This is a genomic window from Neobacillus vireti, from assembly GCF_036962465.1.
GTDB lineage: Bacteria > Bacillota > Bacilli > Bacillales > Cytobacillaceae > Neobacillus > Neobacillus vireti_B.
Genome location: NZ_JBALNF010000004.1, coordinates 1 through 57671, shown reverse-complemented (window position 1 = coordinate 57671; position 57671 = coordinate 1). Strand labels below are relative to the sequence as shown.

Sequence of the window (57671 nt, the reverse complement as noted above, 5' to 3'; positions counted from 1 at the left end):
TTGATGAAGAGCTATACTTCGCTGAGTTGAGTAAAAAAGTGGCAGAGGAAAAAGAGAACCCAATTAAATAATCTATTTTATTAATCTATAAATCTATATGAACTCGGGGAGTCTTGTTTCCTCCTCGAATTCATTTTAAAGGGGAATAGCTAATGCTCAAAATAGCAGTTATAGGACTTGGCGATATATCAAAAATTCATATTCCAGCTATACAAGCAAACCCTAATGCCATGTTAACGGCCGTATGTGATCTTGATGAATCATTAAGAAGTACCGTACCTGATGCAAATTTCTATACAGACTATCAAGAAATGCTGAACAAAGAATCATTGGATTGTGTACATGTTTGTTTGCCGCACTATCTTCACTATCCAGTAACAAAGGTAATTGTTGAAAAAGGTGTTCATGTCTTTCAGGAAAAACCCTTGTCTTTGAATACACAAGAGGGTTTGGCTTTAGCAAAGCTAGAGGAAGAGCTGCAGGCTAAAATCTGTGTATGCTTTCAAAATCGTTATAATGAATCCTTTGAATTGCTGCAAGAAATAATCGCAAGCGGTCAATTGGGAAAGATGATTGGGATAAAAGGATTAGTCCCTTGGTTTCGGCCAAAAGAATACTACGATGTGAAACCATGGCGGGGAAAGATGGAGCTTGCCGGTGGTGGAGTGATGATTAACCAAGCTCTCCATACCATCGATTTAATGCAGCTGCTTGGCGGTGAGATTGATTCAATTAAAGGGTCCATTGCTCAATTATTGGATTACGGGATTGAGGTTGAAGATACAGCATCCGCTCATATTCATTTTAAAAATGGAGTAAAGGGATTATTTTTTGCCACAAATGCCAATGCAGAAAATTCAAGTGTCGATATAGAGGTGTCCTTTGAAAAAGGAAAATTCACCATCAAAGATAGTATGTTAATTAAAATCAATGAAGATGGAAAAAAAGAAAAATTGATTGAAGATGCTAAGCTGCCAGGGACAAAATTCTATTACGGGGCAAGCCATATTAAACTCATCAATCAATTTTATAACGCAATAATAAACAACTCAGAGAGTTATGTAAAGGTGAAAGATGCCCTTACATCGATTAAAATGATTGACGCTATCCGCCAATCCTCAGAAGAAAAAAGGATGATAAAAATGGAGGAATTAGAATATGCAAACAGCTAAAATTGGCGTTCAAATGTTTAACCTTAAAGATAAAATCGTGGAGTTAGGTGCATATGAAACATTAAGAAAGTTAAGCGAGCTTGGCTATCATTATGTCGAGGTAACTCAAATTCAAATGACAGAAGAAAATGTAGCTGAATTAAGAAGAGCGAGCGTTGACTTTGGAATCAAAATTGCATCCATTTCTGCTCCTTTAGATACCATGCCAGGCTTTCCTGGTGAATCATTGACAAAGGACTTTGATAAAATTGTGAATGATTGCAGACTTTTAGATTGTAATTTTATCCGAATTGGAATGATGCCGATTCAACTTATGGGGCATAAGGACCAAGCTATGGAGTATATTCGGAATGCAGAAGTAATGGCAGAAAGACTAGCAGAGCATGGAATTGAATTATATTACCATAACCATCATATTGAATTTGAGAAATATGATGGAAAATGTCTATTGGACATTATGAAAGATAGCACTTCTAAACTTGGCTTCGAATTAGATGTTCACTGGGTTCAACGAGGTGGCGAGAATCCGATTAATGTGATTAATAGATTTGCTGGACGGGTCTCATTAATCCACTTAAAAGATTATCGAATTGGAAATATGAATGTAAGTGAAGAAGATTTTAAAGATATGTCTAAGTTCATGCAAAAGTTCACAAATATAATTGAGTTTGCGGAACTTGGTCAAGGCAACTTGGACATAAAGGGTATAATCGAAGCTGGTGTGAAGAGTGGTGTACAATATTTCCTAATTGAACAAGATGATACTTATGGCCGTGATCCATTTGAAACGTTAAAAGATTCAGGAAACTACTTAAGAGAGTTAGGTTACGGTGATTGGTTCTAATCGGCATGTGAAAAAAAGATTAAAAGGGAGTGCCTGGCATAAACGTGCCGGGCACTTTTTCTTATTGATATAGAAAAAAGCCTCCAGTGCCGGAGGCCGTAATGAATGATGGCTACAGGGTTAAACTAAGCTCGGAAACGTCTAAAAACTTTTGAATACCCATTGCACATGCTCCCATGATACAAGCTTTTTTTCCGAACTCGGATAGTAACAGCTGAGAATAATGGCTGATTCTAGAAGTAAAATGTGCTTTAAGTTCTTCAATGGCATTCGGATTTAAACGGAGTAATGCACTATTAACGACTAGAATTTCTGGGTTATAAAGATTAATCAGATTATTTAGCCCAATGGACAGATACATGATAAATTGCTCCATTTCTTTACAAATTGCCGGTTCTTTGTCGTTAAGACCATTCTGGATATCTTCAAAACATAGATCAAGTTTTTGGAGGTCGTGAGAGATTCGACGTATAAGGCTATTTTCTGAAGCATACTGTTCCCAACAGCCTAAATTACCGCAGCTGCAAGGCAAGCCATTGGGCACGATGATCATATGGCCTATTTCACCAGCATATCCATGAAACCCCTTTACTAATTCACCATTGATCATAAACCCAAGTCCAATCCCAGAATATAAGCTTACGGAAAGTAAATTCTTACTATGATGATGTTTGTAGACTTTTTCCGCGAGTGAACATAAATTTGCATTATTTTCAATGTGGATTTTAATGCCAACTTCCCTTTCTAAGTCTTTTTTTAAGGTTTTGTTTTTCCAATCATGTTGTGGAACAAAATAAATGACTTCATCGGTATCGACTATTCCATGAATCCCAATGACGACTGCAATTAGGCCATAATGAGTTTTTTTACATTTGGATTGGTAGTCTCTAATCTGCCGGCTAAGTATATCAAGGATGACATCGTAGTTAGAATCCTGCAGGTCAACTATATCCGTGTGAACGGGACAGCCACTCAAATCAGCCAGTGTAAAGGTAATCATAGTCTTATCTAAATCAATCCCTAGGGCGAAACCAGCATTGTTGTTAATTGAGAGCATAATGGGTCTTCTGCCTAAACTCGTGTGTTCAAGCTGTGCTTCGATTATTAATTCATTCTCCAAAAGTTCGGAAACCTGGACAGAAATAGTAGCTTTATTTAGTCCGGTTACTTTAGCAATTTCTGCCCTCGAGATCCATTTATGCTCAACGATTGTACTTAATATTAACGATCTGTTCATATTTTTTATAAGTGATGCATCACCAGTGAGCATAAAAAACCTCCTTATCCTTATAAAAGGGTTAACGATATATTTATTTTTGAAAGACTGTTTTGAGTGAAGATCAACAGCTCGTTTAACAGGGCACTTTAAAAAGAAATATACGTATTTATTTATTGACGTTAGCACCCCATAATGATATATTATACATGTAATTTGTTTGTTTGGTAAACAAATTAAATAAGAATTGTAATAATATTTTAAAAAAGGTAATTTGAAAGGGATTACAGGGGGAGAATTCTTCCTCTCTGTTTATACATTGAATAGATTCCTAAGTGGTAAACTTACATTAAACAAAGGAGTGAAATACATGGGAATTCTTCAAGAACTCTTAAAAGATATTCCAGTGCCAAAAATGGCCAAAGTAAGGGTGAATTTTGAAAATAATAAGATTGTTGACCTCGGATCAGAACTAAGAATGAAATTAAACCAGGTACATATTCAAGAGAAAATTCAGCCTGGGATGGAAATTGCTATTGCAGTTGGAAGCAGAGGTTTGGACCGTCTTGTAGAATTAACAGCGGTAACGGTTCAATTCTTAAAGGAACAAGGAGCGAAACCATTCATTGTTCCAAGTATGGGAAGCCACGGCGGTGCAACGGCAGAGGGGCAGCGTGAGGTGTTAGCTCATCTAGGCGTAACAGAAGATACTGTAGGATGTGAAATTCGATCATCGATGGAGGTCGTAAAAGTTGGGGAATTGCCTAACGGTTTACCAATCTATGTTGATAAGTTTGCATCAAAAGCAGATGGAATTGTAGTCATTAATCGAGTAAAACCTCATACAGCCTTCCGAGGTCCGGTTGAAAGCGGCATTATGAAAATGATTAGTATTGGACTAGGGAAGCAAAAAGGGGCGGAAGCATGTCATCAAATGGGTTTTAAATATATGGCTGAGAATGTTCCCGCAATGGCGAAGGTGATTATGGAAAAAACTCCTTTCCTTTTTGGGGTTGCAACAATTGAGAATGCTTTTGATAAAGTGGCAGTGCTCGAAGTTCTTACCCCTCAGGAGATTGTGGAAAAAGAACCTGCACTACAACAGCAAGCAAAGGAGCTATTGCCGAAGCTTTTCTTTGATCAGTTGGATGTTCTCCTGATTGACGAGATTGGTAAAAATATTAGCGGGGATGGTATGGATCCCAATATTACCGGGCGTTATCCAACGCCATATGCATCAGGCGGACCTGATGTGAACAAAATGGTAGTGCTTGATGTAACCGTTCAATCAGAGGGGAATGCGAATGGAGTAGGAACAGCTGATTTTACGACCCAGCGGCTGGTAGATAAGATGGACAAAGAAGGTACTTATGCAAATGGGTTGACTTCAACCGTTTGTGCACCTACCAAAATTGCTACTACCTTGCCGAATGATAAAATGGCAATTCAAGCAGCAGTAAAAACCTGTAATATCTTAGACTTTACAAAAGTTAAATTAGTAAGGATTAAAAATACATTAGTGCTTAGTGAGATTGAAGTTTCAGAGCCATTGCTTCCTTACATTGCACAGCACCCAAATATGGAGCAAATTTCAGATGTTTATGATTTCAAATTTAATGATAAAGAAAATTTATTTTAAAAAAGGGGAGAAATAAAGATGGCAAATTTATTTGATTTAACCGGAAAAACAGCAGTTGCAATCGGGGGAAATGGTGTATTAGGTTCAGCCATGGCAAAGGGCTTAGCGGAACATGGAGCAAGAGTCGCCATTGTCGGCCGTAATTTGGAAAAGGCAGAAGCAGTTGTAAAGGAAATTAACGATAATGGCGGCGAGGCAAAGGCATTTCAAGCGGATGTCAGTTCTCGTGACTCATTAATTAAAGCAGCGGATGAAATTGACCAATGGTCTGGCGGCTGTGATATACTCTTAAATGCACCTGGAACGAATAGTTCAACCCCATTTCTTGAACTTGAAATGGATGAGTATGATAAAATTATGGAAATTAACCTAAAAGGAATTGTATTAGCTTGTCAAATTTTTGCGAAAAGGATGATTGAACAAGATAGAAAGGGAAGTATTATTAATATTTCCTCTGTATCTTCAACCACACCGCTTTCTCGGGTATTTACGTATTCTGTATCAAAAGCAGGACTTAATAGTGTCACCCAATATTTAGCTCGTGAGTTTGCACCAAATGGAATTCGTGTAAATGCCATTATTCCTGGATTTTTCCCTGCTGAACAAAATCGTAAAATATTAGATGCAGAAAGAATTGAAAATATTATGAGACATACACCAATGAACCGTTTTGGGGAAGCGGAGGAGCTTCAGGGTGCGACAGTATGGCTTGCCTCAGATAAAGCTTCAAGCTTTGTGACTGGTGCCTTGATAAGAGTAGATGGCGGATTTGGAAGTATGACCATTTAGTTTGAATTCACATAAACCAGCTTTTCTAAAAATATGTTAAAAAGAGAATAGAATTAAAGAAATGGTAAGGGAGTTGGGGAAATGCTGACAGAGAAGTATAAAAAATTACAATCCATTCTCCGTGAAATGAAATCAGTTGTTGTTGCATTCTCAGGAGGGGTAGATAGTACGTTTTTGTTAAAAGCTGCAGTTGACACGTTAGGTGCAGAAAAAGTACTTGCAGTTACAGCAGACTCTGAAAGCTATCCCTCAAGTGAATTGGAAGAGGCAAAGAAATTAGCAGAAATAATTGGTGCCCAACACCAAGTTATCGAAACATCAGAACTAGCAATCCCAGGGTATGCAGAGAACGATAAAAACCGATGCTATTTTTGTAAAAGCAGTCTATTCGAGCACTTAGTCCCTGTGATGGATAAAAAGGGATTTCAAAATGTCATTTATGGTGTCATTGCAGACGATATGAATGAATTTCGCCCCGGCATGAAGGCTGCTAAAGAAAAGGGAATCCGAGGTCCGCTTCAGGAGGCGGAATTATATAAAGAAGAAATTAGAGAACTTTCCAAAGGGTTTAATTTGCCTACCTGGAATAAACCATCCTTAGCCTGTCTCTCATCCAGAATAGCTTATGGGGAGTTTATTACAAAAGAGAAATTAACCAAGGTTGAAAAGGCCGAAGATTATTTAAGATCGCTTCATATTCACCAAGTCCGGGTAAGGACACACCAGGAGATAGCAAGAATAGAGGTAGAACCAAGCGATATGGCAATTATTTTAAGTCAGCATGAACAAATAGTTAAACAACTTCAAGACTTTGGATACAAATACGTTACACTCGACTTAGTTGGTTATCAGAGTGGTAGTATGAACAAAGTTCTATCTAAATAATTTTTGCCTAAGTGTGATAAGGAAAAAAGAAAAGGCTTTGGTAGAATCCAAAGCTTTTTCTTTTAAAAATGTTATAAATAAAGGAAGATGAATTATGTCAAGTGAATATGTAATGGGGCTTGATATTGGAACAACAAGTGTAAAAGCTTGTGTGTTTACGTTAAAGGGAAAATTAGTAGCCGAAGTAGAGAAAATGAACACTTCCTCATATCCCCATCAGGGCTGGGTGGAGCAAGATCCTGTTGAAATTGAACAAGCTTCCATTCAGGCTATAAAAGAAGTAATTAAAAAAGCAGCTATCCAGAAAAATGAGTTAGTTACCATTGGATTTTCTGCTGCGATGCATTCACTAGTTTGTATGGATGAAGAAGGAAGTCCAATATCCCCAGCACTTATTTGGGCGGATGGAAGAAGTTATGAACAAGCTGAAAATATAATGAAAACCTTGGGAGATCAGGTTTATTCCCAAACCGGGACTCCGATTCATCCGATGACACCTTTTGTAAAACTAGTCTGGATGAAAGAAACAGAATATGAACCTTACAAAAGAGCCCGATACTTTATGTCCATCAAGGAATACTTACTGCAATGCTGGTTTGGTAAAAGGGTAATCGACTATTCCATGGCATCAGCAACAGGATTATTCAACCCAAAAACACATAAATGGGTACAAGACTTATTAGAACTTGCCGGTATTAAAGAAGACCAGCTTTCTGAAATTGTTTCTCCGACGAAAACCTTAACAGGTATTAATCTGGCAAAGGCTGAAGAAATGGGAATAGATCCGAATATGCCATTTGTTGTAGGCGCTGCAGACGGCCAATTGGCAAATCTCGGCATTGGCGCTATTTTACCTGGTGAAGTGGCTGTATCTGTTGGTACGAGCGGTGCAATCAGGCAGCTTACAAGAGGTGTAAGGATTGGTGAAAATCAAGAAACTTTCTGTTATTCCTTTACAGAAGATACCGCTATCATTGGTGGTCCAACTAACAATGGCGGGGTAGTCCTGCAATGGCTTAAGGATCTTTTACAAGACGATAGAAGTTTTACAGACTTTTTAGCTGATGCAAAAAAGGTTAGGCCGGGGGCAGATGGAATCCTCTTTCTTCCTTATCTAAATGGTGAACGAGCTCCAATCTGGAATCAACGGGCAAAAGGGAATTTCTATGGAGTTTCCATAACCCATAAAAAAGAACATTTTATTCGAGCCGTGCTAGAAGGGATTACGTTTAATCTTCATCAAATAGGAAAAGCCCTGGAAAGGTTAGCTGGAGAGCCGCAAAAGATTTATGTTAATGGCGGTTTAGCCAGATCTCCATTGTGGCTGCAAATGATGGCGGATATTTTTCAAGCAGAGATTTATGTTTCGGAAAGCCACCACAGTGCTGCCTGGGGTGCTGCATGGACAGCCCTTGTCGCGATTCATAAGGTAGAATCTTTTGAAGATATTAAAATGAATATACCGATGGGGGAAGCGACCTTACCAAATAAGGATACAAGCGAACTCTATAAGGGAATCTATCAGAATTATATTGAATTGGCTACAGATATGAAAAAGTATTTTAATTAGAAAATAAAGGGGGAAGCTTATGCTTGATGAAATTTTAACACAAGTTCAAACAGGAACCCTTAGTATTACAGAGGCTAAAGAAAGATTAGCGACCTTTGAAAATTTAGGCTTTGCTAAAGTGGACCATCATCGTAAGAAACGTCAAGGCTTTGCTGAGGTCATCTATGGAGAAGGGAAAACAGCTGATCAAATTATTTCCATTATTCAAGCTTTACGGGCACGGAATAACGAAATCCTTGTCACAAGGGTTTCCAAAGAAAAGGCAGAAGTCATCCTGCATACTTGTCCGGAACTTACTTATAATGAGACAGCGCATATTCTTTTTTGGAAAGATGAAACGGTGCCAATAAAAAATAAAGAGGGATACATTGCTGTAATAGCTGCAGGCACTTCGGATTTAAGAGTTGCGGAGGAGGCTGCCGTTACTGCAGAAGTTTTAGGCAGTCCAGTTCATCGCATTTATGATGTAGGGGTTGCAGGAATACATCGTCTTTTGAACCACGCAGAAGAAATTCAACAGGCAACTGTATCTGTTGTGGTGGCAGGAATGGAAGGAGCCCTTCCAAGTGTGGTGGGAGGTCTCGTCTCACACCCCGTTATTGCTGTTCCGACAAGCATTGGGTATGGTGCTAATTTTCATGGATTATCTGCACTTTTAACGATGCTAAATTCATGCGCCTCAGGAATCAGTGTTGTCAATATTGATAATGGGTTTGGCGGCGGCTATAATGCTGTCTTAATTCATCAACTAGCGCAAAAAGGGGAAACCGTAAAAAATGAAGACACTTTACTTTGATTGTTTTTCAGGAATTAGCGGGGATATGGTCATTGGTGCACTAATTGATGCAGGAGCAGACCCGGAACTTTTAGAGGCAGAATTGAAGAAGCTTAAATTAGATGGTGAATACGAATTAAAATGGAAAAAGATCGTCAAGAATGGAATTACGAGTACAAAGTTTGATGTAATATTACAAAATAATTCTAGTCAAATTGAGATATCTAATGAACAAGGTAAAGAGCAAACTCCTAACCATGTTCATGAAACCCAAGACCACCATCGTGAGCACCATGATCACGAACATAATCACGACCATGTGCACAGTCACGACCATGTGCACAGTCACGACCATGTGCACAGTCACGACCATGTGCACAGTCACGACCATGTGCACAGCCACGACCATGTGCACAGCCACGACCATGGACATAATCACGACCATGGCCATAGTCACGATCATGACCATGGCCACCACCATCACGAACACCGTGCCTATAAAGATATTGTAAAGTTAATAGATGCAGCTGATTTTGCTAGTCCAGTAAAAGAAACTGCATTCAGGATATTTAAACGGATTGGTGAAGCGGAAGGGCTTATTCACGGAATTCCTTTAGAGAAGGTTCATTTCCATGAGGTAGGTGCCATAGATTCGATTATCGATATAATAGGCGCAGCAATATTAATACATCAATTAAATGTTGAAACAATAAAGTCATCCCCTATCCCAGTGGGTACAGGAAGAATTCGTATTGACCATGGAATTTATCCAGTTCCAGCTCCGGCAACACTTGAAATTCTGAAAGGAGTTCCACTTGAACAGTCGGAAATAAGGGCAGAGCTAACCACACCCACTGGAGCGGCTATTATAGCTGTACTAGCTGAGGAATTCGGTCCAATCCCTTCCATGAAAATTTCTTCTATTGGCTATGGAGCAGGGACAAAAACCTTTAAACAGCATCCAAATGTACTTCGAGTAATTATCGGTAATTAAAAAAGAGGCTGACCCAAAAGTTGGCTGATGAAAATTTTTTACACTCTGTTGATTGGAGCGAAGCGACGATGAGGCTCCCCGTACCGCACGCGAACCGCACGCGAACCGCACGCGCCTGGAGCGGAAATCAACAGACTAGTTTAATGTATAAAAAAGTGGGTGCCCACAGAAGTTAAACTTTTGGGACACCCACTTTTTAAGTCCATTTAATTTCTTTTAATAGTTGCTGCCTAAATAATTGAATGATAAATTCATTGTAAAAGTCATTCCTCACAATTACTTGATAGTTGTTATTCGGATGAATGTAATAGAGAATATCTGTTAATACTCTATTGTCATCAAAATACTGCCGTACCTTCATAAGGTTTTTCTTTAACTCAGTATTAAATAATGTAATGAAAAATTCAATATCGTTACCGTTCGTCGTTTCTTTTAGTTCGATATGCTTTTTGTCATACGTGTACTCGACTCTCATTTCCAATCCCCCTATATTAAATATCTTAAATAAATGTAGAAGGTACAAATCACAATGGAAAGTATCATTAACGGAAAAGCGATTAATAGGAACTTTCCAAAGGTAATCTGATGTCCTTCTTTTGCAGCCAGACCAGCTACAATCACGTTGGCACTTGCGCCAATCAATGTACCATTTCCCCCGAGACAGGCCCCCAGAGACAGGCTCCACCAGAGTGGTTCCAAATTTTGAATACCCAGTTCACCCATATCCTTAATCATTGGAATCATTGTAGCAACAAAGGGAATGTTATCGATAAAGGCCGAAGCAATCGCACTAACCCAGAGAATTAAGATCGATGTAGAGGCAACATCTCCGCCGGTCAAATGGACGGAGTAATCGGCTAATAAAGATATGACTCCTGTTTCAATCAAGCCCGAAACAAGTACAAACAACCCAATAAAGAAGAAAATGGTTGTCCACTCTACCTTCGAAAAAGACTTATCCAAATATTCTTCACCTGTTAATAAAAGTAAAAGAAAGGCGCCTGCTAGGGCCACTGTTGCTGATTCAATGTGCAGCAGTTGATGCAGGAAAAATCCTAAGATTGTTAAGAAGAGAGCTGTTAATGACTTAATTAATAGTTTTTTATCGGTGATTTCTTCTTTTTCATCAAGGTCCATTAAACTAGCCTTCAATTCAGTTGACGTTCGGAGCTGCTTTCGATAGAGGAAGGCTAAAATACCGATATTTACAAATAAAATGAAAAAAGATATGGCAGTAAGATTGTTAATAAAGGCCATGAAAGTTAGTTCCTTTACAGCACTACCCAGCATGATATTTGGTGGATCACCAATCAAGGTAGAAGTACCGCCGATATTAGAGGCAATAACCTCAGTAATTAAAAACGGAATTGGATTAACACGTAATTGTCTTGTGATACTAAATGTCACAGGAACCATTAGTAGAACCGTGGTGACATTATCTAATAGAGCGGAGCCTAAAGCTGTAATCACTCCTAGTGCAAGTAATATCCTCAATGGGTCGCCTTTTACTTTTTTAGCTGCCCAAATAGCGATAAATTTGAATAACCCCGTCTCAGTTGTAATGGCAACAATAATCATCATCCCCGTCAACAACCCGAGTGTATTAAAATCAATGTGATGTAAGGCTGTTTCTTGACCAACAATCCCTAAAAGGACCATCATGATTCCACCAGCCATTGCGATAATGGTGCGGTGAATCCTTTCTGTGACGATAAAAGCGTAGGTAATTAAAAATACACCTATTGCCATGATTGCTTGTATTGACATGTATGAACCACTTCTCCCTCTGTAGTTTTACATTTATCGAAAAATGCAAAAAGGGAGCCTGTATTGACAGACTCCACCACAAAATCAACATATGTATTATATGTTTTATTGTAATAAACTAAACAAGGGATGTAAAGGTCTTATAGAAAATAGTAAATCTTGTTTTACCTAACCACAGTGTTTATTACAACCCCAATTTCTTAATAAAATCAACAGTCTCCTCATGCTCCTCTTTGACTAGTTTATACAATCCTATATCTGTTTTGACGAGGGACCTGCCTTTTTCATCTACAATGGGTTTTGTGTATGACTTTTGTGCAACGATCCGCCATTTCCCAGTTCGATTGCTTAATTCAAGATCAATGATCCCGAGCCGGCTCCCAAAGGCTGCAGCCATTACGACAGGTTTTCCGTTGATTTCTCCTGTCTCCATATTAGTATTTGGCAGCGCTTGATAGACGGGACCAGGAAAGACACTGTGTGAATGCCCAGCCAGAACGACATCGATTTCTGGAATTTGAGTTAAATAATAAACGGCGTTTTCAGTATCGGCATGATAGGGTTCATTGCTAATGCCAGTATGGGCAAGGGCAATAATTATATCAGCTCCTTCTGCCTTGAGAATTGGTACAAACTCTTTAGCCGTTTCAACCATGGGTTTTGCAAACACTTTTCCTTCGAGATTGGCCTTGTCCCACTTCATAATATGTGTAGGCATTAAAGCAATAACGCCAATTTTTAGTTCGTGTGATCTGCCGCTTTGATCAATTACTTTTCTATTTAGGATCGTATAAGGCTTAAAGTATGGTTGATTTGTCTTTACTGAGAACACATTTGTATTAAGGACAGGCATCCGTGCCCCTTTTAATGCAGTTTTTAAAAAGCCTAAACCGTAATTAAATTCATGATTCCCAATTGCAATTGCATCATATTTTAAATAATTAAATGCCCGGTAGACGGGATGTATTTTTCCTTTATGCATGCCTCTAATTCTAGCCAAATACTCGCCGAGTGGATTGCCTTTTAAATGATCTCCATCATCAAATAACAAAGAGTTTTTACTTTCTTTCCGTGCCAGACGGATGAGTGTCGCTGTCTTTACCAATCCAATTCGATTATCCATTTTTGTTTGATAGTAATCATAATTTATCAAATCTGCATGTAAATCAGTGGTTTCCAATATCCGCAAATTCACCAATGTTTGACCATCTGCACTCGGCTCAGCTGCAAATGTATTAGATGTAAAAGTTAAGAATAAAATGAGTAAAGATAGCATTCTTTTTTTCAATATGATTACCTCCTACATGTCATGGTGTAGAGTAATCTTAGTATGGTGTCTTTTTTTCAATTTATCCTCGAACAGTACATACATGCATGAAATTTAGGATGTGATTCCCTAGGAAACGGGATCCTTCCCCTATTTAAGCTGGCTTTTTGCTCCGATTCCGCTGCCGATTAAAGTAATTTCCAAAGAACCACCAATTCCAATCACCCAACAGTCTCATTAAAGCGGGAACTAGGACCATTCTGACGATTGTTGCATCAATAAAAATGGCCATCGCAATCCCCACGCCAAGCTGTTTTACCGGCATAACCCCTGTAAAAGCAAACGCCCCGGTTACAACAATCATTATTGCAGCGGCGGAGGTAATGATTTTACTAGTGAGGGTTAACCCGGAAATGGTGGCTAAGGTATTGTCCCCTGTTTGATAGTAAAATTCCTGTATTCTTGAGATTAGGAAGACCTCATAATCCATAGAAAGTCCAAAGACAAGAGTGAAAACAAATACCGGTAAGATTAATGCAATATCAACAGGTTCTATTCCAAGATGTCCTTGCTGGAAGATCCAAACAACCATTCCGAAAGTACATCCCAGGCTCAACACATTCATTAAGATAGCCTTAAGTGGAATCAATATGGAACGGAAAGCAGCCATTAGAATCACGAGCGTTGATAATAAAATTAGAAACAGCCCATAAGGTGCTTTTTGATAGATTTCAGCAAAAATCTCTTGTTCAAATTTGATGGGACCGCCAAAAAAGGCTTGGACACCAAGTCTTTTTTGTGACCACTCTTTTACCCAATCCCTCGCTTTTGAAGAATGCTCTCCGGTATTTAAATAAACCTCGACTAACATTTTATTGTTTCTGATAAAGTAATGCTTTATTGGCGCAAGCTGTGCTGGATTGCCCTTTTGGAGAAACTGATTTAGCTGCTCATCATCCCTTATTCCTGATGCAGTGAAAGGGGAGTTAACTGTATTAACCCGCTTATCTTTCTCAAACGTATGAATAATAGCACTTATTTTTTCGAAGTTATTACTCTCCGTAACTGAACCATTTGTTTTTAGTATAATGGTTACTTTTTTGTCATCTTGTTTGTCTTTTGCAATAAATTGCTTTTGAAATGTTTCCAACGCCAACCGGGAAGGGTAATTGGCCGGCAGGGAATCCGTACCGGGGATGGCCAAAACCATTTGCCTTACTGGTACCAGACCAGCTAAAAGAATGGCGAGTGCGAGGAAAGCCATTATAATCGGATGATTCATCACCAGCTTGGCAAATCTGTTCCAAATGCTATTTTCCTGTTCTATCACTCCAATGATACTTAATTGATTAATACGCTGCCCTAAGAGAGAAAGTAATGCCGGAAGAAAGGTTAAAGCGGAAAGCACAGATATCAGGACGACCAGCATCCCTCCAAGGGCAACATTTTGAAAAATGTCAATTTTAATAAACCAAAGTCCAGATAGCCCAATAAATACACAAAGTCCCGAAAAGATAATTGATCGTCCAGCTGTTTTAACCGTCACCTCAATTGATCCTTGAATGGAATTGGTTAGCAATTCCTCCTTATAGCGGTTAATGAACAATAAAGCAAAATCAATACTTAAGGCAAGACCTATCATGGGAACAATATTTAGAATAAAGATCGTTAAATCAACACGATAACTGAAAAGATATACAGTTCCCATCGTGATTAATATGGACACCACCCCAATCACAATTGGAAGAGCTGCAGCAACAAGACCCCCGAAAGCAAGGATAAGTACTACTAATGCAATCGGCAGACCAATCATTTCTGCTTTTGCTAAATCCTCTTGACTGGCGACATTTAAGTCTTGGACAATAATCGGTTCACCAGTCATGGTGACCTTTAAGCCAGGCTGGTTCTTCAGAATCATTTTCAATTTGGCTATTTCTGCTCCAAGACTTTCTGCTTCTTTGTCAAAGGTCAGCAGTCCATAAGCATAATGGCTTTTAAGCATCCCTTTTCTATCGAACGGAGAGGTAATATCTCTGGCGGAGTCGAAGTTATTAAGTCTATTAAATGTATCTTGAATAAACTGCTGAAATTCATTAGCGCTGATGGTTTTTCTTCTTTCAAAAACAAGGATAATCGAGGATTTTGGCTGCCCAAATTCTTCTTCTAGGAGTTTCCTTGTTTGATTATATTCTCCTTTGAACTGGAAGCCATTTCCTCTTAAAACACTAGGCAATTTTTGGGCAAAAAGGCCGAATAGAAGTATCGCTGCTATCCAAAATAGCAATATCCATTTTCGATTTCTATAGATTGATCCCGCTAATTTCTCCAAAATTCTAGCCTCCTTTACGAAAGATTTCCCCTTAAGATTGCGACATAAAACATAAGACACGCACTTTTTGCTTTCCGTAAATTTTTTCCCTAAATCTCGTTGAACATTCACGTGAAATTTTTTGTCGAGAAAATGTTCAAGATAACTGATACAAATGTAAAAGAATATGTAAAATTTGATGTGTTATTGGTACAATAAAGAAAATTAATAGTGTATAGGTGATACTTTTGGGACAAGATAAATTAAACAAAGTGATTGAAGCAGCAAAGTTATATTATTTATTGGATTATAACCAAAATGAGATTGCTAAGATATTGGGGGTTTCCCGCCCGACAGTATCACGATTGTTACAGCAGGCAAAGAGTGAGGGAATTGTTCAAATTACCATAATGGACCCCACAGAAAATGTTGAGAGTTTAGCCGCTCAACTAGAAAAAAAGTTCCATCTAAAAAAGGCGATAGTCGCCTCTATACCACAATATGAGGACCATATTATCAAAAATTACCTAGGTGAAAAGGCCGCCGCTTACTTGGATACCATCGTTAAAAAAGACGACATTATTGGCGTTACATGGGGAACAACGCTATATCATATTGCGATTGAACTAAAACAAAAGTTTGTAAAAAACGTCAAGGTTGTCCAATTAAAAGGCGGAGTGAGTCATGCCGAAACCAATACGTATGCTTCGGAAATTCTATATCTTTTCGGTAAGGCCTACAATACGACTCCTTTAAATCTTCCCTTACCTGCCATCGTTGATCACGTAGTTGTAAAGCAGGCAATGGAGGCAGACCGGCATATCCGTAGAATTTTAGAATTGGGAAAGCAGGCAAATATCGCCATTTTTACAATAGGTTCAATTAAGACAGACTCTTTATTATTTCAATTAGGATATTTTACAGACAGCGATTTGGAATCACTCTATGGCAAGGCAGTAGGGGATATTTGTTCACGTTTCTTCGATAAGAATGGCCAAATTTGCAATGAAAGTTTGAATGAAAGAACCTTGGGTGTGAACCTTAATGTGCTAAGCGAGAAAGAATATTCTATTGTTGTAGCTGGAGGGCCTAACAAAATAGAGGGAATTTATGGTGCCTTAACAGGAAAATATGCAAATGTTTTAATTACCGACCAATTTACAGCAAAATTCCTGCTTGATAAGTAAGGCAAACAATTTTACATTTGTTCATTTTATTATTTACAAATGTTCATTGCGTTTGTTATAGTTATGTTGTTATAAATAAGAATGTAGTCCGTATAACGTAAATTATTAGGGGGAAATTAAAATGACTCAAAATATTGTCAAAATGATTGATCATACATTATTAAAAGCGGATGCAACACGCGAAGAAATCATTAAAATTATTGATGAGGCAAAAGAGTATTTATTTGCATCTGTTTGTATTAATCCAACATGGGTTAAAACCGCAGCTGAACTGCTAGCTGATACTCCTGAGGTGAAGGTATGTACGGTAATTGGCTTTCCATTAGGAGCCTCAACTTCAGAAACAAAAGCATTTGAAACCAAAAATGCAATTGAAAATGGTGCTGATGAGGTGGATATGGTTATCAACATTGCTGCACTTAAAGACCGGCAGGATGAATTAGTCGAAAAAGATATTCTTGCTGTCGTCGAGGCGGCAAAGGGAAAAGCACTAGTGAAGGTAATCATTGAAACGTGTTTACTAACAAATGAAGAAAAGGTCAGAGCTTGTGAACTTGCTGTAAAAGCAGGGGCTGATTTTGTAAAAACTTCAACAGGATTTTCTACAGGTGGAGCAACCGTCGCGGATATCCGTTTAATGCGTCAAACTGTGGGCCCTGATGTAGGTGTGAAAGCTTCTGGAGGAGTTAGAAGCCGTGAAGATGCCTTGGCGATGGTAGAGGCAGGAGCTACCCGTATTGGCGCAAGTTCTGGTGTTTCAATTGCAAAAGGGGAACTTTCTAATAATAACTATTAATGTGAGGGTAACAGGATGAAAGAAGTCGTAATGGCCTTAATTGCTGGACTTATTGTAGGAATGTTATTTAGGTTTTTAAAATTACCATTACCAGCTCCACCTGTTTTTTCAGCTGTTGTGGGTGTGTTCGGTGTTTATTTTGGCGGCGTTGTTCTTGATTGGATCTTAAAGGTAATGCGGCATTAATAGTTTATGAAAAGAATGTTCTTAATGGTGAGAAGTTATTTCTATGGAATACCTTCTCTTTTTTTATTTATTAGGCTGTGTTAATCTTGCATGTTGATTTCCGCTCCAGGCGGCTCCAATCAACATGCTAAAAATCAACAATATTCTTTAACACAGCCATTTATTAAAGTAGTAAAATGGAGTTAATTTGCAATGGTAAGGAATGAACGTATGATGAAAAAGATTGGTTTCATAGGAGCCGGAAAAATGGCTCAAGCAATGATTGGTGGAATTGTACAAGCAAATGGAGTTAGTAAAGAGCATTTAATGGCCAGTGCTGCTACGGAAAGAACGATACAGGTTATTTCTGAAAAGTATGGTATTCTCGTATCATTAAACAACAAAGATGTGGCTAGGTTTGCCGACATCCTTATTTTAGCAGTAAAACCTGACCAGCATGCAGGTATTATTGAGGAAATTAAAAATGAAATAACTCAAAATACTACTATCGTTACGATTGCAGCGGGTATTAACCTAGCGGATATCGAACGGTTATTTGGTTTGCCGGTTAAGACCGTCCGGACCATGCCTAATACTCCTTCGTTAGTAGGTGAGGGAATGACTGCACTCTGTGCAAATAGTTATGTTAATGAGGAAGAACTAGCAGCGGTTGAGCAATTGCTGCAATGCTTTGGTCAAACGGAGCGTCTGAACGAGAAATTAATGGATGCCATACCGTCTATCAGTGGATCGTCCCCCGCCTATGTCTATATGTTAATAGAAGCAATGGGCGATGGCGGAGTACGTCAAGGTATCCCAAGAGATCAAGCTTATCGACTGGCTGCACAGGCTGTACTAGGAGCAGCTAAAATGGTTCTAGAAACTAACCAACACCCCGGAGAGTTGAAAGATCAAGTTTGTACACCTGGCGGTTCAACAATTGAGGCAGTAGCAACCCTTGAGAGAGAACAGTTCCGGGGTTCAATCATAGCCGCCATGGAGAGCTGTACAAGCAAAGTGAAAAATTTACGCTAGTATTAGATTAGGATTCCGTATAGGGATCCTTCTTTTTATTTAGGCTGTGTCAAAGGTTATCGTTGATTTTTAGCATGTTGATTGGAGCGGAAATCAACAACCAAGATTAACACAGCCTTTATTTAAAGAGAAAGTATAATAAATTGACTTTGAGAATTGTCTAGCAACAAGTGTATTTTGACACTTCCGAAAATTTTCGCCTTTTTTCGACTTTTTTTCATGGTATTTCTTATCGATTCATAATACACTCAAGATAATCACAAACTTATCACATATGGTATTTTACGATTGTCATTATTTTCTCATAGAAAAATTGGGGTGCAGATAGTTAATGGACTTAAATAAATATAAAAATTTGCTTATTCAAAAGATAAAAAATCAACTATCGATGTGGTTTGACAGTAACGAGGCAATCAAACATTCAGAAGTTTATCGATTTCTTCATTCCCTTCATGGAAGTGCAGGAACATTACAATTAGTGGGTCTTCATCAGCTATCTGGATTTTTACTGAACCAGATTCAGGCAGAAGATGAAAGGTTATGGGATAAAGTAGAACTACAAAAGTTTTTAGAAGAAATAATTAGCTTGACAGATAAATATGAAATGTACTCTGAAAAAGGGGCGGGACCGATAACATCAAACGAGCGCCGATCTGATGAGAAAGTACCGCTTATTCAAATCATTGATGATGATATTTCGATGCTTATTCTGCTTAAGGATACCCTCGAGGAAAAAGGATGGATGGTTGCTGCCAGTACCGATTCTAAAAAGGCGATTTCACAATACTACGATCTAAATCCTGACTGTGTAATTATTGATATTAATTTACCTGGAATTAATGGGATTGAATTGTTAAAGGAAATTGAACAGCATACACATCAGCATTTTGTTCCCACAATCATGATTAGTCTGATGAATGACCGGGAAACAAGAATAAGAGCTTACGAATTAGGTGCTGATGATTTCATTGAAAAACCAATTGATTTAGAAGAATTGACTGTTCGAATATCCCGTCATATAAAGCGGAAAAAATTATTAAATCAACTTGTACTAGTAGACGAGCTTACATCATTATATAATCGAAAGTTTTTATCCGACGTGTATAATCGCTGCCTTAGGGATATTAAACGAACAAAACAACCTTTCAGTATAGCCATCTTAGACCTTGATCATTTCAAACAAATTAATGATTCTTTTGGCCATGTAAATGGAGACAAAATCCTTGCAGATTTTGCCTCTTTTTTAAAAAAACATACAAGAAGCTCTGATACCGTTTTTAGATATGGTGGTGAGGAGTTTATTATTATCTTTGAGAATGCCCAGCAAATAGAAGTTGCTGAGATTGTTTCAAGATTGCTTACCAAATTTTCAACCATTCCCTTTCATTTAAAGGAAGAGACACATTATGTTACTTTTTCAGCTGGCATTTATACGATTCATCATTCTGATGTTTCTATGGAAGCAGCTATCATGGCTGCAGATCAAGCCTTATATTCAGCAAAGGCAAACGGCAGGGCACGGGTGGAGAGTGCTAATCAGTCTATGATGGATGTCCCAAAAAGGAAACTATTTGTTTCCATTATTGATGATGATCCGATTATTCGAACGATGTTATTGAGAATTCTAAATGTCATGGATTTTTCTAACTTTGAATTAAACTTAGCGGAATATGGAGATGGAGTACAGTTTTTTAATTCAAATAGACTCGAGGAAAAAGGAGAGCATTTTTTAATAATAGATGGTGTGATGCCCGTAATGGATGGGATTGAAGTTCTGCAAAAGGTACAAAAAATAAAATATAGCCATAATATTCATGTTCTTATGCTGACTGGAAGGAAAAATGAAGCTGATATCGAAAAGGCTTTAGCACTTGGTGCCGATGATTATGTGACGAAGCCCTTTAGCATTAAGGAACTGCAGGCGCGAATACAAAGGTTAATTAAAAGGATGAAATAAATTGTTTACAAACGAGTTACTGTTCCTTTCCATTCTAACGCTATCCTTAGTAGTGCTTCTGGTCATTTTACTAGGATATTTAACAATTAGAAAAACAATTGAAATCCGAAAGAAAAAAATAGTAGAACAATATCGTGAGACCTACAATCCCCTTATTTCTTCAAACTTAATAGAAGGTGTTATTTCAAGGAAACTCACACCTGTAACGATCCTTCAGCAAAAGGCTATCGAACAACTGCTGAGCAGATATACGAAGGTAATTGAAGGAGAAGAGGAAAAAGCCCGTTTAGCGAAACTAGCATCGATGTATCTATCGAATTATTACAAAAAACAACTCCAGAGCCACAAGTGGAGTACAAGAATGAATACCCTCTATCACATAGAGGATTTTAATATGATAGACCTTACTGACGATGTCTTCCGGTTATTGAATAGGAAACGACTTTCACACCAAGAAATCATTTATATCTTAAGAATACTGGCTTTATTCCAATATAATCAGTTATTCGATTTGTTAACCACAAAATATCAGGACCTTACGGAATATGATTACCGCCATATACTGAATCCTTTAGAGCAAAAGAAATTTGATCAGTATGTGCTTCATTTTCATCATGCTGGCTTGCCGCTTCAAAAAGCAATTATTGAAGTAATTGCAAGTAAACGAGAGGTCTCCTATAACCATTTTCTTGAAAAAATTTTCTCAAGCTATTCTGGTGAAATAAGGTTAAGGGCCTTAAAGGCTTTGGCCGAAATTGGTTATGTAAAAGATAGTGCCCCCTACTTAGAACTTCTTTATTCAGATAAATGGGAAGAAAGACTAGTTGCAGCCAAATTAATCGGATCATTAAAGGAAGGAAAAGCTATACCGCGATTGATTGAGCTTCTGCATGATCGTACTTGGTGGGTTCGGTCACAGGCTGGGCAAGCCATCTGCCAATTTACTCAGGGAAAAGCCATCTTAAAAACTGTATTAGAAACATCAACAGATCCATTTGCGAAGGATATGGCCTGGGAATGGCTGCATAAAGGAGGGGAATAAGCTGGGATTTATACAATGGGGAAATATTGTTACGTCTTTTGCTTGGTTTATTGCATTTTATATGGTCATTGTCATTGTTTTTTATACCGCCATTCTTATAACCTCATTTTTTCAACTGCGAAAGGAATATCAGCTTGATCGGGTTCAAGCCTATGAAGATTATGTGGATGAAATTTATACCAAGCCGGTTTCAATCATTGTTCCTGCCTATAACGAGGAGGCTGGAATTATTCAAAGCGTCCGTTCACTATTAAGTATAAACTATCCAACCTTTGAAGTAATCGTCGTAAACGATGGCTCTAAAGACAGCACCTTGCAAAAAATGATTGATTTTTATGATATGAAAGAAATAAAGAAAGTGGTTAGAATCCAAGTGAATGCTAAACCAATTAAAAAGATATATCAATCATCGATTCTTTCTAATCTCTTTCTGATTGACAAAGAAAATGGGGGGAAAGCCGATGCCCTAAATGTCGGTCTAAACTTCTCCCATTATCCTTATTTCTGTTCATTGGATGGTGATTCTGTTTTAGAGGAAGATGCTTTTTTAAAGGTAATGAAGCCAATTGTGGACTCAAATGAGGAGGTAATTGCGTCTGGTGGCAGTGTGAGGATAGCCAATGGCTGTGAAATTCAGAATGGTCATATCCAAAATATTGGGCTATCAGATAAGCCCTTGGTGGTTATGCAAATAATTGAATATTTACGAGCATTTTTAATGGGGAGGATAGGGTTAAGCAGACACAATCTCCTCCTTATTATTTCTGGAGCTTTTGGTGTTTTTTCAAAACATTGGGTCATTGAAGCAGGCGGCTATCGAACCGATACTGTAGGTGAAGATATGGAACTTGTCGTCCGAATGCACCGCCTTTTAAAAGAAAAGGGACTTAAAAAGAAAATCGTATATGTACCCGATCCTGTTTGTTGGACAGAAGTACCAGAGGACATAACATTTTTACGGAGACAGCGGAGACGCTGGCATAGGGGGCTTTTTGAAAGTTTATGGACTCATCGTAAATTAACCTTTAATCCTAAGTACGGGTCCATTGGATTACTTGCATTTCCTTATTTTTGGATTGTAGAATTTTTTGGTCCGATTATTGAACTTTCAGGATATATCTTTATGATTTTATGTTTGCTTCTTGGGGGAACCTACATCGAATTTTCAATTTTACTATTTTTACTATCTTGTTTGTATGGTTCTATTTTTTCAATGGCTGCTGTCCTTTTAGAGGAGTGGAGCTTAACCAAATATCCAAAGGTTACAGATATCTTCAAGCTCTTTTTCTATTCGTTAACAGAAACCATCTGGTACAGGCCAATGACTGTTTTTTGGCGTTGTGAAGGGGTTTGGCAAATTATAAAAGGAGAAACAAGCTGGGGAGAAATGAAAAGAAAAGGTGTATCAAAATGAAAAAGTCAATCTTCTTATTTTTCTATGCTATGATTTTTCTAGCAATAGTAACAAGTCCATTTTGGCTATGGAGACTTCAGCCGGAGAAGAATTTGAATGTGCTAATTATGGATAAAACAGTACCAAATTCATCTTATCGGGAGCATAAGGGATTGGTTTGGATATTAAACAATGCTAAGTATGTTAAGAATGGCCAGCCTTATTCAGCAGAAAATGATTATAAGGGATTTGAACCAAAAAGTAATTTAGACTATACCATTGTCCCACTTCCCAAGGATTTGACTAAATATGATATTTTCTATCTGACAGATCAATACGGTGTCTATAAGAAGGAGTTTTATGGGCAGAATTCCACTGGGAAAAGGTCAGCAAAAATTTATGGCGGTCTAACACTGAGTGAAGTTAATCAATTGAAGAAGGCACTCATTCAATCAAAACCTAAAACATTAATTGCAGAATTTAATACATTTGCCAGCCCCACCTCGGATCCTGCAAAAGAGGGAATATCAAATTTGTTGAATGTGGAGTGGTCGGGGTGGATTGGCAGATATTTTTCCGATTTAAACAGCGAAGAGGTGCCTGCTTGGGTAAAACAGAATTATCAAAAGCAACATGAAAAATGGACTTTCAGTGGAGAAGGTTTTGTCTTTGTTAGTAAAAGCAATTATGTGGTGGTCATAGGAAAAGAAGATATGAAAGATCACGGACTTTTATTTACATTGACAAAACAAGGCCAACAACACTTTTCGGAGAAAATAAATGGTACGTATCAGTATTGGTTTGATATTATTCAAGCCAAAAATAATAATGAGGTCTTAGCCAATTATCAACTGCCAGTTTCAAAGAAGGCTAGTGAAAAGTTAGCGGGATTTGGAATACCGAACCATTTTCCTGCGGTCATCTACCATCAGAATGCTAGATACTCCTCCTATTATTTTTCTGGTGACTATGCTGATGAAGCAGATGTACCAGGCATTTACCAGACAAAAGGTTTGGATAAATGGAAAAAGACAGTCGGAACAAATCATTCCTTTTATTGGTCAGCATATGTCCCAATGATGAAAGATATCCTGAAAAATGGGGTTAAAAAGGTAGAGCCGCAAGAGAAAGTTGAATTAGTTGTCAAGAACGGGATTCAGACCAATAGTCAAACAAATGAATCTTATATTCAAATCAAAAAGAATGGAAAGTGGCAGAACCTTTTAATAAAGGGAGTGAATATGGGGATCGGCAAACCAGGCTACTTCCCTGGGGAAACAGCTATTACAAAAGAAGAGTATTTCCGATGGTTTCAAGAAATCGGAGCAATGAATGCTAATGCCATCAGGGTTTATACCCTTCACCCTCCCCAGTTTTATGAAGCTTTTTATGAATATAATCAAATTGCTAAAAAGCCTTTATTCTTATTTCATGGAACGTGGGTAAATGAAGAAAATTTAAACAAAACTCAGGATGCATTCGCCAAAGTAAATGTGGATGATGCGAAACTAGAAATAAAGAATATGGTGGACATTATTCATGGAAATGCTATTCTTGCTGAGCGGCCAGGGCATGCATCGGGTGTGTATAAACATGATATTTCCAAGTTTGTAATTGGAACTATTATTGGAACTGAGTGGGACCCGGCAATGGTTCAAAATACCAATACAAAGCATTCTGGTTTGAGCCAATTTAAAGGAAATTATTTTGAAACAGACCATGCCAGTCCTTTTGAAATTTGGCTCGCTGAGTTGATGGATTATGCAGCAAGTTATGAGGCAGCCCAATACAAGTGGCAGCATTCGATGAGCTTTACGAATTGGGTCACTACGGATTTGCTCAAGCATCCCTCTGAACCATTAGAAACAGAGGATATGGTATCGGTTGATCCCAATCATATTAAGTCATCAAAATCTTTTAAATCTGGTTTATTTGCTTCCTATCATATCTATCCCTACTATCCAGATTTTCTTAATAATGAGAAAAAATATCTAAATTATACTGATGCTAGCGGGAAGAAAAATAANNGCGCTCAGCCCACCATATGCCAGTCTTGGTCGCGGAATTTGGCGTACCGTCTTCAAGGGGCTTAACTCATAAAAATCCTTACGGGATGAATCAGGGATTTCTTTCTGAAAAGGATCAAGGACAAATTGATCAGCATTTGTTTCAATCCATTGTTTCAGAGAAATACGCGGGCGGACTTGTGTTTACTTGGCAGGATGAATGGTTTAAGCGAACATGGAATACAATGGACTTCGATGACCCGGAACGCCGCCCTTACTGGAATAACCAGCAAACTAATGAACAGCATTTTGGCTTGCTGGGATTTGAACCAGGTAAGAAGGAAACAGCCATAATTGTCGATGGCGCGGCAGAAGATTGGGATATTGCAGCTGCAAAAATAGGATATCATACTGAAGATAAACAGAAGTTGAAGGAAGTGCGGTTCACCTCTGATAGTGGCTATTTGTATTTCTTACTTAAATATAATCAACCCATTGATTTTAAGAATGACGGTACCTATCTATTACTCGACACAATTGGGAACCAAGGCCAAACAACCATTCCAATCAATCAACAAGTAAAGATTAATACTGATTACGGAATTGACTTTCTTATTAAGCTGCAAGGTCCAAATAACTCGCGAATATTGGTTGATAGTTACTATGATACGTTCTATTATCAGTATGGAAAACTTTTGAAAATGATTCCTGAAGAGCCAGTTGCCTCTCAAAAGAATAATGGGGTATTTAATCCAATCCGCTTGGCATTAAATAAGCAACAAACGATTCCTTCTACCAAGGAGGTCATTCCATTTCAGGCTTATGAAACAGGGGTATTACAGTATGGAAATGCTAATCCTGCCAGTAAAAACTTCAATTCCTTAACTGACATAAGTATGAGCAGCGATAAAAAGATAATTGAAGGAAGAATTCCTTGGCAGCTTTTAAATGTGAAGGACCCTAGCTTGAAAGAAATCATGGGAGATGTGTGGAAACAAGGATTGTCAGGCAGTGAAGAGGCCAGTGGAATCAGGACCGCCATTGTAACAACAACGCAAGGCAGTTTAGAACAAACGGTTCCAAAGACTGTAAATGGGCAGCTTCAACAAAAGGGTTCACTTGTTTACACCTGGAATTCATGGGATCAACCTCCATTCTATGAACGGCTGAAGACCTCTTATGAAATCATGAAAAAAACATTTGGATCTGTTGATGCCAAATAACCAATTAAACAGTAATAAAGCCACCTGAAAAGCTCCAGGTGGCTTTATTGCGTAAGTGGCTTTGTGGAAACAGTAACGGTTGTCATTAAGCCTACGCAAATAATCGTAAGAAGAGAATAAAAGAAGTTTTCCAACCCAACGACTTGAATGCCGCTCGTAATAATTAAACCATCAATTAAAAATATAATGATCCCAATATTAATAGATGTAAATTTGGTAAGCAACTGGGCAAGTAAGTCTGTTCCACCCGTACTTGTTTCATAGCGAAGCATTAGGCCAATCCCAATGCCAACAAGCATCCCGCCGATAATGGTACTTGGCAAAATTCCAATTTGTATTTTGCCATTGATAAAAGAAAATACATCAATGCAAAAGGAAGAAATAATTAAACCATGCAGGCTATAGAAAAAATAGCGTCTCTCGAAAAACCAAGCTAAGATATATAAAGGAAGACTAAAGAATATGATACTAAGACCTGTCGGCAGACCGTAAAAATAATGAATAATTAATCCCAAACCTATAACACCGCCATCTAGGAGATGGTAAGGAACTAGGAACCCATTAATCCCCAGACTTACGAGCAATGAACCAATCATCATGGCGAATATTTTTTCTTTCAATATCATTCTCACCTCAACACTTGTCCTTATACATAAAAATATGAGAAGAAATCACATTTAGAAGTGCAGCAATGAAAGAAAAAAAACCAGAGAAAAATCTCTGGTTAAACTAATTAAAAGAATAAATTTAGAATATAAAAAACAATGGCAGCGATAAGGGCTGTAATTGGCAGGGTAATAACCCAAGTAATCAACATCCGTTTAGCGGTATCCCATTTTACACCTTTCAGACGGTGAGAAGCACCCACCCCAAGAATACCAGAAGAGATTACGTGCGTAGTACTTACCGGTAGATGTATATAGGTAGCACCAAAGATAATAGCAGCTCCGGTTAAATCAGCGGCAACACCATTAACTGGACGTATTTTCATAATTTTTCCGCCGACTGTTTTGATAATCTTCCAGCCGCCAATTGAGGTGCCTAGACCCATTGCAACAGCACAGGAAAGCTGTACCCAAAAAGGGATACCTGCATCAGGGGATAGATACTTACTAGAAATAAGTGCTAAGGTGATGATCCCCATTGATTTCTGCGCATCATTTGTTCCGTGTGAATATGATTGTAGAGCAGCAGTTGCGATTTGGATATAACGAAATCTTTTGTTCGTTTTAGCTAGGTTTAAATTCTTAAACGCTACTTTAAAAATACTATAGACAATATATCCCACAACAAAGGCAAGAATTGGTGATATAATCAGCGCTTCAATAATTTTGATAAAACCGGTGTAATTCAAAGCATTAAATCCTTCCGCTGCAATTGCAGCTCCGGCAATTGATCCAATGATAGCGTGAGAAGAACTGCTGGGAATTCCGTAATACCAAGTCAGTAAGTTCCAAAAAATTGCTGAAATTAGTGCAGCCAAAATAACAACTGATCCATTATGTAAGGTAAACGGATCAACAATATCCTTTGATACAGTTTTGGCTACGCCAGTAAAAGTTAAAGCACCAATTAAATTCATTACTGCAGCCAACATAATGGCTTGACGAGGTTTTAAAGCTTTTGTTGAAACGGACGTGGCGATTGCATTTGCTGTATCATGAAAACCATTAATAAAATCAAATGCAAGAGCACCAATGACAATTAAGATTGTTAAAATTAGTACAAGACTCATCTTTTTGCTCCTTAGGCATTTTTCATAATAATGGATTCTAGAGTATTAGCTACAGTCTGACAGTAGTCAGCAATATCCTCAAGATCTTCGTAAATCTCCTTATATTGAATAATGCGGATTGGGTCTTTCTCGACAGCAAATAAATGCTTGATTGATTGTCTTAGAATATTATCGCATTTGGATTCATAATCCTTAATTTTAATGGCATGCTCTCTAATCTGAGCTAACTTTTTGTTGGATAGTAATTCAACAGCCTTCTGTATCTCGTGAACACTGCCTTGAATAGCGTCGACAAACTTCAGCATAAACTCATCTGCATCAGTAATGGAATACATTTCGAATAGGGCAGCACAAGCTTCAAGACCATCTAATACATCGTCCATGCTCATTGCAAGCTGGAGGATGTCCTCACGTTCAATGGGAGTAATAAATGCATCGTTTAATTCTTTAATTACTTCATGTACGTAGGTATCACCTTTGGATTCATACTCTTTCATTTTCTCAGAGAAGATTTTTAAATCACTGATGTTTTTAAGTTTATATTCAGTGAAAAAATCAACACTTTCATCAAGATTGGTTGAGATATTGCTTAGTAATGCTGAGAATTTATCTACTTTTTTTGCCATTGATTATACCTCCAATATTTACAACAAAAATATGTTTAATAGCGCACTCAAATATTCTATCTAAAATTTGTCGAAAGAGAAAGAATTTACGTTGAATTTACAAAAACTTAACATTAGAATTTTCTGAATACTATCTCGTTGGCCTGAAAGTTCATTTGATTTCTTTTGCCTAGTATTTTTCATTTGTGTCTTGTTCATGTATAAATTTAGGTGATGTTTAATTAATTATTTTTAAATGAGTATAAATAAAAAAAAAGGGTACTTTATAGGTACAGGCAGTAAACAATGGATTTTTCAATAACAGTTCAGCTGTCTGAGCAGAAATACAAAAGTGAAATGAAGAATACTAAAAAGGAGTGTTCTAAATGAGTTTCATTTGGTCATTAATTGTTGGTGGAATTATCGGCTGGTTAGCTGGATTAATTGTCGGGAGAAATATTCCGGGAGGCATTATTGGTAATATCATCGCAGGTTTTATTGGTGCATGGTTAGGAACAGCAGTATTAGGTAACTGGGGTCCAAATGTAGCAGACTTTGCGATTATCCCTGCCATTATTGGTGCGGCGGTATTAGTACTTCTTTTAAGCTTTATCATGCGTGCTTTTAGAAAAGCCGATTAACAATAAGATGGCAATGAAAAGGATGTCTCCCAATGAGACATCCTTTTCTATATTTTATGGACATCGATGCTGTTAAAAATTTCAGGTAAATCTGTAAAGGAGGCATAACAAATAATTGGTTCCTTAGTAAATGGATGGGAAAATTCAAGCTTTGCCGCATGGAGAGCCTGCCTATTCGTAAGCGGTTTTCCTCCGTACAAAATATCTCCAATTAAAGGATGACCCACATGACTGAAATGAACTCTGATTTGGTGAGTCCTCCCCGTTTCCAACCAACATTTAATGTAAGAAAACTCTTTTTGCTTATTATATTCTAGTACTTGATAGTGAGTAACGGCAGCTTGTCCAGTTGGTGACACCCTGCGTCTAGTTGCATGATGTCGGTCCCGCCCAATCGGCATATTCAGGGTACCCTTCCGCTGCTTTAACAGGCCATGAACAGCTGCGATATAGGTTCTTTTAATATAACGTTTCTCAAGCATTTGATCTAAAATGGCACCTGCTAAAGCATGTTTGGCAAAGAGAATGGCCCCCGATGTATCACGGTCCAGTCGATGGACTTGCCGAACATTTGCTGATTCTCCTTTTGACAAGAGGTAAAAAGCAACTGCATTCACCAGGGTATCGGATTCCTTATCAGGGTCATTTGGATGTGTATTCATAAAGGGGGGCTTATTGATAATTAAAACATGATCATCTTCAAATAATATATTGATCTCATGGTAAGAAGGGATTACCTGAGACGCTTCTTCTTCGAATAAATGAAGTTGTATTTTTCCCCCTGCCGGAAGTGGAGTATTCCAATTACCCCGATTTCCTTCGAGTAAGACTTTATTCTCAGTCCGAAATTGATGGGTTAATTTCTTGGGAGCTTGCCATATCTCTCGGAAAAGGTCAGTAATCGTAATCCCTTCCCATTCACTTGGAACGATGATTTGCAGCCACTCACCAGTACGTTTCGTTTTAATCATATTTTCTCCTTTGGTAAATTGTCCAGCTCCAGCGCCCTAGCGGCTAGTGTCCTTCGCGCTCCGCCCTACGATAAGTCAACATCGAATCGCTATCGCTCTTCGTGTTGTCTAGCTCCAGCGCCTAGGGGCTCGGGGTCATAAGCTTATCCAGTTGCGGCTCCTTGGGACTCGAGTCATAAGCCACCCCCTGAAGAAGGCAAAAAGCGCCTTCTTACAGGGTGCGTCTTATGCCTTCGTCCCAAAACAGTCGCCTCCACATTTAGGTCAATCCGTCAAGAAGGCTAGAGAGCAGCCTTCTCGCCGGCTCGTCTTATGCCTGTCGCCCCTGATCAAGGCGCCTCCGCTTTTGTTTAAAGACTAAGTGTAAAAACTGACTTTGAAAATTGTCCAGCTCCAGCGCCCTAGCGGCTAGTGTCCTTCGCGCTCCGCCCTACGATAAGTCAACATCGAATCGCTATCGCTCTTCGTGTTTCCTTTATCTCAGTTGGAGCACTCCAGGCCATACGCCGCTGACCAGGGCGCTTTCGCTTTTCTGACTGTGGTGATAATTACCACCGAAAATCCACTTCGAATTATGTTATTCTTATGATATATATTACGACAGAAATAAGCGATGGCAAAGGTGGGTTAAATAAGTGAAAATAGTTTTTGCCTCGACACCAAGTCAAGAAGAAGAGATTAATGAACTGGTGAGGTACGTTTACTCCAATATTTTTCCTCAGTTTTTTAATGATGAAGAAATTAGTCAATTTGAGGAATTAAAAATCCTCGATACGTCTTTGGATTTTAATACATTAAAAGATGCATTTCAAGTTATGACATGCATTCAGACGATCATCTCCATTCTCGAATCATCACCTTTAGATGAGCAATACGAAATGGTGTTCAACAAAAATGCTGCTACATTAAATGAATTTGGACTGTTTTTCCCCTTTGATTTTGAACAATTTATTGAAGGGAAAAGTCTAAAGAATTCGATTCTCAGTATCTATACCAAAGCAGATAACGAACTAATTATATAAGTAGTTAATCCCTTAGCCTGTGATTTTTTGCAGGCTTTTTTTAAATTCCTTCTCTTATTGTCATATTTTTGAGGTATTATAATATGAGTAGCTTCCACGTACCCTGCAAAAAATGTCGGTTTTTATCCTGTCATTTTTAGAGGAAAATCAGAGTTAAACTTCGAATTATTGGATGTACATAAATAGGAGGGATCACATCTATGGAATGGAAAGCAATCGCAAAAAGTTGGCTGGAATTTGAAGGATTAGACAATGAATTAAAAAATGAATTAGAAACTTTAAAGGGCAATGAAAAACAACTAGAAGAAATATTTTACAAGAATCTTGAGTTTGGTACAGGTGGAATGCGCGGGGAAATTGGAGCAGGGACAAATCGCATGAACCTTTATACGGTCCGTAAAGCTTCCGCAGGATTGGCAGCTTACATAGAAGAACATGGAGAAGAAGCGAAAAAGCGCGGTGTAGTCATTGCCTATGATTCACGCCATAAATCACCAGATTTTGCATTGGAAGCTGCTAAGACTCTTGCTTCTAGAGGAATCCAAACATATGTATTTGATGAGTTACGCCCTACACCAGAATTATCGTTTGCATTAAGGTCCTTAAATGCTTTTTCTGGCATTGTGGTTACAGCGAGCCATAATCCACCGGAATATAACGGGTATAAAGTTTACGGTTCAGACGGTGGTCAGCTTCCACCTGAAGCGGCCGATATTGTGATTGCAAAGGTAAATGAAATTGAAAATGAATTACTCATCCAAGTCAGCAGTGAGGAAGAATTACGTCAGTCTGGTTTGATCAAAACTATTGGTTCTGAAATTGACCAAGCCTATATTGAAAAATTAAAAACCATATCAGAGAATCCAACTCTTGCTGAAGAGACTGATATTAAAATCGTATTTACGCCATTACATGGGACAGCCAATAAATTAGTCCGAGCTGGACTTGCGGCATTAGGATATAAAAATGTTTCGGTTGTTAAAGAACAAGAACTTCCTGATCCTGAATTTTCAACTGTAAAAAGCCCAAATCCCGAAGAGCATGCTGCCTTTGAATTAGCAATTCGTGACGGAAAGAAGGTCGGAGCTGATATTTTAATTGCGACTGACCCTGATGCGGACCGTCTTGGGATTGCTGTTTTAAATGATGAGGGAGAATATATTGTTTTAACAGGTAATCAAACAGGTGCATTATTAGTAGATTATCTTCTTTCTCAGAAACAAGCGAAAGGAACATTGCCTGAAAATGGTGTGGTTTTAAAGACAATTGTTACATCTGAATTAGGACGGAGAATTGCTTCCGCGTTCCAATTAAAAACAGTTGATGTTTTAACAGGATTTAAATTTATTGCAGAAAAAATCAAGGAATATGAAACAACAGGAGAGCATTCTTTCCTATTTGGCTATGAAGAGTCTTACGGCTACTTAATTGGCGACTTTGCACGTGATAAGGATGCAGTTCAAGCTGCCTTGCTTGCGACAGAAGTCTGTGCCTATTATAAAAAACAAGGATTAACCCTATATGAAGGAATGCTGCGTGTATTTGAAAAATACGGTTTCTATCAAGAGGGACTTCGCTCATTAACATTAAAAGGAAAAGAAGGGGCAGAGATGATTCAACGCCTATTAGCTTCATTCCGTAATGAACCATTAACAGACTTAGGTTCAGTGAAGACTCTTGCAAGCGAAGACTATTTGACAAGTATCCGGACAACGAAAGATGGCGAAGAAACGATTTTATTACCTAAATCCAATGTGTTGAAATATATTTTTGAAGATGGATCTTGGGTATGTCTCCGTCCTTCAGGAACAGAGCCTAAAGTTAAATTTTACTTTGGTGTGAATAGTTCCAGCCTTGAAGAAAGCAAACATAAGCTTCAATCGATTGAGAAGGACTTTATGGCATTAGTAGATAAGAAAGTAAAAATGGTCCAAACTATTTAAGCCAAAAAATAGAAATGAATCATACTAAAGAACGGCCTCCATCATTGGAAGCCGTTTTTTTTTGGTGGAATTCTTTTTTCCCGGTAGAAAAAATTTTCTCAACAATTTGGTATCCACTTTATTTTTCAGGAAAGACTATACATCGGTAAGCCATTTTCATCAGGATCCAGTGATTCATTAGCATGGTCAATGTAACGAAGAAGGTTATATAATTTTGTTTCAATCACGGTATAGTCACGTTCAAAATTATAAGCGTGCAGGAATTGTTCAATCTTTTTCGATAAAATTTGGTCTTTTGTCCGAACCATTAAGATAAGCAAATTGTCCCATTCAGATCTGTGCGTATAATATAACGCTCGGTCGTAATCCATCTTATTCATATTTATTTGCCTCCTCCTTAATTAGGAGTTGACTTTATTTTATGACATTCCTCAAATAACTTTCACAGAAAATGTTGGACACCTAATGTTTACGCTGTTTTTAACATTTACCAGTATAAAATAGTTTTTTTAAGAAGAGTGGTGTTTTAAATGGTTAGAGTTTTTTTGGTCACTTTCTTTCTATTCACACTGCCATTTACCTCGGCAGAAGCAAAAATTGTACAAGTGGATAAACCTTACACATATAAACGTATGCAGCAGGATTTAGAAAAAATAAATGCTAAATATCGCCGCCATATCGAAATAAAATCAATTGGAACAACCCATTTTGGAAAAGAAATTTGGGGAGTTAAGCTGGGAAGTGGAAAAACTACTATCGTTTTAATTGGTGCTCATCATGGACGAGAATGGCTGACAAGCACCTTATTGATGACCATGCTTGAAAATTATGCCGAGGCCTATCAGAACGGTAAGAGAATGGGCTTTAGGTCAACCGATATCTTAGATCAAGTTTCTATTTGGTTTATCCCTATGCTAAATCCAGATGGTGTTTACATTCAACAAACTAACCTCGAGTCATTTCCCGCTGATCATAAAAAACAATTGCTGCGAATGAATGAAGGATCAAAAAGTTTCAAACGATGGAAAGCGAATGGAATGGGAGTAGATTTAAACAGACAATACCCCGCAGGCTGGAAACAGCTTAATCATCAACCCTCAAATCCTAGCTATGCCTTTTATAAAGGGAAAAGACCTTTAGAAGCTAAAGAAGTAATTGCGTTAACCCAATTTATTAAGGAGATAAAACCATCGATTGCGGTTGCGTATCATACGGCAGGCAGGGAGATTTTTTGGAATTATAAAAATGGGGAAAATCTGAACCGTGATTATAAGATTGCAAAGAGGGTCTCTAGACTAACCAACTATAAATTAGCGAAACCTGAGCCAGAGGCATTCGGCGGGGGATTTACAGATTGGTTTATCACAACTTATCACAAACCAGCACTGACAATAGAAATAAGTTACTTAGTTGGAGATACAAGTCCACCCCTGTCAGTTTTTAGTAGTGAATGGAAAAGGAACAAATATGTCGGTCTGCTTCTTGCAAGGGAGGCAAAAAAGTTGGACCGATAAGCTTATACTGTTAAACATTGGAGGAAAATCACAAAAAACAATAAGGCTAGCTATTGTTTTTTGGCCATCTCCCTCATCAATCCCGCCTTTTCTTCATACATTGTGTTAAGAGGAAAAGGGGGAGTGAGGAATGAACATAGAAGATCGTAAAAAGCTTGAAAGAGCCATAAGCGAAATTACTGAAATCGCCACTGGTTTTGGACTGGATTTTTATCCAATGCGTTATGAAATTTGTCCAGCTGAAATTATTTATACTTTTGGTGCTTATGGTATGCCAACACGATTTTCTCATTGGAGCTTTGGAAAGCAATTTCACAAAATGAAACTGCACTATGACTTAGGGCTAAGTAAAATTTATGAGCTCGTAATAAACTCAAACCCTTGTTATGCATTCTTGCTTGATTCAAACACCCTTATACAAAATAAGTTAATTGTTGCACACGTGTTGGCTCATTGTGATTTCTTTAAAAATAATGTCCGTTTTCAAAACACCAAGCGTGATATGGTTGAAAGCATGGCTGCTACTGCTGAACGAATCCATAAATATGAGATACAATATGGGAAAAAGGAAGTCGAAACCTTTTTAGATGCCATCTTGGCTATTGATGAACATATTGATCCTTCTCTTATGCGGCCAAAGCTTTCATGGTCGATTGGAGATGATGAGGAAGACGAAGAATTAGATACCGTTGCGGTAACACCTTACGACGATCTCTGGAAACTCGACGAAAAAGATCAAAAGGTAAACAACCAGCCAAAGAAAAAGAAGTTCCCACCACGGCCTGAAAAGGATCTATTGTTATTTATTGAAACTTACTCTAGAGAACTGGAAGATTGGCAGAGGGATATCTTAACCATGATGCGTGAGGAGATGCTTTACTTCTGGCCGCAGCTTGAAACGAAAATCATGAACGAAGGCTGGGCTTCCTTTTGGCATCAACGAATATTAAGGGAACTGGATTTAACTAGTGGTGAAGCAATTGAATTTGCCAAGTTAAATGCTGGGGTAGTCCAACCATCAAAAACAGGAATAAATCCTTATTATCTCGGTATTAAAATTTTTGAGGATATTGAAGAGCGATATAATAACCCAACAGAGGAAATGATTCGCCGAGGAATTAAACCTGGCTCAGGCAGGGAAAAAATGTTCGAGGTTCGCGAAGTTGAATCGGATATTTCCTTCCTGCGTAATTATTTAAATAAGGACCTTGTTATGAGAGAAGATATGTATCTTTTCCAAAAGCAAGGCAGGGATTATAAAATCGTTGATAAAGAGTGGGAGCATATTCGAGATCAGCTTGTAAATATGCGGGTTAACGGGGGATTTCCATATATTACTGTCAATGATGGCGACTTCTTGAAAAATGGTGAACTGTACCTAAAGCACTGGTATGAGGGTGTTGAATTAGATGTGAAATACCTCGAAAAAGTACTTCCCTATATTCACCAGCTTTGGGGGAGACCGGTCCATATAGAAACCATGATTGAAGAAAGAAAAATGCTGTTTTCTTATGATGGTAAAGGCGTGCATAGAAAATACTTATAAAGGAAAGGCAGCTATCAATTGATAGCTGCCCTTTGTTTTATTGATAATGGTTGAAAAATTGGATTTAGATGGAAGAAAGTTCTTTTACTAAGGCCTCTTCTACCGGTACATATGAATAACCTAAATCCTTTGCCACTGCTTCATAGGTAATTTCTCCATTTGCCACATTTACACCAAGTTTTAAAGCAGCATTCTCCGAAATGGCTTTTACTACCCCTTTAGTAGCTATCTGTAATGCGTAAGGAACGGTAACGTTTGTCAGGGCAATGGTAGATGTTCTAGGAACCGCCCCAGGCATGTTGGCCACTGAATAGTGAACCACACCATGTTTAACAAAAGTAGGGTTATCGTGTGTTGTTACATGGTCACTAGTTTCTACAATGCCACCTTGGTCAATCGCAACATCGACAATAACAGAACCTGGCTTCATTGATTTCACCATGTCTTCTGTTACTAGTTTTGGAGCTTTTGCACCTGGAATTAACACAGCTCCAATGAAAAGATCCGCTTCCGCAACCGCCTCCGCGATATTATATGGATTAGACATTAACGTTTTAACTTGATTTCCAAAGATATCATCCAGCTGGCGTAAACGGTCTGCACTTAAATCGATGATTGTCACATCTGCGCCCAGACCAATAGCCATCTTTGCTGCATTGGTTCCGACAATACCACCGCCGAGAATAGTTACCTTGCCACGATTAACACCTGGAACACCAGCTAAAAGAATTCCTTGACCTCCGTTATTCTTTTGTAAAAATTGTGCCCCAATTTGGGCAGCCATACGTCCTGCAACTTCACTCATTGGAGTTAACAGCGGCAGGGTGTTATTCACGGAGACTGTTTCATAGGCAATGGCAAGTACACCTTTATCCTTTAGTGCTTGTGCAAGTGCAGGTTCAGCAGCAAGATGTAAATAAGTAAATAAGATTAATCCCTCGCGGAAATACTGATATTCGCTCTCTAAAGGCTCTTTTACCTTCATAATCATTTCTGATTTTGACCAGACATCTTTACGATCTTCTATAATTTGCGCGCCAGCCTCCAAATATTGCTCATTAGTGAAACCGCTTCCAAAACCGGCGTCTTTTTCTATTAATACTATATGACCGGCTTTTACTAATGTAACCACACCGGCCGGAGTAAGTGCTACACGATTTTCGTTATTTTTAATCTCCTTAGGAACACCAATAATCATATCTGAAATCCTCCCTAATACTATAAAATATCCTTGCTATAGAAAAAGTATAAGATGTTTTTTGCAAGATTACTTTGTTTAGAAAGGAAAAAATTTTATATCCCTTTTGGGGATTTTCACAAAATGTTCATATCTATTTGTATTTCTCGAGCTTTAGGTCAAGATACAGAAGCATTTTCTGGTTTGGATCTTTGAAATTCACATCGCCAATTTCAGAAATACGCTTTAACCGATAATTAAGGGTGTTGGCATGAACATTTAGTTCCTTAGCTGCATCATTTATATTGTTATCTTTATTTAAGAAGACTTCTAATGTTTCAACTAAATTACTATGATGCTTTTGGTCATATTCTTGCAGTTTTTTTAATGAATCATTTTCATATGCTTCGCTTTGTCTTTTTTCCAAAATGAGTTCAAATAGTTGGTAAATCCCCAGCTTGTGATAATTAAAAATATCCTCTGTCTCTAATGGGAATTTTTCTTTGATAGTTAAAACTCTTAATGTTTCCTGGTAGGCTTGGCCAATTGATTGATAATCTTTATAAATGCTGCTGTATACAGGAGTGATTCCTTTGATAGCGTACCGCTCGTTCATCGTCAATACAAAGGTTTGAACAAAACGATTAAATTCTTGGTAAGGCTCTTTAATATTATCAGCAGAGATTAAGATGATTAATTGATTACAGTCAATGGTATAAAGCAGTATTTTCATTAGTTGGCCTGTTTTTAATAAATACGAGATGTTTTGCTCTACTTTATTTGTTATGTTCTCAGGAAATTGAAATACTGCAATCGCAAAGGAAGCTGAGGGTGTAATTTTTAGAGTATGAAATCGTTCATAAATTTCCTCTTCACCCTTCAAATGTCCGGTTAGAAGTTTCCAAAAAAATTCCTGCGAATGTTCTTCCTTTTTATTCTTTCTGGTTTGAAGCTGTAGAAGTTTATTTTTCGCGGAATCTGCTGCTAATTTGAGTAAGTCAAAATCTTTTTCTGTTAAGATCTTGTCAATTTCGATTGCCCAAATAAAGCCTAATACTTCATCTTGTTTCCAAATTGAGATAGCCACTCTATTATGAAGTCCGATCTCATCCATATTTTTAACACGGATTGGCTCACGAGTTTTCAGTAGTGCAGGAATGGTACCTTCCTTCCATAATTGATTAATCACTTTTTCAGGTACTCTTCTTCCAATGATGGTATAAATCCTGGCAGGATCTGTCCGTTCATCATGTGTGCTATAGGCAAGAAGTCGATGGTTTGCATCCTCAATCGTAATCGGGCAATTTAAAACTTGGCTTATCAGATCAACAAATTCTTCTAAACTATCAAAAGCTGCTTTAAATGGATCATGGTGTCTAGTATTCAAAATAATAACCTCCAGATTATCTGTCAGGATATGATTATATGCTTTAGTATAATTCTACAAAAAGTTACGGCAAATTTCTCGTTTTTCCACAAAAAAAGAATGTTCACAAAAATGTTAAAATAATGACAAGAAATGTTCAAAAAAAAATTATATTAATTTGAAAACGCTAACAACGCGAAAAAGGGAGGATGTGCTGTCGCATTTTCTGCGGATAAGTAGTATTATATTTATTCATAAAATATCTTTATGTAAAGTCATGAACAGGTGGATGGATGGGGAAATTGAAGTTTTTATCAGGAGGAGATTCATAGATGAGTAAAAGCACTCAGGACAAAGAACTTCAACGCGGTTTAGAGGAAAGACATATAACGTTAATGTCTCTCGGCGCAGCTATTGGGGTAGGATTATTTCTTGGTTCAGCGTCAGCCATCAAAATGGCGGGACCTGGTATTTTGGCAGGTTATGCTTTTAGTGGGTTAATTATGTTTTTCATTATGAGGGCCTTAGGAGAAATGGCAATTCAAAAGCCAGTAGCAGGGTCATTTAGTAAATATGCTCGTGATTATTTAGGACCGCTGGCTGGATACATAACAGGTTGGAATTATTGGTTTTTATGGGTTGTTACTTGTATGGCGGAAATTACAGCTATAGGTATTTATATGGAGTACTGGTTTCCGTCTGTCCCAAGATGGATATGGGCATTGGCAGCACTTGTCATTATGGCGGGAGTAAACTTTCTTGCTGTTAAAGCATATGGAGAATTAGAATTTTGGTTTGCTTTAATAAAAATCGTTACAATCATTGGAATGATTCTGATCGGTGCTGGAATGATTATCTTTGGGCTGGGGAATGGCGGGATTGCAACTGGTGTAGAGAATTTGTGGGAACATGGCGGCTTCTTTCCAAATGGAATAAAAGGAGTTTTTTTATCCTTACAGATGGTTATGTTTGCCTACTTGGGAATTGAAATGATTGGGGTTACAGCTGGAGAGGTAAAAAATCCTGAAAAGTCTCTTTCTAGAGCAATTGATACCGTTTTTTGGCGCATTCTGCTATTTTATGTTGGTGCTTTGTTTGTAATTATGTCAATTTATCCTTGGGAGGAAATTGGAACAAAGGGTAGTCCGTTTGTCCTTACCTTTGAAAAAATTGGCATTCCCGGGGCGGCAGGTATTATAAATTTTGTTGTTCTAACCGCAGCCCTATCATCTTGTAATAGTGGTATTTTCAGTACAGCCAGGATGCTATTTAATCTTGCAGGGCATGATGAGGCTCCTAAAAGTTTTGGTAAGGTTACTAAAAACGGGGTCCCCGGAATGGCCGTGCTTGCCTCAGCTGGGGCCTTGCTAATCGGGGTGATACTAAATTATATTGTCCCTGCAAAGGTATTTACATGGGTTACGAGTATTGCAACGTTTGGAGCTATCTGGACTTGGGGAATTATTCTTTTATCGCAAATTTGGTATCGTAAATCTCTAAACCAGAGAGAAGTGAAGGCATTAAAATATAAAATGCCCTTATTTCCGTATACTTCCTATTTAGCACTTGCCTTTTTAGCCTTTGTTATAGCATTGATGGCCTATAATCCTGATACAAGAATCGCCTTAGTGATTGGACCGATATTCTTAATCTTCTTAGTTGCTGTGTATTATATCAAAGGATTTCATAAACGAGATCGGATGGAAACCAGTGTGAAAAAACGAATAATTTAAATTTGAGAAGGTCAGCAAGTCTTTTTTTGGACTTGCTGACCTTTTTTATGATCTGATCGTTAGGATATTACTTTCTATCACATACTACTATTGATAAAAAGAAAAGGAGGGTATGAATTGAGGAAGAAGTCTAATTGGTTTTTGACTGTGTTAATCGTTTTATCACTCTCTAGTTTCCATGTAAAGGCCGAAACGATAAGCAGTTCATCGGTAAACTTGTATGAACAAAACACCATGTCCGTACTTTGGTTTCAAAACTCAGCTGAAGCAAAAGCATTATATTACCAAGGTTATAACATTGGCAGAATGAGATTAGATGAATTACTAAGGGACCGTCCAAAGTTTAACAAATTAAAACCTGCGATTGTCCTTGATATTGATGAGACCATACTTGATAACAGTCCTCATCAAGCTTGGTTTGTCCTTCATGGAAAAGGAGTTCCCTTTGGATGGAATGAATGGTTTACCCGTGGGGAAGCAAAGGCCTTGCCAGGTGCGATTGAATTTTTACAATATGCTAACGCAAGAGGAGTAGCTATTTTCTACATATCTAACCGAAACGAGTCACAAAAAGCAGCAACCATGAAAAATTTAATAAATGCAGGTGCTCCTCAAGTTAATAGTGAGCATGTTTTATTACAACAGCCTGGTGAAAAAGGAAAGGAAACCCGACGTATCCATGTCGCAAAAACTCACGACGTTCTTTTGTACTTTGGGGATAATTTAGGTGATTTTAGCGGGTTTGAGGGTTTATCGGTTTCAGAAAGATCTCAAGAAGTGGACAAACGCAAAGCGGAATTTGGCCGTAAGCTAATCGTTTTCCCTAACCCAATGTACGGTGACTGGGAGGGTGCGATTTACCAATATAACTATAGAAAATCAAATGAAGAAAAGGACAAACTAAGAAAAAAACAATTAGAAATTTATAAAAGGTAAACTTAATTAAGAAGACACCATTTCGGTGTCTTCGCTTATTTTTAGAAGATATATTAGACTGTTATCGCTTTACATTTTTCAAGATATTTATCGCAAAGATAATAACCGCAATCACCATTAATGTTCCGCCAACAGCAACTACAGGGCCGGCACTATCTACACCAGAGACTAAAAGGGCAAGCCCGATCATCATAATGGGAAGTGAAATATTATGAAGCCAAAAATGAACCTTGGCAAGTTTGGTTTCAGCTGCATTTGGAAATCCAACATAAATTAAACCAGCTAGTGCTAGTGACATCCATCCTAATAAATTAATATGAACATGAACAGGTGTGAAATCAAAGGCTTCCGTCATCGACATATACATGCCAATGAGCACTCCAATCACAAAGTAAACAACAGAAATCTTAATTAGCTTTACAGCCATTTTCCTGCCCCCTTATATCGTGAAAAATATGACTATAGTACTAAATATGAAGGGGGAATCTGAAAAAGAACTATTTTTTTGCTGATAGATGATTACAAAAAAAGCCTTATTAACTAAGGCAATTTAAAAGAAAGCTCTAATACCCACTAAGATAAGCCCAATTATAAATCCGCAAACCGCTCCATTTACTCTTATCCATTGGAGATCTTTCCCAACATTTGTTTCGACCATGTTAATCAATGTTTTATCATCCAGTCTGTCTAAATTTTCTTTGACAAGTTTGCCTATTTTGGAATGATTTTTATCGATAAAGGACGAGAGTTTTGATTTCAGCCACGTATCTATTATCTCTATTTTTTCGTGGTTGTTTTTTAATGCAATTAGATTGTCATTTATAAAAGGAAGTAAGTAATCATTTAAAAAGGCAGGTTCTGCTACAAAATCGATTACTTTTTGCTGAAACTGTTCTAATAGATCATTAATTTGCTCTTTCGGTTCCCATTTAGTAATGGCATGTGATTTTAAATTCGAAAGCTCTTCATAGATCTTTTCGTCTGTTTTTATTGATTCAAGCTTGTTCTGGATATGAATTATTAATGTTTGCCGATTTGGATTGTATGAATCGCGGTAACTGGAAACACCTTTTTGAATCAAGCTTTGAATAATATTACCTAACTTTTCCTCGTTAACAAGATTACTAAACGATTTTAAGGCAAACTGCATAAATCCATCTGCCTTGATGTTTTCCACTGCATCCACGGCCATTCCGCCCAGTCTATATTTAGTGGAATCCTTCGAAGCCCATTCATCAATTTCCTTAAGAATATAATCAAGGGTCTTTTCGTGATATTTTCGTTCTGTTATTTGATCAATAAGTAAGGGAAGATATTTTTTTATATCCCAGTCCATTAATTTAATCTTTAATTCTTTTTCGATTATGGACGTTAATTTTCTTACCTCTATTTTTCTAATCAGATGTTGGGCAAACGTAACAATATTTTTTTGCACCGATTCGGATTTAATTTCAGTCTCGACGATGTCTGCTAACTTATTGGTAAAACCAATCGAATTAATTTTTTTGTGTATACTTTCTTTTGTAAGCCAATCATTTTCAAGCATAGAAATAATTCCTTCAGTAATTCTATGCCGGTTCTTAGGCAGCAATGCAGTATGCGGAATAGGAATGCCAAGCGGATGCCGAAAAAGAGCAGTTACCGCAAACCAATCTGCTAATCCCCCGACAAGACCTGCTTCAAAACCACCTTGGAGGATATTCCCCCAGAGTGAATCTTGTAAGGGAAGTGTAGCTATAAATCCGATTCCCATGATTGCGAGAGAAATAGTCGCTAAATGCTGCGATTTATTTTTCTGTTTTATCATCTTTGTACCCCTCATTTTTAAATTATAATTAAATAGTTATTGCTATTATCTCAATATTGTTGAAAGAAAAGCAAAAAAAACCATCCAAAAGCAAAAAATTCCTCTCAGAGCTGAGAGGAGTTTTTATTCTGAGGCTTAATATGTGTGATGAGTCCATCTAGGTCGGTAATGTAAAATTGTGTAACAGGGGATTCTTTTAAGTAGTGTTCTTGTAAAAGCAAATAATAATTCACCCTGTGCTGAGGATCAAATGTTAACATTGGGTACTCTTTATGGTCCTTTACATATTGGTCTACTGCCTTTTGGACCATATCCATCTCAACTGGTATTAGTTTTTCATGTTCTTCAAATAAATCGTAGGTTTCCTTCGACATATAGAAATTATTAGAAGGAATTCCGCCAAGATGGGGGGCGAGCTGTTTAAAGTCAATACGGTTATCATCTAGTACTAAAATAGTACGGTAAACGCCTTTAGGAAGATGATCAGAGAAGTCTCTTACCGCTTTTCGGACTTGGTCAAGTGTAACTTCAATAGTGGGATAGTTATTGCTTTTTTCTGCCTCATTAATTTTTTTATCCAGTCTGCCCTGTTGAAAAGTAATCTTAAAATACTTATAAACCATAGAGTATACTGTTAATCCACCTACACCTATTCCTAAAGTAACACAGATTAATGTAAAGGTTGGATACATCTGATATTGATCATCCAGAAATGATCCCAATTTATAACCAGCATAAACTGAAATAGCGATGGCAATACTAAAAACCATTACTCTGCCCAAGTACTCTATAAACTTGTATTTCATCCCTCATGCCCCCTTAACTTACTTGTTCCAATATGTTAATCTCTCTCTCTTTGAAGTTTTGTAAAAAGCTAAGAACGATTGTTTTGAGTGGGGATTTATGTCACTTTTATTATACCTAAAAAATTCACTATTGTAACATATTTCAAGCTATTCTATTTATTCTGAAATACAAAATTTACATGCTTGGAAGTATAAGTAATGTGGGATACATAATACACATTGTTTTGCGAAGTATAGGAATTCTTTCAATATTTTTTAAAGGATTATTTCGAAAATTATTATTTAAGAAACATATTTTTACTTTTCTCCTAACATGAAATGGTGTAAAATAATCAAGGCATTAAAAAGAGAAAATGGGGGAAAAACGGATGAAGAAATTTTTATTATCCTTATCTGCCTTAACAATGGCCATAGGGTTAGCTGCTTGTTCAGCAAATAACGAGTCAAAAACAGACAAGAAGGAAACAACGAAAGAAACAGCTGCATCTAAAGTGGATGTTAAGAAGGAATTAGTTAAATTTTATATGGAAATTGGCAATAAGATCAATGCAAAAGATCCTGATTTAAATTCATATATGGCAAAGGCAACTAAGGAAGATGCGACTCCTGAAGAATTGCCAACTGCTGAGGAGAAGACCAAAGCGAGTGCATCTGCTGCTGCTGTTTCCGAAGAATTAACCAATATTCAAGTTCCTGCAGGGCTAAAGGATCAAAAAGCTAATCTTGAGGCAGCGTTAAAGGACTATGCTGCTTCTTATCAGGCGAAAGCAGAGGAATTGAAAAAAGATACACCATCACTTACTGCAGGCGATGATCTTTTCACCCAAGGTGAAGAAAAACTTGGAAAAGTTTTTGAAAGCGCAAAATTATTTGCTCCAACCTTAGGCAAGCAAGTAAACTAGCACAGCAAAAAAGGTATAATATCCTTTATAATGAGGAAATATACCTTTTTTAAATTCTAGCCTTATAAAAGAAGCCGCCTGGAGCGGAAATCAACAGCCAATTTAGACACACATCCTAATTTAATGAGACTTTTTTAGTGCCCTCTTTTAAAACGGTCATCTTTAATTTTACTACTGAATAGCTGATGTTTCTTTATAGTTAATTTGAATTTCCTCTATTACTTCATTAAAAGATAAGTACGTCTCGGTATCTTCAAAGAACCAAATGTCATTTCCCTCTACATAAAAGGTTATTCCGTTCATTTCTTGTGTGTAACCGACATTTTCAGGCTGCTCAGCTGAGAAAGCAAGACTAAATCCCTTATTCTTTTCCCCAAAGCCGGCATATTGGGGAAATAGACGAATATTGATTGGCTTTTTCATTTCAAATTCCCTCATGAACCATAATGCAGCTTTTTCATCGATCGATATGAACATATTTTTACACCAACCTTTTTAATTTAAAAATCTATTATAAGGTAGAGATATCAAGGATAAAATAAAAATGTAATAAACCCTGCACCTTATAAGGTAAGATTACAATATTTATAGTACAAATAATGTGATAATATACACGTTCATATCCGTATTAAATAAATGTTCATTTTTTCGTTGCAGAATGTTCAAAAGTAAAAAAGGTATAAAGACTGTGCTGTTTTTGTAACATAATAACAGTGAAAATGATGTTAAAATATAAGTATTAAAGGAAGGGAGGTTTGTTCAATGGAAAAAGAATTTGTAAAATTGCCAGAGAACGAACTGGATTTAAAAAGTTTAATTCAAACATTTAACACTACATTGGAAACCATTGAAAAAAGGCTCTCACGATTAGAAAAAATGGATAGTATTGAACATAGAGTGGAAGTTAATCAAATTGATCTGTCAGATATTAAAGATTCACTTCAGCGTATTGAGGAGTCACATAGTAATGAGCTTCAGCATGTTAATCGCCGCCTGGATTCTCATTTGGTTAAAATAGCAAAGTTAGAAGAAGATATGATTATCTCAATAAAAAAATAATGATAGTGGAGACTGTTTAACGTAAACAGTCTTTTTATTTTGATTAAAACGCAAAAAAATAGACCGATAGATTCGGCCTATTTTTCTATGAGAGGACTTCTGAATTTGTTACTGATACTTGTGGGGATGTAGATTCCTCATTAGTTGCATTTTTTGATACCTCAATGTACTTGATATGATGTTCTTCCATATCGAGTATTTTAAAGGTATAGGTATCATGAAGAATGATGTCGCCTTCTTTGGCTTCGTAATTCTCGGTTAGAATCCAACCACCGATTGTATCGACATCTTCATCATCGATTTCAACCCCTAATAAATCATTAATCTCACTCACTAAAACCTTTGAATCGATGATGTAATGGTTTTCCTTAACCTTTCGGATTTCTGGAATCTCATCCATATCGAATTCATCTCGAATTTCACCAACAATTTCCTCTAGGATATCCTCGACCGTAACAACTCCTGATGTTCCACCATATTCATCCATTAATACAGCCATATGAACACGGTCTTTTTGCATCTTCACTAATAAGTCATGAATTGGGATTGTTTCTATTACTCTAATAATTGGACGAGTATAACTTTCTAGTGTTTGTGATGAAAGGTTTTCATTGCCAATTAAATCAGTCATGATTTCTTTGATATTGATTAAACCAATAATATGATCTTTATCTCCATCAATAACAGGATATCTAGTGAACTTTTCTTCTCGTAAAACCTGAAGAAAAGTTTCTAACGAATCGTCCTTTGATAAAGAAACCATTTCTGTTCGAGGTACCATGATTTCTTTGGCAATGCGATTGTCAAATTCAAAAATTTTATTTACATACTTAAACTCTGATTGGTTAATTTCGCCACTTTTATAGCTTTCAGACAGGATAATTCGAAGTTCTTCCTCAGTATGGGCAATTTCATTTTCCGACACGGGCTTTAGCCCGAAAATACTGGAAACAATCCGTGCAGATTTATTTAATACCCATATAAAAGGGTACATTATTTTATAAAACATGATAAGCGGACGCGAAACAAGCAAGGTAATTAGCTCTGCCTTTTGAATAGCAAGTGTCTTAGGAGCCAATTCTCCAACAACTACATGCAGGAAGGTAATAAGAGCAAAAGCAATTCCGACCGATAATATTTGAGTCACACTCTCAGGAATGTTAAGTTTTAGAAAAAGCGGACCCAGAATATGTTCAATGGTCGATTCCCCAATCCAGCCTAATCCTAATGCAGTTATCGTAATACCTAATTGGCAGGCAGATAAATACTCATCTAAATTCGATATTACTTTTTTTGCCGGTACTGCCTTCGAATTTCCTTCCTCAATTAACTGATCAATTCTTGAACTTCTAATTTTGACAATGGCAAATTCAGAAGTTACAAAAAAGGCAGTTAAAGCAATTAAAATGGCTATAATAACCAAGTTAAATATGTCCAAATAAGTTCCCTTATCCCGCTGTTTAGACGGGTAAGGTGTCACCTCCCAGTTATTTAAAAAAGTTAAGTCGTAACACTTAAAAGTGATTTCATTAGAACTGCTCTAAGCAGACTAAGATTGTTTGTCAGCTTTTCTTTCTGTTCCTCATCCAATTTTTCTAAAATAGGGATGAGGTCAAATAAGTCGCTATGCAGCTGTTTCATTTGCTGCGTTACAGCACTTACATGCTTTTCAACCTCAGATTCACGAAGGTTTTTTTCCTTACGCATCTCTAGTTTTCTTTTAATCTCGTCTAATGGAAAGTGCAGACATTTACATTCCTCTATAAATCTCAAATCATCTAATGCTTCATCCGAATAAATGCGGTAATTTGATTTAGAGCGTTCTGCCTTTAACAAGCCAATAGACGTATAATAGTCAATCGTGCGTTTTGATAAGTGCGCAATTTCCGCTATTTCACCAATCCGATAAACAGCCCCATCATACCACCTCTACAATTTACAAATTAATAATAATTATAAAGAAATTAAACCATACAGTCAAACGTTATAGTTTAGTTAGTAGTTTATACTCATATTTTATGGAAAAAAGCAGTAAATATGAACGAAAAAACAAAGTATTACAAAAATGATGCATAAAGAAAACGCCCCATTATTCGGAGGCGCTGTGATTACTCTTGCTCACTTCAATAAATACGATATGATGGCCTTCATTTTCTTTTATTTGGAACGTGAAGCCTTCCTTATCAATTGAATCCCCTTTTTTGACATCGAATTTTTGTGTTAAAAACCATCCGCCAATTGTGTCTACGTCCTCTTCCTCAAGTGTTGTTCCCAGGAGATCATTTACCTCGCTAATTAGAACTTTCCCATCTAAAATGTAGTGATTCTCGCCCTTCTTTTGAATAAGTGGGAGCTCATCCATATCAAATTCATCACGAATTTCTCCGACTATTTCCTCTAGAATATCTTCAACAGTGACAATTCCAGCCGTCCCACCATATTCATCGGATAAAACAGCCATATGAGAGCGGTTCTTTTGTAATTTTACTAAAAGCTCCTGTATTGGAATATTTTCAATTACATGAATCACGGGTTTGATATACGGGAGAAGAGGTTGTTCTCCTGTACATTTCTGCTGAATACAATCGGTAAGGACTTCTTTAATATTTACTACGCCTAGAATATTATCTTTATCTCCATCGATGAGGGGATATCGCGTATATTTTTCCTCGCGGACAATGTCGATAATTTCATCCATAGTGGCATCTTTTGACAGGGTGATGATTTCAGTCCTTGGCACCATTATTTCCTTTGCAATTCGATCGTCAAATTCAAAAATATTATTCATATAACTGTATTCGGAATGATTGATTTCACCGCTTTCATAACTTTGGGAGAGGATCATACGCAATTCTTCCTCAGATAAAACAATCTCTTGCTCTGAAGTTGGTTTAATTCCGAAAAGTCCCGTTACAAACCGAGCAGACCTGTTAAGGATCCAAATAAAGGGATACATCAACCGATAAAAAAGTATCAATGGTTTTGCAACCCGCATAATGATTTGTTCTGACTTTTGAATGGCAAACGTTTTTGGTGCTAATTCACCAATAACTACATTGAAAAAGGTAATGATCGAAAAGGCAAGAATAAAAGAGATCACTTGTTCCAATGATTGCGGTAAATCAATCCAAGAAAAAATTGGTTCTAAAATCCCGCGGATTGTAGGCTCTCCCAACCAACCTAGGATAAGAGAAGTAATCGTAATGCCGACCTGCGTGGCGGATAAATACCCATCTAAATTAGAAATGACTTTTTTGGCTGCTTCCGCTTTTTTATTACCCTCCGCCATTAATTGATCTATTCTAGTCGTTCGTACCTTTACCATTGCAAATTCAGATGCTACAAAAAATGCGGTAAAAGTAATCAGGATAACAATAATTAAAACGTTCATCCAAATCATTTAGTACCTTACAAAGGGTAAGGCATTCCACCTCACTTACTTTTTACTGTATGTATTAATTATTCCCGATAAATCTAAAATCTAACTTTTTCAAATTGCTCAAGTTTCCTTATATTATTTCAAAAATGATTCTTAATAGCAAATAAGCTATCATTTTAACAAAAAAAACAGCCTCGCTGGCTGCTGTTTGATTTTTGGTTTGTTGGGTGTTTAAACCTGGACAGGATTCCACTCCCGTGCGAGCATACTATAAATAATGAGGTCATGAAAATGTCCATTTAAATGTTCTCCATCTCGGACTGTCCCTTCTCTGACAAACCTCAAACGTTCTGGGATTGCCCGGCTTTTTTTATTTTTTACCCCACAGCGAATTTCAATCCGATTTAAACCTAATTGGAAAAAGCAATAATTCAGTAGTGCTTTAACGGATCTGGTAATTACTCCATGACCTTCCGCTTTTTTAGCTAAATAATAGCCGATGCTTGCCATGCTGTTATACCAATCAATTTGGTGTAAACCTAAGGAGCCGACAAGCTCACCCCGATATTGAATGCCCACATTAAGGCCGCTGTTCTCTGCAAATTGATTAAGCCATACGGGGATAACTGTTTCAATTTGATACGGGGTTGTCATACTATCCACCCAGGGCATCCATTCCCGCAAATGCTCGCGATTCTCTTCAATAAGTCTGAATAACGATAAAGAATGATGCTGTTGAAACAATTGAAGCTCGATTTCATGATCCACTTTTAATGTAAACATAGGCCTATTCTCCCGATGATGATTTTTGGTACATCATATGCGCATTTGGCCCGGAACGGGAGGAAGAATTTAAAAGAAAAAAATCCCGGCTTATTAAAAAGGGGGATTTGATGATTTCACCAGATTAATTTCAGTCTCGTCCATTTGGTCTAAAACTACTGGCAAGAATATAGAAAAGGTAGTTTTATCCTCTGAGGAATCACAGGTTAATTTTCCTTTGTGTTTTTCAATAATTTCTTTACAGACAAACAGCCCCAGACCTGTTCCTAGTTTTTTTGTGGTGAAAAATGGTTCAAAAATGGTTTTATGCAATTCGGAGGGAATGACTGGCCCATTATTTGAAATACTTATTTTAATCGTCGTATCATTTTCAAATGAACTTTTTATCTCGATGGTTGGATGGGGTACCTCATGATGATTCAAAACATCAATGGCATTAAAAATGATATTGATAAAAACTTGTCTTATTTCATCTGCATAGCCAATCAAGGTAAAATCACCAGTCAAATGATTTAGAATTTTAACTTTACCATCCAAAATGCTCGGGTAGAGGAAATTTAAAACCTCATCTATTAGGTTATTTAATTTGAAGTATACCTTTTCCTTGCCGATTAACTCTTTTTTTGATAGTAACAAAAACTGTGAGATTCGAAAGTTCAGCTGATCTAATTCGCTTGAAATAATATCTAAATATCTCATATTTGGATAATCAGCTTTAAGTAATTGTATAAATCCTTGTACTGATGTAAGCGGGTTTCTAAATTCATGAATAAAGCTTGAGGTCATTTGGCCGAGAAGTGTTAAGCGATCTTGATGGGTTGAATCAATAAACATCGTCTTTTCTTCAATAATTTTATTTTTTGCTTCAGAGTAATGAGATACGGCAAAATATAAAAATTTATCAAAACAAAAATTAATATCATTAATGGATTTCTGCAGTTCGGACCAGGTGAGTCCTGTTTGACTTAAATAGTTATATAAAACGGTCCTTCCGGTATTTACATTGTAAACAAAATCACCAATGTTAATGTCTGCTAAAACGCGTTCCTTTGAAATATCAATGGCAATTTTTTCAATCACATTTAATAATTCTTCTTTTGATAAGGTATGCATCGTAAGAATGACATCAAATAGGGCTTCAGCATTTTCACGAATTTTACCTTTAAAAGGATCACCGTCATAAATCAATATTGTTTTTTCCCACTCTTGGACTAATTGCTTTTTGTTCTGTGCAAAAAAGGCGACTAAATCCGTTTGTTCTCCCGTAGACATGTTGTTTCCCCCTATTGGTTTTAACCAAACTGATTACCATGATAATTCGCTGATGATTGTAAAAATCCTTTTTAAAATTGTAGAAATATTTTTTATCTAGTAAAATGTTGATAATTATATATAAATTAGAAGCAAATTGATAACATTTGTTACAACAAAAATCTTGTTTAATTAGAGGACGTTATAATGGGGGAGAATTTAGTGTATCAAACTAGAAGTAATACATTATTTATCGCAGAGGTTGCTGTATTTACTGCACTTGCTTATTTATTAGATTTTGTAGCAGGGATTGTTTCTTTAAAGATATGGCCGCAGGGAGGTTCTATCTCCATTGCGATGGTACCGATCTTTCTGATTGCCTATCGTTGGGGAATAAAAGGCGGGCTTTTAACAGGCTTTTTATTAGGTTTCCTTCAGTTTATTTTGGGATTTTCACAAGTTTATACGATTGTTCAAGGGATTATTGATTACTTTATTGCTTTTACAGTAGTTGGGACCTCCGGAATTTTTGCTTCAGCGATCAAAAAAGCTTTGAATCAACAGAACAAGGGTAAATGGATGACGTATGTAATATGTGGGGCGTTTTTGGGAAGTGCTTTACGATATATTTGTCATGTGATTTCTGGGATTGCCTTTTTCGGTGAGTATGCTCCTAAAGGTCAGCCGGTAGCTATCTACTCTTTACTTTATAATGGGACTTATATGCTGCCGAATTTTCTAATAAGTGCGATCATCACCGTTTTGTTAATCAGTGCATTACCAAAGAAAATGGTGCTGCAAAAGAGTTTATAAGAACGAAAAAGAGGAAAGTATATACTTTTCCTTTTTTTTGTGCACTTTTCGAACTTTTGTCAAATTTATTATGCTTATTAACCCAAAAAAGTGTTAAAATACATTTAGAAAGATAATCATTCTCAATTAACTTAGATAGGGTGATATACATGTTTAGGGCTTTAAAAGCAGGAGATAAAGGGAAAATAATCGATCTATCTCATGTTGGTCACCTCGTTCAAAGACGCTTACTTGATTTAGGAATTACTGAAGGATCTGAAGTCTGTGTAAAATGTGTTATGCCATTTGGCGGACCGATTATGATAGAATCATGCGGCCAGTGTGTTGGCCTGCGCCGGAAAGAAGCAGTTCAGATTGAAGTGGAGAGAATATAATGGAAATCGCTCTAATTGGAAACCCGAATACTGGAAAAACCTCATTATTTAATAATCTAACAGGTTCCTATGAGTATGTTGGTAACTGGAGCGGTGTAACAGTTGAAAAGAAAGTCGGCGTTTTCAAGAATAATATTGGCCAATTAATAGATTTACCTGGCGTATATACACTTAACCCTTTATCAAAGGATGAGGGAGTTGTTACCTCGTTCTTTTTGAATGAATCTGTTGACCGATTATTAAATATTTTAGATGCATCACAATTAGAACGTAATTTACATTTAACCTTGCAATTGCTCGAGTTTGAGAAGCCTGCACTTATCGGTTTAAATATGATTGATGTGGCTAATAAGCGTGGGATTCAGATTGATGTGTCTAAGCTTGCCGAGGCCCTTGGAGTTCCAGTTGTGCCTGTCGTGGCCCGCAGCGGAAAAGGTTGCGACAAGCTTGTTGAGGTAATCTCTACAAAATCAATTCAATCTGTTAATAAACATCTCGTCTATTATGGCAAAGAAGTCGAGGAGGGAATTTCTGCGATTACCGGAGAGATCATGGGCAAGACCAGCCACCCTACACGTTTTCTAGCCATTCAATATTTTGAAGGAAATCAATACGTTCAAAATTATGTTAACAGTATTGCCAATCCTCAAAGAATAAACGAAATTATAAACAACTTGGAAAACAAGCTGCAAGCACAGTTGGATAAAAAGTCACTTGCCAATTTTATTTATTTAAAACGAAGAGAAGTGATTGAAAAAATCGTGGCTGAAGTAGCAAGCAAAAGTAACTCAGGTTTACCACTTTCTGAAAAAATTGATAGCATCGTAACAAATCGCTTTCTAGGGATGCCTATTTTTCTTTTGCTTATGTATTTCATGTTTATGCTGACATTTGATTGGCTCGGAACACCTCTATCAGATATACTAGATGCCTTTCTAACGGGACCAATTACTACTGGCTTTGAGGCAGTCTTGAGTGCAATTCATGCCTCAGATTTTATTCATGCCTTAATTATTGAAGGATTAGTTGCCGGTGTTGGTGGTGTTCTGGTGTTTGTACCGCAAATTTTTATCCTTTTCTTCTTTATTTCTTTATTAGAAGACTCTGGTTATATGGCACGTGTTGCCCTTGTAATGGACCGCATCATGGAATCGGTAGGATTAAATGGTAAAGCGTTTATCCCGATGATGATCGGATTTGGCTGTAATGTACCAGGGATTATGGCTGCTAGAACGATTGAAACACCTAGGGAGAGATTACTAACCATCCTTTTAACACCGCTAATGTCATGTTCAGCACGGTTACCGGTATACGCTTTATTTGTAGGGGCTTTTTTTGCAGGACATAAGGCATTCGTTGTTCTTAGCCTATACGTGCTGGGAATTGTAGTGGCATTAACGTTAGCCAAAATCTTTTCTAAAACACTACTAAAATCAGAAACATCTTTATTTGTAATTGAACTCCCTCCGTACAGACTACCACAGTTTCAATCATTATGGAGAAGTACCTGGGATAAAGGAAAAGGATTTGTTAGAAAGGCGGGAACCTTTATTTTTGCCGGTTCAGTCTTTATCTGGCTGTTATCATATGCAGGTCCTGATGGTTTAAAGGTTGATATGGATCATAGTTATTTAGCTGCCATTGGGAATATCATCGCCCCTATTTTTGATCCAATTGGATTTGGTACCTGGCAGGCATCTGCTTCCTTAATAACGGGCTTCTTGGCAAAAGAAGCGATCATTTCAACCATGAATATTATTTACTTTGTTCCAAATGATGCAAGCCTTCAGGGGTTATTGGCACAATACTATACCCCGCTTGCCGCCTATAGCTTCATGGTCTTTATCCTTTTGTATATACCTTGTTTGGCAACGACGGCAACGATTTATAAGGAAACAGGTTCTAAAAAATGGACTGCTTTTGCCATGATATATGCGTTTGTGATTGCTTATGTATTATCATTGGTCATCTATCAAGGCGGAAAATTAGTTGGATGGATGTAAAATCTGGAAGGGGTGGAACAAATGATTGCCAGTATCATAATCGGTGTGGCTATTTTTGGATATGCCGCCTGGGCCTTAGTTAAGTTTATAAATAAATCCAAAAAGGGAAAATGCGCTGCCTGTGATTTGAAAAATTCTTGTTCAAGTCAGTGCCATCTTCCACCACAAGGATAGAAAATCTCAGGCACCCGGAGCAGTGGCGTATGGCCTAAGAGAGGATTATTTTAAATGAATAGCTACTTAAACTGCTATAGTGATTTATAGCAGTTTTTTGTTGTTTGAAATTTGAATACTCTTTTAATCTTGTGTAAAATTACACTAGAGAAATTTGAAGGAAGGGCTTACTGTGACCAGAGATGAAATTATAATGCAGGTTTCTGTTAAGCTTCGTCTAATCAGGGCAGAAGCAGGTTATACCCAGGATAAGATGGCTGATATTATTGGTGTCTCGAAGAAAACCCTTGTTCAAATTGAAAAAGGGAGAGTTTTAGCTGGCTGGTCGACGGTTGTTTCAATTTGTGCTCTTTTCCGAGAAACGGAGACGGTTCAATTTTTATTTGGAAATGAGCCACTTGAGGTATTAGAGACAGTTGCCCTAAACGGCATTGATCTTCGTAAAACAAAAACGCTTGGAGGCCGGGTTTGGTGGAGGGTAATTTCACAAAAAAACGGCTTTATTCTCCAGCAAAATATTTTAAGTAAGCATTTTCGGATCCTAGATGAGCAAAACTATCGTATCTTTTCAAGCTTCGATGAAAAGCTTTCCAAACAACGCTTTAAAGAACTGGTAAAAAGTGAATAATAGAAGTAAAAAAGATGTGGTCCTGACCCATCTTTTTTTGATAAGGAAGCTTCCATCTCCAAGCCGTTATAAAGCCTAATAAATCATCGAAAAGTATATCTTTAATAGAGATTACAGCTAAAGGATGTCCTCATATGATATTTACTAATAAAGTAATCGGGCTCGTTAAACAGCTGAAAAAGTGGCATTTATTTCAAGTGATTGTGTTGTTGATACTGATTCTAATGCTATTCTTTTTCGGCTTACTTTCCTACTTTACAAAAGAGGCAGATATTTCAGGGTTAAAGAATGAGCTGCCGCAGCCTACTGTTTTTTATGATGTTAATGGAAAAATGGCTAGCAAAGTATCCGCAAATAAGAATGAAGGTGTTTCAATTAAGGTAGTCCCCGCTTCCTTAAAGAATGCCATTATAGCAATTGAAGACCATCGCTTTTACAAGCATAATGGGGTTGATTTAATCGGAACTGCACGCGCGCTTTTTCGAGACCTGATGGCAGGCGGGATGGTTGAAGGAGGGAGTACGATCACACAGCAATTAACGAAAAATACCATTCTGACGTCTGAAAAAACCTTTAAAAGAAAGGTTCAAGAGGTCTTTTTAGCCATTGCAGTTGAAAGGGAGTATTCTAAATCAGAAATCCTGCAAATGTACATGAATCAAATATATTTTGGGGATGGAGCCTATGGAATTAAACAAGCAGCAAGCAAATACTTCTCCAAAGATGTCCGGGATTTATCTCTAAGTGAATCTGCGCTACTTGCCGGCTTAATTAAAGCACCATCAGCCCTAAATCCATATAAGCATATGGAAAAGGCAACCGAAAGACGAAATCTAGTCTTGGCTGCAATGAAAGAACAAGCCTACATCACAAACGGTCAGTATCAAAAGGCAAAAAAAGAAAAGATTGTCTTAAATGATAAAGGTGGCGATCCATTCCGCGGAAAATATCCATATTATGTCGATCAAGTTTTAGATGAGGCCATTAAACGATACGGTTTTTCACAGGATGAATTATTAACAGGCGGCTTCCGAATTTATACGGAACTTGATCCAAAAATGCAAGCGGCTATAGAAGAAACCTACCAAGATAATTCCCTTTTTCCTAAAGGTACGGACCGCCTTGTCCAGAGCGGCGGGGTATTACTTGACCCAAAAACAGGAGGAGTCAGGGCCATTATTGGCGGAAGAGGAGAACATACCTTCAGAGGTTATAATCGTGCCTCACAATTAAAGGCACAGCCCGGCTCATCCTTTAAACCGATAGCTGTTTATACACCAGCGCTAGAGGAAGGCTGGAAGATTACCGATATGCTTAAGGACGAACCAATGAAATTTAGGTCTTATCATCCAAGTAATTATGACCACCAGTATGCTGGCGAGGTCCCTATGTACGAAGCGGTAAAGGAATCGAAAAATGTTTCTGCCGTGTGGCTTTTAAATGAAATAGGAATAGATAAGGGAGTGGATTCTGTTAAACGGTTTGGCATTTCGTTAGATAAAGAAGATGAAAATTTATCAATGGCGCTAGGTGGTTTGCATAATGGGGTTTCTCCTTTAGAAATGGCCGAAGCATTTTCAGTCTTTCCTAATAAAGGAAGCAGAATAAAGGCACATGTGATTAAAAAAATCGTTGATTCAGAGGGGAAAGTAGTCGCCAAGTGGAAGGAAAAAAGGGTCAGGGTAACCACGAAGGCTGTAACCGATAATATCACGACTATGCTCCTTGGTGTAGTGGAAGCAGGAACGGGAAAAGCAGCAAAAATCCCTGGAAGGGAAACTGCTGGAAAGACAGGATCTACCCAGGTGCCAATCAAAGGGATAAACGGCTTAAAGGATCAGTGGTTTGTCGGTTATACTCCTCAGTTGGTCGGTTCGTTCTGGGTCGGGTATGATCAAACAGATGTGGGCCATTATATAACCCCAACTGGTGCAACGGGTGCTGCTGTTGTCTTTAGTAAGGTGATGGAAAAGTCATTATGGGGCGCTTCGAACCAAAGTTTCAATGTTCCACATATTGCCCCATTGATTGAAAAAAGGAAAAAAGAAGATGAAAAAAGTCATTTTCAAGAGCATTTCAACAATGAAGTTCAAAGATGGGAAGACAAGTGGAATAAACAAATAGAAAAATGGAGGAATAAAATAAAAGGTCGGGACTAAAAGAGATATATTCAAAAAGAATTCACATCCAAGTCACAAAAGTGTAATTTTTATCACTTGCTGCATTTGGCCTTTATGATATTTTTAAATAAAAATCATAGGGTGTGATGTAAATGTCAGAATACTCCATTGTTTTAGCAATTGGCAGCTTTTTAATTCTTTCTTACTTTATCGGATATACACTCATTAAATCATAAGCTGCAGACAAAGTGTCTGCAGTCTTTTTATTTCTATGGCTGTGTTAATCTTGAATGTTGATTTCCGCTCCAGGCGGCTTCGCTTTCCGCGGGCGTGCCGGGGAGCCTCCTCGGCGC

At 37.4% G+C, this 57671-nt stretch carries 53 protein-coding genes and 1 pseudogene (1 of these 54 running past the window's edge); 32 read left to right on the top strand and 22 right to left on the bottom strand.

Features of this window, described 5'->3' with window-relative positions; all coding sequences use genetic code 11:
* The 3 genes from V7077_RS02270 to V7077_RS02260 form a co-directional block, all read left to right on the top strand.
* On the top strand, positions 1–71 hold the final stretch of the coding sequence (locus tag V7077_RS02270; RefSeq protein ID WP_335498223.1) for a Gfo/Idh/MocA family protein. 1087 nt of this gene lie to the left of the window's left edge; 71 of the gene's 1158 nt are visible here — the last part of the coding sequence; its start codon lies off the left edge, out of view; the stop codon is at positions 69–71.
* 81 nt (positions 72–152) lie between these two features.
* Positions 153–1172 carry a Gfo/Idh/MocA family protein gene (locus V7077_RS02265; protein ID WP_335498222.1) on the top strand — a complete coding sequence of 340 codons (1020 nt, stop codon included), beginning with the start codon at positions 153–155 and terminating at the stop codon, positions 1170–1172.
* Positions 1159–2016, top strand: coding sequence for a sugar phosphate isomerase/epimerase family protein (locus tag V7077_RS02260; protein WP_335498221.1), 858 nt, complete (start codon positions 1159–1161; stop codon positions 2014–2016). The genes V7077_RS02265 and V7077_RS02260 overlap by 14 nt, the downstream gene beginning before the upstream one ends.
* A gap of 112 nt (positions 2017–2128) precedes the next feature.
* On the opposite strand, the gene V7077_RS02255 is transcribed toward V7077_RS02260, so the two are convergent.
* On the bottom strand, positions 2129–3286 hold the full coding sequence (locus tag V7077_RS02255; protein ID WP_335498219.1) for an ROK family transcriptional regulator: 1158 nt from the start codon (positions 3284–3286) through the stop codon (positions 2129–2131).
* Positions 3287–3602: 316 nt separating this feature from the next.
* Here V7077_RS02255 and V7077_RS02250 point away from each other — a divergent pair, with 316 nt between their 5' ends.
* The 6 genes from V7077_RS02250 to V7077_RS02225 all read left to right on the top strand — a co-directional run bounded on the left by V7077_RS02250 (position 3603) and on the right by V7077_RS02225 (position 9884).
* A complete protein-coding gene (locus tag V7077_RS02250) occupies positions 3603–4871 on the top strand; it encodes a lactate racemase domain-containing protein (protein ID WP_335498218.1) in 1269 nt (422 codons plus the stop codon).
* A gap of 18 nt (positions 4872–4889) precedes the next feature.
* Positions 4890–5660, top strand: a complete 771-nt coding sequence (locus V7077_RS02245; protein ID WP_335498217.1) for an SDR family oxidoreductase — start codon at positions 4890–4892, stop codon at positions 5658–5660.
* Between the two features lie 81 nt (positions 5661–5741).
* Positions 5742–6545, top strand: coding sequence for an ATP-dependent sacrificial sulfur transferase LarE (larE, locus tag V7077_RS02240; protein WP_335498216.1), 804 nt, complete (start codon positions 5742–5744; stop codon positions 6543–6545).
* A 94-nt stretch (positions 6546–6639) separates the two neighbouring features.
* Positions 6640–8115: a gluconokinase gene (locus V7077_RS02235; protein ID WP_335498215.1), complete on the top strand. Its 1476-nt coding sequence runs from the start codon at positions 6640–6642 to the stop codon at positions 8113–8115.
* Positions 8116–8134: 19 nt separating this feature from the next.
* Entirely contained in the window at positions 8135–8911 is a 777-nt protein-coding gene (gene larB / locus V7077_RS02230; protein ID WP_335498214.1) for a nickel pincer cofactor biosynthesis protein LarB, read from the top strand.
* Positions 8892–9884: a LarC family nickel insertion protein gene (locus V7077_RS02225; RefSeq protein ID WP_335498213.1), complete on the top strand. Its 993-nt coding sequence runs from the start codon at positions 8892–8894 to the stop codon at positions 9882–9884. The genes larB and V7077_RS02225 overlap by 20 nt, the downstream gene beginning before the upstream one ends.
* Positions 9885–10080: 196 nt before the next feature.
* Here V7077_RS02225 and V7077_RS02220 read toward each other — a convergent pair whose 3' ends face one another.
* From V7077_RS02220 to V7077_RS02205, 4 genes are all read right to left on the bottom strand, one after another.
* Positions 10081–10359 carry a hypothetical protein gene (locus tag V7077_RS02220; protein ID WP_335498212.1) on the bottom strand — a complete coding sequence of 93 codons (279 nt, stop codon included), beginning with the start codon at positions 10357–10359 and terminating at the stop codon, positions 10081–10083.
* Between the two features lie 11 nt (positions 10360–10370).
* Complete coding sequence (locus V7077_RS02215; protein ID WP_335498211.1) at positions 10371–11651, bottom strand: ArsB/NhaD family transporter; 1281 nt, start codon at positions 11649–11651, stop codon at positions 10371–10373.
* A gap of 184 nt (positions 11652–11835) precedes the next feature.
* The gene (locus tag V7077_RS02210) at positions 11836–12939 is read right to left on the bottom strand and encodes a metallophosphoesterase (protein ID WP_335498210.1); all 1104 of its coding nucleotides are present in this window, start codon (positions 12937–12939) and stop codon (positions 11836–11838) included.
* A 133-nt stretch (positions 12940–13072) separates the two neighbouring features.
* Entirely contained in the window at positions 13073–15247 is a 2175-nt protein-coding gene (locus V7077_RS02205; protein WP_335498209.1) for an MMPL family transporter, read from the bottom strand.
* A 227-nt stretch (positions 15248–15474) separates the two neighbouring features.
* Between V7077_RS02205 and V7077_RS02200 the strand changes: the two genes are divergently transcribed.
* From V7077_RS02200 to V7077_RS02165, 8 genes are all read left to right on the top strand, one after another.
* A complete protein-coding gene (locus V7077_RS02200; RefSeq protein ID WP_335498208.1) occupies positions 15475–16413 on the top strand; it encodes a sugar-binding transcriptional regulator in 939 nt (312 codons plus the stop codon).
* Between the two features lie 121 nt (positions 16414–16534).
* Complete coding sequence (gene deoC, locus V7077_RS02195; protein ID WP_335498207.1) at positions 16535–17209, top strand: deoxyribose-phosphate aldolase; 675 nt, start codon at positions 16535–16537, stop codon at positions 17207–17209.
* Positions 17210–17224: 15 nt separating this feature from the next.
* Positions 17225–17395: a XapX domain-containing protein gene (locus V7077_RS02190; RefSeq protein WP_335498206.1), complete on the top strand. Its 171-nt coding sequence runs from the start codon at positions 17225–17227 to the stop codon at positions 17393–17395.
* A gap of 192 nt (positions 17396–17587) precedes the next feature.
* A complete protein-coding gene (proC, locus tag V7077_RS02185; RefSeq protein WP_335498204.1) occupies positions 17588–18409 on the top strand; it encodes a pyrroline-5-carboxylate reductase in 822 nt (273 codons plus the stop codon).
* Positions 18410–18740: 331 nt separating this feature from the next.
* The gene (locus V7077_RS02180; protein WP_335498203.1) at positions 18741–20366 is read left to right on the top strand and encodes a response regulator; all 1626 of its coding nucleotides are present in this window, start codon (positions 18741–18743) and stop codon (positions 20364–20366) included.
* Between the two features lies 1 nt (position 20367).
* Positions 20368–21408 carry a HEAT repeat domain-containing protein gene (locus tag V7077_RS02175; protein ID WP_335498202.1) on the top strand — a complete coding sequence of 347 codons (1041 nt, stop codon included), beginning with the start codon at positions 20368–20370 and terminating at the stop codon, positions 21406–21408.
* 61 nt (positions 21409–21469) lie between these two features.
* On the top strand, positions 21470–22822 hold the full coding sequence (locus V7077_RS02170; protein ID WP_335498229.1) for a glycosyltransferase family 2 protein: 1353 nt from the start codon (positions 21470–21472) through the stop codon (positions 22820–22822).
* 2023 nt (positions 22823–24845) lie between these two features.
* Positions 24846–26030 (top strand): hypothetical protein, encoded by a 1185-nt coding sequence (locus V7077_RS02165; RefSeq protein WP_335498201.1) that lies wholly within the window; start codon positions 24846–24848, stop codon positions 26028–26030.
* Positions 26031–26074: 44 nt separating this feature from the next.
* Here the strand turns inward: V7077_RS02165 and V7077_RS02160 are convergent, their stop codons facing one another.
* The 3 genes from V7077_RS02160 to V7077_RS02150 form a co-directional block, all read right to left on the bottom strand.
* Positions 26075–26650 carry a YitT family protein gene (locus V7077_RS02160; protein WP_335498200.1) on the bottom strand — a complete coding sequence of 192 codons (576 nt, stop codon included), beginning with the start codon at positions 26648–26650 and terminating at the stop codon, positions 26075–26077.
* Between the two features lie 113 nt (positions 26651–26763).
* Positions 26764–27765 (bottom strand): inorganic phosphate transporter, encoded by a 1002-nt coding sequence (locus V7077_RS02155; protein ID WP_335498199.1) that lies wholly within the window; start codon positions 27763–27765, stop codon positions 26764–26766.
* An 11-nt stretch (positions 27766–27776) separates the two neighbouring features.
* Positions 27777–28391, bottom strand: coding sequence for a DUF47 domain-containing protein (locus V7077_RS02150; protein ID WP_335498198.1), 615 nt, complete (start codon positions 28389–28391; stop codon positions 27777–27779).
* A gap of 365 nt (positions 28392–28756) precedes the next feature.
* On the opposite strand from V7077_RS02150, the gene V7077_RS02145 reads away from it, so the two are divergent.
* Positions 28757–29011, top strand: a complete 255-nt coding sequence (locus tag V7077_RS02145) for a GlsB/YeaQ/YmgE family stress response membrane protein (protein WP_215039985.1) — start codon at positions 28757–28759, stop codon at positions 29009–29011.
* Between the two features lie 47 nt (positions 29012–29058).
* Here the strand turns inward: V7077_RS02145 and V7077_RS02140 are convergent, their stop codons facing one another.
* A complete protein-coding gene (locus V7077_RS02140) occupies positions 29059–29982 on the bottom strand; it encodes an RluA family pseudouridine synthase (protein WP_335498197.1) in 924 nt (307 codons plus the stop codon).
* 635 nt (positions 29983–30617) lie between these two features.
* On the opposite strand from V7077_RS02140, the gene V7077_RS02135 reads away from it, so the two are divergent.
* Together V7077_RS02135 and V7077_RS02130 are read left to right on the top strand one after the other, a co-directional pair.
* The gene (locus V7077_RS02135; RefSeq protein WP_335498196.1) at positions 30618–31004 is read left to right on the top strand and encodes a YhcU family protein; all 387 of its coding nucleotides are present in this window, start codon (positions 30618–30620) and stop codon (positions 31002–31004) included.
* Between the two features lie 200 nt (positions 31005–31204).
* Positions 31205–32947 (top strand): phospho-sugar mutase, encoded by a 1743-nt coding sequence (locus tag V7077_RS02130; protein ID WP_335498195.1) that lies wholly within the window; start codon positions 31205–31207, stop codon positions 32945–32947.
* 125 nt (positions 32948–33072) lie between these two features.
* On the opposite strand, the gene V7077_RS02125 is transcribed toward V7077_RS02130, so the two are convergent.
* Positions 33073–33327, bottom strand: a complete 255-nt coding sequence (locus V7077_RS02125; protein ID WP_335498194.1) for a YhdB family protein — start codon at positions 33325–33327, stop codon at positions 33073–33075.
* Positions 33328–33477: 150 nt separating this feature from the next.
* Between V7077_RS02125 and V7077_RS02120 the strand changes: the two genes are divergently transcribed.
* A complete protein-coding gene (locus tag V7077_RS02120; RefSeq protein ID WP_335498192.1) occupies positions 33478–34461 on the top strand; it encodes a M14 family zinc carboxypeptidase in 984 nt (327 codons plus the stop codon).
* Between the two features lie 130 nt (positions 34462–34591).
* The gene (locus V7077_RS02115) at positions 34592–36007 is read left to right on the top strand and encodes a SpoVR family protein (RefSeq protein WP_335498190.1); all 1416 of its coding nucleotides are present in this window, start codon (positions 34592–34594) and stop codon (positions 36005–36007) included.
* A gap of 64 nt (positions 36008–36071) precedes the next feature.
* Here V7077_RS02115 and ald read toward each other — a convergent pair whose 3' ends face one another.
* Together ald and V7077_RS02105 are read right to left on the bottom strand one after the other, a co-directional pair.
* The gene (gene ald / locus V7077_RS02110) at positions 36072–37205 is read right to left on the bottom strand and encodes an alanine dehydrogenase (protein ID WP_335498189.1); all 1134 of its coding nucleotides are present in this window, start codon (positions 37203–37205) and stop codon (positions 36072–36074) included.
* A gap of 133 nt (positions 37206–37338) precedes the next feature.
* Entirely contained in the window at positions 37339–38571 is a 1233-nt protein-coding gene (locus tag V7077_RS02105; RefSeq protein WP_335498186.1) for a PucR family transcriptional regulator, read from the bottom strand.
* Between the two features lie 311 nt (positions 38572–38882).
* Here V7077_RS02105 and alaP point away from each other — a divergent pair, with 311 nt between their 5' ends.
* Both alaP and V7077_RS02095 read left to right on the top strand, forming a co-directional pair.
* On the top strand, positions 38883–40283 hold the full coding sequence (gene alaP, locus V7077_RS02100) for an alanine permease AlaP (protein WP_335498184.1): 1401 nt from the start codon (positions 38883–38885) through the stop codon (positions 40281–40283).
* 117 nt (positions 40284–40400) lie between these two features.
* Positions 40401–41219 (top strand): 5'-nucleotidase, lipoprotein e(P4) family, encoded by an 819-nt coding sequence (locus V7077_RS02095; protein WP_335498183.1) that lies wholly within the window; start codon positions 40401–40403, stop codon positions 41217–41219.
* 61 nt (positions 41220–41280) lie between these two features.
* Here the strand turns inward: V7077_RS02095 and V7077_RS02090 are convergent, their stop codons facing one another.
* The 3 genes from V7077_RS02090 to V7077_RS02080 form a co-directional block, all read right to left on the bottom strand.
* The gene (locus tag V7077_RS02090) at positions 41281–41646 is read right to left on the bottom strand and encodes a cytochrome-c oxidase (protein ID WP_335498181.1); all 366 of its coding nucleotides are present in this window, start codon (positions 41644–41646) and stop codon (positions 41281–41283) included.
* Positions 41647–41769: 123 nt separating this feature from the next.
* A complete protein-coding gene (locus V7077_RS02085; RefSeq protein ID WP_335498179.1) occupies positions 41770–43026 on the bottom strand; it encodes a DUF445 domain-containing protein in 1257 nt (418 codons plus the stop codon).
* 104 nt (positions 43027–43130) lie between these two features.
* Positions 43131–43832: an AtpZ/AtpI family protein gene (locus tag V7077_RS02080; protein ID WP_335498178.1), complete on the bottom strand. Its 702-nt coding sequence runs from the start codon at positions 43830–43832 to the stop codon at positions 43131–43133.
* A gap of 368 nt (positions 43833–44200) precedes the next feature.
* On the opposite strand from V7077_RS02080, the gene V7077_RS02075 reads away from it, so the two are divergent.
* The gene (locus tag V7077_RS02075) at positions 44201–44734 is read left to right on the top strand and encodes a hypothetical protein (protein ID WP_335498176.1); all 534 of its coding nucleotides are present in this window, start codon (positions 44201–44203) and stop codon (positions 44732–44734) included.
* 171 nt (positions 44735–44905) lie between these two features.
* Here the strand turns inward: V7077_RS02075 and V7077_RS02070 are convergent, their stop codons facing one another.
* Positions 44906–45211: a HesB/YadR/YfhF family protein gene (locus V7077_RS02070; protein WP_335498175.1), complete on the bottom strand. Its 306-nt coding sequence runs from the start codon at positions 45209–45211 to the stop codon at positions 44906–44908.
* 285 nt (positions 45212–45496) lie between these two features.
* Here V7077_RS02070 and V7077_RS02065 point away from each other — a divergent pair, with 285 nt between their 5' ends.
* Positions 45497–45793, top strand: coding sequence for a hypothetical protein (locus V7077_RS02065; RefSeq protein ID WP_335498174.1), 297 nt, complete (start codon positions 45497–45499; stop codon positions 45791–45793).
* An 85-nt stretch (positions 45794–45878) separates the two neighbouring features.
* Here V7077_RS02065 and V7077_RS02060 read toward each other — a convergent pair whose 3' ends face one another.
* The 6 genes and pseudogenes from V7077_RS02060 to V7077_RS02035 form a co-directional block, all read right to left on the bottom strand.
* Positions 45879–47231, bottom strand: a complete 1353-nt coding sequence (locus V7077_RS02060) for a hemolysin family protein (protein ID WP_335498172.1) — start codon at positions 47229–47231, stop codon at positions 45879–45881.
* A gap of 62 nt (positions 47232–47293) precedes the next feature.
* Complete coding sequence (locus tag V7077_RS02055) at positions 47294–47500, bottom strand: hypothetical protein (RefSeq protein WP_335498171.1); 207 nt, start codon at positions 47498–47500, stop codon at positions 47294–47296.
* A gap of 12 nt (positions 47501–47512) precedes the next feature.
* Positions 47513–47695: pseudogene (locus tag V7077_RS02050) on the bottom strand (MerR family transcriptional regulator); the annotation flags it as partial.
* Between the two features lie 187 nt (positions 47696–47882).
* Positions 47883–49193: a hemolysin family protein gene (locus tag V7077_RS02045; protein WP_335498169.1), complete on the bottom strand. Its 1311-nt coding sequence runs from the start codon at positions 49191–49193 to the stop codon at positions 47883–47885.
* A 210-nt stretch (positions 49194–49403) separates the two neighbouring features.
* The gene (locus tag V7077_RS02040) at positions 49404–49955 is read right to left on the bottom strand and encodes a GNAT family N-acetyltransferase (protein WP_335498168.1); all 552 of its coding nucleotides are present in this window, start codon (positions 49953–49955) and stop codon (positions 49404–49406) included.
* 93 nt (positions 49956–50048) lie between these two features.
* The gene (locus V7077_RS02035) at positions 50049–51227 is read right to left on the bottom strand and encodes a histidine kinase N-terminal domain-containing protein (RefSeq protein WP_335498167.1); all 1179 of its coding nucleotides are present in this window, start codon (positions 51225–51227) and stop codon (positions 50049–50051) included.
* A gap of 186 nt (positions 51228–51413) precedes the next feature.
* On the opposite strand from V7077_RS02035, the gene thiT reads away from it, so the two are divergent.
* The 6 genes from thiT to V7077_RS02005 all read left to right on the top strand — a co-directional run bounded on the left by thiT (position 51414) and on the right by V7077_RS02005 (position 57357).
* Complete coding sequence (gene thiT / locus V7077_RS02030) at positions 51414–52019, top strand: energy-coupled thiamine transporter ThiT (protein WP_335498166.1); 606 nt, start codon at positions 51414–51416, stop codon at positions 52017–52019.
* A 149-nt stretch (positions 52020–52168) separates the two neighbouring features.
* On the top strand, positions 52169–52393 hold the full coding sequence (locus V7077_RS02025) for a FeoA family protein (RefSeq protein ID WP_235742688.1): 225 nt from the start codon (positions 52169–52171) through the stop codon (positions 52391–52393).
* The gene (gene feoB, locus V7077_RS02020) at positions 52393–54396 is read left to right on the top strand and encodes a ferrous iron transport protein B (protein ID WP_335498165.1); all 2004 of its coding nucleotides are present in this window, start codon (positions 52393–52395) and stop codon (positions 54394–54396) included. The genes V7077_RS02025 and feoB overlap by 1 nt, the downstream gene beginning before the upstream one ends.
* Positions 54397–54417: 21 nt before the next feature.
* On the top strand, positions 54418–54570 hold the full coding sequence (locus tag V7077_RS02015; protein ID WP_335498164.1) for a FeoB-associated Cys-rich membrane protein: 153 nt from the start codon (positions 54418–54420) through the stop codon (positions 54568–54570).
* A gap of 172 nt (positions 54571–54742) precedes the next feature.
* Positions 54743–55198 (top strand): helix-turn-helix transcriptional regulator, encoded by a 456-nt coding sequence (locus V7077_RS02010; protein WP_215040065.1) that lies wholly within the window; start codon positions 54743–54745, stop codon positions 55196–55198.
* Between the two features lie 134 nt (positions 55199–55332).
* Positions 55333–57357: a transglycosylase domain-containing protein gene (locus tag V7077_RS02005; protein WP_335498163.1), complete on the top strand. Its 2025-nt coding sequence runs from the start codon at positions 55333–55335 to the stop codon at positions 57355–57357.
* The last annotated feature ends 314 nt before the right edge of the window (positions 57358–57671 follow it).

What these genes read in the sequence shown, in the direction of transcription:
- V7077_RS02190 (WP_335498206.1), top strand. Translation starts at nt 17,225, where the DNA reads ATGAAAGAAGTCGTAATGGCCTTAATTGCTGGACTTATTGTAGGAATG.
- V7077_RS02040 (WP_335498168.1), bottom strand. Translation starts at nt 49,955, where the DNA reads ATGTTTACATTAAAAGTGGATCATGAAATCGAGCTTCAATTGTTTCAA.
- V7077_RS02235 (WP_335498215.1), top strand. Translation starts at nt 6,640, where the DNA reads ATGTCAAGTGAATATGTAATGGGGCTTGATATTGGAACAACAAGTGTA.
- V7077_RS02165 (WP_335498201.1), top strand. Translation starts at nt 24,846, where the DNA reads ATGCCAGTCTTGGTCGCGGAATTTGGCGTACCGTCTTCAAGGGGCTTA.
- V7077_RS02265 (WP_335498222.1), top strand. Translation starts at nt 153, where the DNA reads ATGCTCAAAATAGCAGTTATAGGACTTGGCGATATATCAAAAATTCAT.
- V7077_RS02070 (WP_335498175.1), bottom strand. Translation starts at nt 45,211, where the DNA reads ATGTTCATATCGATCGATGAAAAAGCTGCATTATGGTTCATGAGGGAA.
- V7077_RS02015 (WP_335498164.1), top strand. Translation starts at nt 54,418, where the DNA reads ATGATTGCCAGTATCATAATCGGTGTGGCTATTTTTGGATATGCCGCC.
- V7077_RS02155 (WP_335498199.1), bottom strand. Translation starts at nt 27,765, where the DNA reads ATGAGTCTTGTACTAATTTTAACAATCTTAATTGTCATTGGTGCTCTT.
- V7077_RS02045 (WP_335498169.1), bottom strand. Translation starts at nt 49,193, where the DNA reads ATGATTTGGATGAACGTTTTAATTATTGTTATCCTGATTACTTTTACC.
- ald (WP_335498189.1), bottom strand. Translation starts at nt 37,205, where the DNA reads ATGATTATTGGTGTTCCTAAGGAGATTAAAAATAACGAAAATCGTGTA.
- V7077_RS02245 (WP_335498217.1), top strand. Translation starts at nt 4,890, where the DNA reads ATGGCAAATTTATTTGATTTAACCGGAAAAACAGCAGTTGCAATCGGG.
- V7077_RS02255 (WP_335498219.1), bottom strand. Translation starts at nt 3,286, where the DNA reads ATGCTCACTGGTGATGCATCACTTATAAAAAATATGAACAGATCGTTA.
- V7077_RS02080 (WP_335498178.1), bottom strand. Translation starts at nt 43,832, where the DNA reads ATGAAATACAAGTTTATAGAGTACTTGGGCAGAGTAATGGTTTTTAGT.
- V7077_RS02065 (WP_335498174.1), top strand. Translation starts at nt 45,497, where the DNA reads ATGGAAAAAGAATTTGTAAAATTGCCAGAGAACGAACTGGATTTAAAA.
- V7077_RS02215 (WP_335498211.1), bottom strand. Translation starts at nt 11,651, where the DNA reads ATGTCAATACAAGCAATCATGGCAATAGGTGTATTTTTAATTACCTAC.
- V7077_RS02025 (WP_235742688.1), top strand. Translation starts at nt 52,169, where the DNA reads ATGTTTAGGGCTTTAAAAGCAGGAGATAAAGGGAAAATAATCGATCTA.
- proC (WP_335498204.1), top strand. Translation starts at nt 17,588, where the DNA reads ATGGTAAGGAATGAACGTATGATGAAAAAGATTGGTTTCATAGGAGCC.
- thiT (WP_335498166.1), top strand. Translation starts at nt 51,414, where the DNA reads ATGGGGGAGAATTTAGTGTATCAAACTAGAAGTAATACATTATTTATC.
- V7077_RS02085 (WP_335498179.1), bottom strand. Translation starts at nt 43,026, where the DNA reads ATGATAAAACAGAAAAATAAATCGCAGCATTTAGCGACTATTTCTCTC.
- V7077_RS02075 (WP_335498176.1), top strand. Translation starts at nt 44,201, where the DNA reads ATGAAGAAATTTTTATTATCCTTATCTGCCTTAACAATGGCCATAGGG.
- V7077_RS02170 (WP_335498229.1), top strand. Translation starts at nt 21,470, where the DNA reads ATGGTCATTGTCATTGTTTTTTATACCGCCATTCTTATAACCTCATTT.
- V7077_RS02250 (WP_335498218.1), top strand. Translation starts at nt 3,603, where the DNA reads ATGGGAATTCTTCAAGAACTCTTAAAAGATATTCCAGTGCCAAAAATG.
- V7077_RS02035 (WP_335498167.1), bottom strand. Translation starts at nt 51,227, where the DNA reads ATGTCTACGGGAGAACAAACGGATTTAGTCGCCTTTTTTGCACAGAAC.
- V7077_RS02150 (WP_335498198.1), bottom strand. Translation starts at nt 28,391, where the DNA reads ATGGCAAAAAAAGTAGATAAATTCTCAGCATTACTAAGCAATATCTCA.
- deoC (WP_335498207.1), top strand. Translation starts at nt 16,535, where the DNA reads ATGACTCAAAATATTGTCAAAATGATTGATCATACATTATTAAAAGCG.
- V7077_RS02005 (WP_335498163.1), top strand. Translation starts at nt 55,333, where the DNA reads ATGATATTTACTAATAAAGTAATCGGGCTCGTTAAACAGCTGAAAAAG.
- V7077_RS02225 (WP_335498213.1), top strand. Translation starts at nt 8,892, where the DNA reads ATGAAGACACTTTACTTTGATTGTTTTTCAGGAATTAGCGGGGATATG.
- V7077_RS02055 (WP_335498171.1), bottom strand. Translation starts at nt 47,500, where the DNA reads ATGCGTAAGGAAAAAAACCTTCGTGAATCTGAGGTTGAAAAGCATGTA.
- V7077_RS02140 (WP_335498197.1), bottom strand. Translation starts at nt 29,982, where the DNA reads ATGATTAAAACGAAACGTACTGGTGAGTGGCTGCAAATCATCGTTCCA.
- V7077_RS02130 (WP_335498195.1), top strand. Translation starts at nt 31,205, where the DNA reads ATGGAATGGAAAGCAATCGCAAAAAGTTGGCTGGAATTTGAAGGATTA.
- feoB (WP_335498165.1), top strand. Translation starts at nt 52,393, where the DNA reads ATGGAAATCGCTCTAATTGGAAACCCGAATACTGGAAAAACCTCATTA.
- V7077_RS02180 (WP_335498203.1), top strand. Translation starts at nt 18,741, where the DNA reads ATGGACTTAAATAAATATAAAAATTTGCTTATTCAAAAGATAAAAAAT.
- V7077_RS02115 (WP_335498190.1), top strand. Translation starts at nt 34,592, where the DNA reads ATGAACATAGAAGATCGTAAAAAGCTTGAAAGAGCCATAAGCGAAATT.
- larB (WP_335498214.1), top strand. Translation starts at nt 8,135, where the DNA reads ATGCTTGATGAAATTTTAACACAAGTTCAAACAGGAACCCTTAGTATT.
- V7077_RS02125 (WP_335498194.1), bottom strand. Translation starts at nt 33,327, where the DNA reads ATGAATAAGATGGATTACGACCGAGCGTTATATTATACGCACAGATCT.
- V7077_RS02220 (WP_335498212.1), bottom strand. Translation starts at nt 10,359, where the DNA reads ATGAGAGTCGAGTACACGTATGACAAAAAGCATATCGAACTAAAAGAA.
- V7077_RS02090 (WP_335498181.1), bottom strand. Translation starts at nt 41,646, where the DNA reads ATGGCTGTAAAGCTAATTAAGATTTCTGTTGTTTACTTTGTGATTGGA.
- V7077_RS02260 (WP_335498221.1), top strand. Translation starts at nt 1,159, where the DNA reads ATGCAAACAGCTAAAATTGGCGTTCAAATGTTTAACCTTAAAGATAAA.
- V7077_RS02120 (WP_335498192.1), top strand. Translation starts at nt 33,478, where the DNA reads ATGGTTAGAGTTTTTTTGGTCACTTTCTTTCTATTCACACTGCCATTT.
- larE (WP_335498216.1), top strand. Translation starts at nt 5,742, where the DNA reads ATGCTGACAGAGAAGTATAAAAAATTACAATCCATTCTCCGTGAAATG.
- alaP (WP_335498184.1), top strand. Translation starts at nt 38,883, where the DNA reads ATGAGTAAAAGCACTCAGGACAAAGAACTTCAACGCGGTTTAGAGGAA.
- V7077_RS02145 (WP_215039985.1), top strand. Translation starts at nt 28,757, where the DNA reads ATGAGTTTCATTTGGTCATTAATTGTTGGTGGAATTATCGGCTGGTTA.